We start from the raw sequence: 57,671 nt of genomic DNA, 5'->3' as shown, positions 1-57,671 counted from the left end.
AGAACTTGATTGAAGTCCCAATTGTTGGAACTACTATCCCTCACGAAGTTATCGGTCGTTATGGCGGTGGAAAGATCATGTTGAAGCCTGCTGAAAAAGGTTCTGGAGTTGCTGCTGGTGGTGCTGTTCGATCAGTTATGGAATTAGCTGGTGTGAATGATGTTACTAGTAAGCGTTTAGGCTCTGATACACCTGTTAACGTAATTCGTGCAACTTTTGAAGGTCTTAAAGATCTTAAGGATGCTGAAGAAATTTCATCATTACGTGGTGTATCATCAGATCACTTAGCTGAATAATAAGGAGGGGTTAGAAGATGGCTCAATTAAAGATTACTTTAGTTCATAGTGCTGCTCACCGTCTCCCTAAACAACGTAAGATTGTTAAGGCCCTGGGATTGGGACGAGTAAATAGTAGTGTTATTAAACCTGACAATGAAGCAACTCGTGGAGCTCTATTCAAGATTGCTCATTTAATCAAGGTTGAACAAATCGATTAATATTCTTTAAAAGATAAGGAGGTGCAACTCAATGAAGTTAAATGAATTAAAAGCTGCTAAGGGTTCACGTTCATCAAGAACTCGTTTAGGTCGTGGACTTGGTAGTAAAGGTAAGACTTCAGGTCGTGGCCAAAAAGGCCAAAAAGCTCGTGGAAAGACACGGATTGGTTTTGAAGGTGGCCAAATGCCTTTATACCGTCAAATTCCAAAACGTGGATTTACCAACTTCAACAGAAAAGTATTAGCTATTGTTAACTTGGCTGATTTAGATAATTTTGATGATGGCTCAGAAGTAACTCCAGATGTTTTGATTCAAGCTGGAATGATCAAAGGCTCAAACGATGGCGTTAAAGTTCTTGCAGATGGCAAGCTAACTAAGAAGCTCACTGTTAAAGCTAACAAATTCTCAAAGAGTGCTGAAAAAGCAATTGAAGATGCCGGCGGTAAAGCTGAGGTGATTTAATGTTCACTACCTTAAAGAATGCGTTTGAAGAAAAAGATATTAGAAAAAGGATTTTATTTACCCTTTTTGTATTGGCAGTCTTTCGTTTAGGTGCATATATTACGGTACCTGGAATCAATGCCGAAGCTCTACAAAGCGTAGCATCTTCGGGTTTAGTTAATGTATTAAATATGTTTAGTGGTGGTGGATTAACTAATTATTCATTGTTTGCAATGGGTGTTTCTCCATACATTACTGCACAAATTGTTGTTCAGTTACTTCAAATGGATATTGTTCCTCGATTCGTTGAATGGGGGAAGCAAGGTGAAGTTGGAAGACAAAAACTGGATCAAGTAACTAGATGGTTGACGATTGTATTAGCTTTCGTTCAATCAATTGGTATTACTGCTGGATTTAACGCATTAAGTAGTTTGCACTTGGTTAAAAACCCAGGAATGGGGACCTACATTAGTATTGGTTTGATCTTAACCGGTGGAACAATGCTTACTACTTGGATGGGTGATATGATTACTGATAAAGGAATTGGTCAAGGAGTTTCCATGATCATCTTTGCTGGAATTGTTGCCGAAATGCCAAGTGGGATCATGAGTGTTTATCGTCAATATGTCGAAGGCACCCCAATGAATCAAATGTGGAAACCAGCCTTGTTTATCATTGCGTTGATCATTGTAATTTTAATCATCGTGACCTTTGTTACTTGGGTACAGCAAGCTGAACGTAGGATTCCAATTCAATATACTAGAAGAACATCAGGTTCGCCTGACAGCAGTTACCTTCCTTTGAAGGTTAATGTTGCTGGAGTTATTCCAGTTATTTTCGCAAGTGCATTTATTTCCACTCCTCAAACGATTTTGATGTTTTTCACCAAAAACTTTCAGGGAGCTGGTTGGTATGAATTTCTAAGTAAGTTGTTTAATATGCAAACTCCACTTGGAGCGGCATTTTACACTTTCTTAATTGTTGTATTTACTTTCTTCTATGCGTTTGTTCAAGTTAACCCACAAAAATTATCAGAGAATTTGCAAAAGCAGGGTAGCTATATCCCAGGTGTATGGCCTGGCCATGAAACGCAGTTGTACATCTCTCGTTTACTTATGAGACTAAGTACTGTCGGTGCTTTGTTTTTAGGAATCGTTTCTTTAATTCCGTTAGTTGCCCAAAACGTATGGAATCTAAATCAATCCATTGGATTAGGTGGTACAAATCTGTTGATTATTGTTGGAGTGGCAATTGAAACCATTCAACAAATTCGAGGTTTAATGATGAGAAAAGAGTACGTTGGATTTATTCAAAGCACTCCAGATGACAACAAGTAGTGGAGGAATTTAAATGTCAATGAATTTATTATTAATTGGTCTCCCAGGAGCCGGAAAAGGTACTCAAGCTGAATTCATTGTTCAAAAATATGGCATCCCACATATTTCAACTGGGGACATATTTCGAGCAGCAATGAAAAATAAAACCCCCATGGGTGTAAAAGCTCAACAGTATATCGATAAGGGAGAACTTGTTCCTGATGATGTTACCTGTGGGATTGTTGAGGATCGTCTCAAACAGCCTGACACAGACAAAGGATATTTGTTAGACGGTTTTCCTAGAAACATTGATCAGGCTAAAAGTCTGGAAGATATGACTAGGAAAATGGGCAAAGAGTTAGATGCAGTTATTAACATTGAAGTTGACCCTAAGGTCTTAGTTGATCGTTTATCGGGTCGGTTCATCTGTAAAAACTGTGGCGCAACTTATCATAAATTATATAAGAAGCCTATAGTTGATGGTACTTGTGATGTTTGCGGTGCTCATGTGTTTTACCAAAGAAGTGATGATAAACCTGAAACTGTTAAAAATCGTCTAAAAGTTAATGAGAAGAGTAATGCTCCTCTAATTGATTTTTACAAAGATCGCGGTATTTTACATTCAGTTGACGGTGACCGGGACATTGCAGACGTTAGTAAAGACATTGATAAAATTCTTAGCAACTTAAATTAGCAAACTGTCGTTTAATTGCTGGAATAGCAGTAATGTGGTATATTATAGTTTGTATGTCTATTTGTAAGTAATACTTACGAGTTTAGTAATTTTGGAGGATTATTCGTGTCTAAAAATAATGTAATTGAAGTTGAGGGTAAAGTTTCTGAAACTTTACCTAATGCAATGTTTAAGGTCGAGCTTGAAAATGGTCATGAAATTTTGGCACACGTTTCTGGTAAGATCAGAATGCATTACATTCGTATCCTGCCAGGAGATCGTGTAACCGTTGAAATGTCACCGTATGATTTAACAAAGGGTCGAATTACTTATCGATTTAAGTAAGCCCTTCATATAGGAGGTTATTAAAATGAAAGTACGTCCATCAGTAAAAAAAATGTGTGAACATTGTAAGATTATTAAGAGAAAAGGCCGTGTGATGGTGGTTTGCCCTGTAAACCCTAAGCACAAGCAAAGACAAGGAAAGTAATTAAATTAGAATTATAGGAGGTGGATTTAATGGCTCGTATTGCCGGAGTTGATTTACCACGTGATAAGCGAATCGTTATTGCTTTAACATACATTTATGGTGTTGGAAACACAACTGCTCAACAAGTTTTGAAAAAAGCTGGAGTATCAGAAGACGTTCGTGTACGTGATTTAACACCTGATCAAGAAGATAAGATCAGAGAAGCTCTTGATGGTTACACAATCGAAGGTGACTTACGTAGAGAAGTTACTATGAGCATCAAGACTCTTCAAGAAATCGGTTCATATCGTGGAATGCGTCATCGTCGTGGTTTACCTGTTAGAGGTCAACATACGAAGAATAACGCACGTACAAGAAAAGGTAAGAAAACCACAATCACTGGTAAAAAATAATAAAGAAGGAGGCTATCAGTTTCTATGGCTAAAACTAAAAATACTCGTAAGCGTAAAGCAAGAAAAAACGTTGAGTCTGGTGTAGCACATATTCACTCAACTTTTAATAACACTTTGGTTATGATTACCGATGTTCAAGGAAATGCTATTGCATGGTCATCAGCTGGTGCATTAGGATTCCGTGGAAGTCGTAAATCTACTCCATTTGCTGCTCAAATGGCTGCTGAAGCAGCTGCTAAGACTGCAATGGAACATGGAATGAAATCAGTAGAAGTTGCTGTTAAAGGTCCTGGTTCAGGTCGTGAATCAGCTATTCGTGCTTTACAAAGTACTGGTTTGGAAGTTGCTGCAATTCGAGATGTAACTCCAGTTCCACATAATGGTTCTCGTCCTCCAAAACGTCGTAGAGTTTAATATTTAATGAACGTTAAAGTTTTAAATTACTCAATGCGTTTTGAAAGGGGTAGAGACTACAATGATTGAATTTGAAAAGCCAAACATTCACAAAATTGAAGAAACAGACAACTATGGTGAAATAGTTGTAGAACCACTCGAAAGAGGATATGGTACAACGCTTGGCAATTCACTGCGACGTGTTTTGTTAGCATCATTACCAGGTGCTGCGGTAACCAGTATTCAAATCGACGGTGTCCTACACGAATTTTCAACTGTAAAGGGTGTAGTTGAAGACGTTACTCAAATTATCTTGAATGTTAAAAAGATTAATTTGAAAATCAACTCAGATGACAATGAAACAAAGTCAATGAGTATTAATGTAACGGGACCAGCCGACGTAACCGCAGGTGATATTGTAACTGACAGTGATGTTGAAATTTTAAATCCTGACTTACACATTGCAACGGTTGCCGATGGAGCTACATTCCATATGAACATGACTGCCAATAAAGGTCGTGGCTATGTTTCTGCTGAAGAAAACAAAGCTAAAAACGATGGTATGCCAATTGGTGTTCTACCAGTTGATTCTATTTATACCCCAATCGAACGTGTTAATTATCAAGTAGAAGATGCACGTGTTGGTCAACGTGATGATTACGACAAGTTGACATTAGACGTTTGGACCAATGGTTCAATTACTCCTTCCGATGCAATTAGTTTGGCAGCTAAGATTTTAAATCAACATTTCCAATTGTTTATTGATTTAACTGACAGAGCCAAGAATGCAAACGTTATGGTTGAGAAGGAAGAAAGCCATAAGGAAAAAATGCTTGAAATGTCAATTGAAGAATTAGATCTTTCGGTTCGTTCATACAATTGTTTGAAACGTGCTGGAATCAATACTGTGCAAGAATTAACTGATAAGTCTGAAGCTGACATGATGAAGGTTAGAAATCTAGGCCGGAAGTCACTTGATGAAGTCAAAGAAAAACTAGCAGCATTAGGACTATCTTTACGTAAAGAAGACTAAAAAGGAGGATATCCGGTTATGAGTTATCGCAAACTACAACGTACGAGTGCTCAACGTCGTGCTTTACTTCGTAATTTAACCACTGACTTAATTGTTAAAGGTCAAATTAAAACAACAGAAGCTCGCGCTAAGGATGTTAGATCATTAGCCGACAAGATGGTTACCTTAGGTAAGAAGGGTGACTTGAACGCACGTCGTCAAGCTGCAGCTTACTTACAAAATACCATTGCTGATGTAAAGGAAGACGGAGATAGTATCAAAGTAACTAGTGCATTGCAAAAGTTGTTTGACGAAGTTGCACCTAAGTATGCTGACCGTAATGGTGGTTACACTCGCATTCTTAAGACAATGCCTCGTCGTGGTGACGGTGCACCAATGGTAATCTTACAATTTGTCGAATAATTTCGATATTTGATAAGAAATAATAATATTTCACTATAGGAATCACTAAGATTAAAGGTATAAAGTGTTACGATGATGGATTTTCCAAGTCTAGCTTGAATGTGGTTAATTCCATGCGCCTTAATCTTTTAGTGATTTTTTTATACATAATTTTAAACGGAGGGTTGCCAAATGGATCCAATCATTAGGGTTTCAAATCTTTCATTTCAATATGATGATGAAGATGCTTCTAAAATATTAGATGACATTTCTTTTCAGTGTGAAAAGGGTGAATATGTTTCTTTGATTGGGAAAAATGGTAGCGGTAAAAGTACCATTGCTAAATTAATTGATGGGCTTTTAGCTCCACAAACTGGAACAATTAAGATTAATGATATTGGGTTAAGTTCTCATGAAAATGACCGAGAGATGCGAAAGTCGATTGGATTAGTATTTCAAAATCCGGACGATCAATTTGTGGGTGCTACCGTAGCTAGTGACGTGGCCTTTGGTCTTGAAAACCGTGCTGTTCCGAGAGAAATAATGAAATCAAAAGTTAAGGTGGCCCTTAAGAGGGTTGGCATGTGGGACTTTCGAAACGAGATGCCAAGTAGCCTTTCAGGGGGCCAAAAACAAAGGGTCGCCATTGCGGGAGCCATTGTTTTAGATCCTCAGATTTTGATTCTTGACGAAGCAACAAGCATGTTGGATCCGTTAGCAACGAAACAAATCCATGAAGTTGTAAACAAATTAAATCAAAAGCAAAACATGACAATTCTTTCCATTACGCATGATATTAACGTGACGGCTAAATCTGATCGAATTTTGGCATTGAATGATAGTAAGATTATATTTGATGGTAAACCAAGTGTCTTTTTTCAAAAGCATGAATTAATTGCGAACATGGATCTAGAACTTCCATTTAGTGAGAAATTAAGGCAGAAATTTATTGATACAGGATATGATATTTCTGATCGGTACATGGATGATGAGGAGATTAGTCAATGGATAAGCAAATTATTTTAAAAAACGTTGATTTCATCTATCAGCCAGATTTACCTTCTGAAAAACAGGCTTTAACTAATGTTAGTTTGGAGATCGAAAACGGTGAATTTATGGCGATTGTTGGTAAAACGGGAAGTGGTAAATCAACATTGGTCCAAATGATTAATGGTCTCTTAAAGCCAACTTTAGGCGAGGTCACGGTTGGTGATATTAAAATCAATAATCAGACTAATAATCATAATTTGAGTGAATTAAGGCAGAAAGTTGGGATGATATTCCAGTTTCCAGAAAAACAGTTGTTTGAAGATACCGTTTTAAAGGATGTTGCTTTTGGTCCCCTTAATTTTGGTGACGATGAACCAACCGCTAATACTAAAGCGATTAAAGCACTTTCGATCGTTGGTGTTTCTAAAAAATTGTATGATCGCTCTCCTTTCGAACTTTCAGGTGGACAAATGCGACGGGTGGCGATTGCTGGAACGATCGCGTGTGAACCTCAAATTCTGATCCTTGATGAACCAACCGTTGGTTTAGATCCTAACGGTAAAAATGAGATCTTAAAAATCATTCATCAGTTAAATGAAAAGGGAGTCACCATTATTATGGTCACTCATGACATGGATGTGGTTGCCCAAAATGCTAACCGTGTTGTGGTGATGAATAAGGGGCGTGTCAGTTCAGATTCAACTCCTCGAGAATTATTTGCCAATCCTGAATTAATCGCTAATAATTCACTCGCACTTCCAGATTCAGTCCAGATATACTATGATTTAGTTCATGATGGTATTCAATTATCTCAGATTCCGTTAACTGCAAATGAGGTTGTTGAACAAATAACGCAAAAACGAAGTGGAGTGAAGTAGAATCGATCAATTTGTGTTTGGAAAATATTTTCCTGGCAACTCATTCATTCATCAATTGAATCCTGCATTTAAAATCTTAGGATCAATTGTCCTGATTACGTTAATTTTGATGTGTAATAATTGGGCCAGCTATGGGTGTATGACGGTTATAACATTGACATTAGTATACTTGTCCCACTCACGAATAAAAATGCTTCTACGTGGTGTGAAGCCCATTCTATGGTTAATCATTTTTACCGTTCTAATTCAGATTCTTTTTGGTCACGGAGGAACGGTTTATTTTCACCTGTGGTTTATTTCCATTACTTCATTGGGAATTATTAATGCCATGATGATATTTGTTCGTTTACTATTGATCATTATCATTGCCACCATTTTAACGATTACAACTAGTCCATCGATGATTGCCTTAGGTGTGGAGACGATTTTAGTTCCCTTAAAGTGGATTAAGGTGCCGACTGAGACAATTGGGATGATGGTATCAATTGCACTTCAATTTATTCCAACTCTAATTGATGAATTGGATGATATTATGAATGCTCAAAGGGCTCGAGGAGTAGATTTTGGTAAGGGGAAGTTAATAAAACGTGCTCAGAGCTTAGTATCGTTGATCATTCCTTTATTTATCTCTTCTTTTCGCCATGCCGAGCATTTAGCAGATGCAATGGAAGCACGTGGATACTCAGATGAGGTTAAAAGAAGTCATTATCAACTTGTCGCGTGGACTAAACTGGATTGGATTGCACTATTGTTTATGATTCTTTTAACGGCGGTCGTTGTTTTAGTGAGGAGTTAAATGAATAATCGATATAAAATTACGTTTGCATACGATGGAACTAAATTTGCTGGATTTCAGAAGCAACCTAAGCAACGGACCGTTGAAGGTACTTTGACTCATATTGTTAATAAAATGGCACAGAAAAGCGGACGCCAGATTGCGATATATGGATCAGGACGAACTGATGCAGGAGTTCATGCGCTTGGACAGGTGGCTCACTTCGACTTTCCCTATGAATTAAGTGAGGAAAGTATGCTTAAGGGATTAAATAGCATGTGTCCACTAGATATTGAAATATTAAAGGTCCAACGAGTTAATGACGATTTTCATGCTCGTTACGATGTAACCGGGAAAAAATACTTATACCGCTTGGATTTAGGTCAATTTACCGATCCCTTTAAAAGAAACTATACTGCTCATTGGCGATTCCCAGTTGATTTTGGACGGATTAAGTTAGCAATTCAAGATTACGTAGGGACCCACGACTTCTCTTCTTTTGTGGCTTCTGGTGCAAAGGATGGCAGTCGGGTTCGAACCGTTTTTTCTGTGAAGGCAAATTGGAATAAGGATGCGAACGAAATTCAGTTGGAGTTTTATGGCGACGGATTTATGTATAATCAAATTCGAATTATGGTAGGTGTTTTAATGGAAATTGGTCAAGGTAAGCGACCAATTCATGACATTAAGCGCTTAATTAAAGTAAGAGATCGTAATGAAGCACGCTTAACAATGCCAGCCAATGGACTCTACTTAAAAAGGGTCTTTTATCCGGGTGATGATCCTAAGCATTCTGTTAGAAAACATCACCTCGATGATCAAAATTGAGTTTGACTTTCGAGGGAAATGTTAGTACTATTGTAACTGGTATTGTTTGCCCCACGATAAGCCCCGGAAACTTATTAGGTGTCGAACAAACACGGAAACATGGAGGAATTAAAAGTGCATACAACATATATGGCTAAACCCGGCGAAGTAGAACGCAAGTGGTACGTTATTGACGCAGATGGCGTTGAACTAGGACGTCTTTCAAGTGTCGTTGCTTCTATTTTACGCGGAAAAAACAAACCTACATTTACACCAAACGTAGATACAGGTGACAATGTTATTGTAATCAATGCAGCTAAAGTTGCGCTGTCTGGTAAGAAAGCTAGTGGCAAAATTTATTACCATCACACATCTTACATTGGTGGACTTAAGTCAATTACTGCTGGTCAAATGAGAGCAGAAAAGCCTGACCGACTTATTGAAACATCAGTTAAGGGTATGCTTCCTCACGGTACATTAGGTCGTCAAATTGCTAAGAAACTTCACGTTTATGCAGGTGAAGATCACACACATGAAGCTCAAAAACCAGAAGTTCTTGATATTAAGAACCTAATTTAAGGAGGAAACATAATTGGCTAAAGTACAATATACCGGCACAGGTCGCCGTAAAGATTCAGTTGCTCGTGTACGCTTAGTACCAGGTACTGGAAAAGTTGTAATCAACGACAAAGACGTTGAAGACTACATCCCATTTCCTAATTTAAGAGAAATCATTTTACAACCATACAATGTTACTGAGACTCTTGGTAACTATGACACATTAGCTAACGTTAATGGTGGTGGATATTCAGGTCAAGCTGGTGCCGTTCGTTTAGGAATTGCACGTGCTTTACTCGAAGTTGATCCAGACTTTAGAGAATCACTTAAGAAGGCTGGTTTATTAACACGTGACCCTCGTATGAAGGAACGTAAGAAGCCAGGTCTTAAGAAAGCTCGTAAGGCTGGTCAATTCTCAAAACGTTAATCAGAAGATTATATTTTGGCGCTCATGTCCGCATGGGTGTCTTTTTATTTAACGGGTGAATTTAAAATGAAAAAAACACGAAATTACCATATCGCTATTTTGTCAGTTTTTATTGCTATTGTTTTGATTCAAAATTTTGTTCCAATCTTGGGATACATTCCAGTTGGACCACTAAGCATTACTTTGATTCCAATTACTGTTATTGTGGCCGCTCTAGTTCTCGGGTTAAAGGATGGAGTCATCTTAGGAACGTTGTGGGGTGCAATTGTTTTTATAAGGGCTTTTACGTGGCCGACAAGTCCGATTGCACCTTTAGTTTTTGAAAACCCCATAACAGCTATTCTGCCTCGAGCACTTATCCCCGTAGTGGCATACTTTGCCTACAAGTGGTTGAAAAAAATTATGAATCACAGAATATCATTAGTAGTTGCTTGTGCCCTAGGATCGATGACCAATACCATCTTAGTGTTGTTATTTATCTATATCTTTAATCGTAAACAAGCTCCTATTTTGTATCACGTTAGTGTCGACAAGATTATTTATGCATTACTAGGAATCGTTGGTACCAACGGGCTAGTGGAAATGGTCATTACAGCTATTATTTGTCCCTTAATAATCATTTCGTTAAATAAAGTTATCCAAAAATAAAAAGCAGATCAATTAAGATCTGCTTTTGATTACTTGGTTGTATCTGATGACTTTTGATCATCATCTTTTTTCGAATCATCATCCGATCCCTCATCAGGATCCTTTTGAATTCGTGGAGCTTGCTTAATCATTTTAAGATCCTTGTGATTAACAACGGTCTTATTATGATACTTATCAATTATTTCTGGATCATTTGATTCAAATGTAATTAAAAAGGCGTTATTGTAAGCTTTATCAATGTAACCAGTGAAGTCATTTTTTTCAAGCTTAAATTCGACCTCATCACCAACTTCAAAGGGTGATTTTTCGGTCTCTGTTTGTTCATCATGCTTCTTTGCCAAGCTGACCACCTCCAAATTGTATTCAACTAATGAAATATAAACGAATAATTAACATTTGTCAATTTTTAGCGTTTTTGTAGTACAATTTAATCAGTAAAATTATTCGTAAGGAGGGTTAGTTTGGCGCGGAAAAAAAGCGAAAGCAAAATAAGTTAGCTGCTTATGTCCTCACCACGCTAATCTTATTGGTCATGTTTGTGGGCGCTGTGATGATTTTAGGTAATTATCACTTTAATCCTAGTTATGAACAAAGTAACGTTAGTGCCCAGCACAAGAAATTTATTAATAAAATTTTGCCAAAGTCAGTTGAAATGCAACGAAAATACAAAATTTTGACCAGTATTACGATTGCCCAAGCGATCCTTGAATCGGATTGGGGACAAAGTCGGTTAGCCGCAAAATATAACAATCTTTTTGGAGTTAAAGCTGGTCCAGGTCAGAAAAGTGTTACTTTGGATACAACGGAGTATACAAGTGGATCTCCGGTTATGGTACATGGAAAGTTTCGGGTTTACGATAATTGGGATGAGTCCATTGAAGCCCACGCTTTTTTGCTCGCCCACGGAACGGATTGGAATCCCATGCAATACAAAGAAGTGGTGGATGCTGATAACTACGTTGATTCAGCTAAAGCGCTTAGTACTGACGGGTACGCTACTGATCCGGCGTACGCTGAAAAAATCATTAAAATTATCAAGAAGTATCATCTAAATCAATATGATAAACAATAAGATATCAAAAGATTTATGGAGGTTAAACTATGGATTCAGTATTACTCTACCCAGGAAGCACAATTGGAATTATTGGTGACTATTTTAGCAGCACCCAATTAGTCAATGTGGCCCGTGATGCTGGGCTAAAGATTGCCACCTATAGTTCCAATTCAGATAGTGAGATTGCTCGTCAATCAGATTATGCCTTTACTGGTGATATGAACGACGTTGATACCTTAAGGGAATTTGCGGAGAAGTGCGATCTGGTTACCTACGTTTCAAATGATATCGATCCCCAGGTTATTAGTGAAATTGAAAAGTATACTTATGTTCCTCAGGGAGAATCTCTTTTAGAGATTAGTCAGGATCGGGTGATGGAAAGAGCCTTCTTTGACCAGATTAACGTTAATACCTCTCCCTACGTTACGATTATTAATCTAGAAGATATTTATCAAGCGATTGATTCAATTGGCTATCCGGCAATCTTGAAGCCCATTCAAAGACACATGGTTAATAACCAACAGTTAGTTATTAATGAATCAAATGACATTGCTCTGGCTTCTGATATGTTAAAATGGGGACCATATATTTTGGAATCATATGTTCCGTATCGATCTGAATACTCAATTATTGCCACCAAGTCGGTCAAAGACAATTTACAGCAGTTTCCCGCTGTTAAAACCAGTTATTTAGGGAATGTACTTCAGACTGCTAGTACTGATATTTCTAAGGTTGATCAAAAGGTCATTCAAGAAATGATAAGAATCGTTAATCAAATTGGTAAAAACGTGAAATACGTGGGTTCGTTTGAAGTTTCCTTTGGTGTTACCGCTGATCACAATATTTATGTTACTAACATTGACCCAACCGTCAATAACACTGGTTTCTTATTTAATCTTGCTACCGAAATTAGTGAATATGATCAGCACCTTCGGGCCATTTCAGGACTACCACTTGCTAAGATTAAGAAAATTAGTGATGTGGTTTCTCGATCATTTACCAAGAAACAGTATGAACAGGTTTTAAGGCAACGAATTTTGCAGCCCAATTGGCAGTTTTATTTTAATTATCACAATAATGCAAGAGATAATGACGTCGTTGGGGTCATCTTAATTCCGACAGATTCGGTTGAAGAAGCATTTCATCGAATTGTAAATACTGGGATTTGGACTAAGAATTAAATGATATTAAAAATTGAGGGAGTCGACAATTTTGTCGGCTCTATTTTGATATAATTAATTATGGATTTATTAAGCGAAAGGATTGGTTGAAGTGTCAAAAACAGACCTATTAAAAACGATGAATGATAAGCAACAAGAAGCTGTAGAGCAAACGGAAGGTCCGCTTTTGATTATGGCAGGAGCAGGCAGTGGAAAAACGCGAGTCTTGACTCATCGAATTGCGTACCTGATTGAAGAAAAGGGGGTAATGCCATGGAATATTTTGGCAATTACCTTTACCAATAAGGCTGCTCGTGAAATGAAAGAACGAGTTAGTAAATTACTTGGCGTAGGCGGCGATGACGTTTGGGTTTCAACGTTCCATGCTCTAGGAGTGCGAATTCTAAGAAGAGACATCGATAAGCTTGGGTACAATCGAGCTTTTTCAATTACGGATTCTGGAGAACAAAAAACACTTGTGAAACGAATCTTAAAGGATCTTGATTTAGATCCCAAGAAGAATGATCCAAGAGCTATCTTGGGAGCAATTTCAAACGCTAAAAATAACCTTCAGACTCCTCAAGATTACAAGAAGACTCATTCTACTAGTAATCCCTTTGAAGAGGTAGTGGGCAACGTCTATGCAGAGTATCAGAAGCGGCTTCAAGAAAATCAAGCAGTTGATTTTGATGATCTAATCATGTTAACCATTAGATTATTTGAACAGTACCCAGAGATTTTGAACTATTATCAGGATAAATTTCATTATATTCACGTTGATGAATATCAGGATACTAATGAGGCCCAGTACAAATTAGTATCAATGCTTGCAAAAAAGTACCAGAATTTATGTGTAGTAGGTGATGCTGATCAAAGTATTTATGGTTGGCGTGGAGCTAACATGAATAATATTTTGGATTTTGAGAACGATTATAAAAATGCCTATGTTGTCAAATTGGAACAAAATTATCGATCAACTAAGAATATTTTGAATGCAGCAAACGACGTTATTCAAAACAATGCTGAACGAAAAGATAAGAATCTTTGGACAGAAAATGAAACAGGCGATAAGGTTACATACTATCGAGCTCAAAGTGAAGCTAGCGAAGCTCACTATGTAGTTTCTAAGATTAAAGAAGAAGTTCAGAAAAATCATTATTCTTATAATGATTTTGCCGTTTTGTATCGAACTAACGCGCAGTCACGGGTGATTGAAGAGACGTTTTTGAAATCAAATATTCCTTATACGATGGTTGGGGGTCATAAATTCTATGACCGAAAGGAAATTCGTGACATTCTTTCTTACCTAACTTTAGTGGCTAATCCAAGCGATTCCCTTAGTTTTGAACGGGTTATCAATGTTCCTAAACGTGGAATTGGCAATTCTAGTGTTGAAAAGTTAAGAGATTTTGCCAGGGATAACGGATGGAGTCTGTTAGAGGCTGCTAAAAACGTTAATTTAGCTAACAATCTTCCTAGTCGTGCTAGAAACGCCATTGCCAGCTTTGCAAATGTGATTGCAAATGTGCAATCAAAGCAAAAGGATATGTCGGTGACCGAAATTACCCAGACGATCTTAGATCAGTCAGGCTATATGGCCGACCTTAAGAAAACCAATTCGTTAGAATCACAGACCCGAATTGAGAATATCGAAGAGTTTCTTTCGGTTACTAAGGATGCCGATATTAAGTATGATGAGGACACGGGTAATAGTGACAGTCGTTTGACTGATTTTTTAGCTGATTTAGCGCTTGTGTCAGCACAAGATGATGTTGATGAGTCAACTAAACAGGTTACCTTAATGACCCTTCATGCTGCTAAGGGACTAGAATTTCCGGTTGTTTTCATGGTCGGGATGGAAGAGGGAATTTTCCCGCTGAGTCGAGCAACCGAAAAAGAAGATGAATTAGAGGAAGAACGTCGATTAGCATATGTTGGCATTACTCGGGCGCAAAAGAAGCTCTATATGACCAATGCGTATTCACGAATGTTGTATGGTAGGATGCAAAACAATCCTGAATCTCGCTTTATGGATGAGATTGATTCGAGTGTGCTCGATAATGAAAGTTCCATCCCCACTGGACCGAAAACGCCGTTTGATAAGAGTAGTGAATATAATCGAAGAACTAATCGGGCTTTCAGTGAACCTTATCATCGTCCGACTCAACGAGTTGAGAAGCCTAAGGGAACTGGAGCTGATAAGAAAGTTTGGAACATTGGCGATAAGGTTAAGCATAAAGCATGGGGAACTGGAACAGTTGTCAAAATTAATGGAACTGGTGAAGACATGGAACTTGATATTGCCTTCCCAGAAAAAGGCATCAAGCGTTTGTTAGCGGCCTTTGCACCAATATCAAAAATTTAATAAATGAGTAAGGGAGTGGTTAAATTGTTTAAGATCCCAATGGATCAAGTGAATGAAGATGAAGCAAAAAAGGAAGTTGCTGAGTTAAGACCTAAGTTAATCAAATGGGGAAAGCAATACTACGAACAAGATCAGCCGACCGTAGAGGATGCTGAGTATGACCGAAACTATGCTCGTTTGCAGGATCTTGAGTCCAAGTTTCCCGCAATTGTCACTCCTGATTCACCTACCCAACACGTTGGGGGTGCAACCTCAAATGAATTTACGAAGGTTAATCATGAGATTCCAATGCTTTCCCTTGGAGATGTTTTCTCGCCCCAGGAATTAAAGGATTTTGTCATTCGCCTTAAACAAAATTATCCAGAAGACAAACAGTACAATTGTGAATTAAAAATTGATGGATTAGCCATCTCCTTGCGATATGAACACGGAGTCTTTGTTCAAGGATCAACCCGTGGAAATGGACAAATTGGTGAAGATATCACTGAAAACCTGAAAACCATTCCTTCAATTCCTAAAAAACTAAGTCGACCAATTGATATTGAAGTTCGGGGCGAGTGTTATATGGGAAAAAAAGCCTTCTTGAAGCTAAACGAGCGACGTCAAGCCGACGGGAAACCCACTTTTGCTAATCCGAGAAATGCGGCCGCAGGTAGTCTTAGGCAGCTGGATCCGAAAGTTACTAAAGATCGTCATTTAAGTACTTTTATGTACAACGTTGCCAATTACGACGATTTAAGGGCTGATACTCAGAGTGGCCTCTTAGAGGAATTGAAAGAACTCGGTTTTACCATTAATGAGTATTACCAAGTGGCTGATAACATGGACCAAATTGATGATTACATTAAAAAGTATTCTGCTTCTAGGGATAACTTGACCTTTGGGATTGATGGAATTGTGATTAAAACCAATTCTCTTCCACTCCAAATGGAGATTGGCCATACGGTTAAGGTTCCTAAGTGGGCCATCGCTTATAAGTTCCCACCAGAAGAAGTTCATACGAAAATTTTGCGTATCGAATGGACGGTTGGAAGAACCGGAGTTGTGACTCCAACGGCAATTATGAATCCAGTGCAATTAGCTGGAACAACAGTTGCCAGAGCTTCACTTCATAATCCTGATTATATTGAGAAAAAGGACTTACGGGTTGGCGACACGGTCGTCTTATATAAAGCAGGAGACATTATTCCTGAAGTTGAGCGGTATCTGCCCGATTTACGACCCAAGGATTCTAAGCCATATGTTATCCCAGAGCGGTGTCCCTCTTGTGGCGCTAAACTGGTCCACTTAGATGGAGAAGTTGCTTTGCGTTGCATTAATCCTAAGTGTCCGGCTCAGCTAGTTGAACAGATTAATCATTTTGCTTCTAGAAACGCCATGGATATTGATGGTCTGGGCCCTAAAATTGTAAAACAATTGTTTGATAAAAAGATGGTTTCAGACGTGGCTAGCCTGTATCGTTTAAACTATGATGAACTTCTAACGCTTGATAAGTTTGGTGATAAGTCGGCTAATAACTTGCTTTCATCAATTGATGCTAGCCGGAGTAATTCACTAGAAAGATTACTCTTTGGATTAGGGATCAGACACGTTGGAGCAAAAGCAGCCCGATTGATGGCAGCGCATTTTAAAACGATGGATGCTTTAATGAATGCAAGCGTTGATGAAATTGCAGCAATCGGCACCATTGGTCAAGTAATTGCTGATAGTGTGCACACTTATTTTGAAAATCCTGCCAGCAAAGAATTAATTGGCGAACTTGTTGGCGTTGGTGTTAATATGGATTATGTAAATAATGAAGACACAGTACAAACTGATAACTTTTTCAATGGTAAACGAGTTGTATTAACTGGAAAAATGGTTGATTTGACTAGAGGACAAGCCAGTGAATGGCTTGAGAACCATGGAGCAGATGTCACGAGTAGTGTTTCTAAAAATACCGACCTGGTAATTGCAGGAGAGGATGCTGGTAGTAAGTTAACGAAAGCTCAGTCTCTTTCGGTTCCAGTATGGGATGAAACTCATTTTAAAGATGAAATGCAAAAAGATCGTTAAGAAGGCGGAGGAGTTTAAGTTGAAACGCTTAAAAGTAATTTTAATGGTGGCAGCCAGTGCATTGTTGCTAGTAGCGTGTGGCAGCAGTAATAATAAAAGTGCTGGTACTACAAGTAATAAGAATACACAGCTGACCGGTCAAGCCGGCGGCAAGAACTACCAGGGTGTCATTAAAGATGGTCATTATCAGACCAGCAAATCACGTGGAGTTGATATTCAACAAAATGATAATCAATTTAATTTAAAGGGATTCCAGAATGGGTTACTTGGGATTTCTAAACAAAATTTTTCGACGAATAAGTACGTTTTTCAAGAGGGTCAGTATATCTCTACTGATACGACTGAAAAGTGGCTTGATAGAAAGTCGAAACAAAATCCGGAGGGGCTTAATCCTAGTCAGCAAAAGGGAAAAGTTACCCCAATGTATCTTCAACAGATTGACGAACAAGATTTCTTAGTTCCTGATGGCAATAAAACAACCATGAAAGGCATGACAATTGGACTGGGAATTAATTCAGTTTATTATTACACGAAACAAAAATATGGGAGTCAGTATCAGCAAAAGATTCCAGACGATGTGGTTGAAAAACAAGGAAAAGAAATGGCTAATACCATTCTTAAACGTTTGAGACAGAATAAAGAGTTAAAGAATATTCCCATCGTTATTGCTTTATACAAGCAAGCACCCAATGATAGTTTAACGGGTGGTAATTTCTTTGCTTCGTCTGTTAATAATCCTGGCACCACCTCTGTCAATTCATGGAAACCCATTAATGAAAAATCGTACGTTTTCCCAATTGCAGATGGTTCAAAGGGTCCTAATACCAATGATTTATCGGCGTTTAATCAATTTAAATCCCAAATTCAAAACTTTTTCCCTAACTTAAGTGGAATTACGGCTCAAGCTCAGTATAAGGGAAAGCAATTACAAGGGATGCACATTAACATTACGACCCAATTCTATAGTCAGACTGAGATCATTAGCTTTACTCAGTACCTACAGAATGCGGCACAGAAGTATTTACCTGCTAACGTGCCAATTGATATTACCGTTAAATCAACGGATGGAATCCAAAGCTTTTTGAATCGAAACTCTGGTGGAAAGACCTTTAGTTCGCACGTATTTAATAGTTATTAAAATTTAGTAAAAGAGGGGATAAAATGGCTGATAAAATTACCGAAGAGCAAACTCAACACATTGCTGGGTTAGCTAAACTTGAGTTAAAACAAGCAGAATTACCTGAATTTACCCAACAATTAAATGATCTGTTGAAAATGTTGGATACACTGGAAAAGGTGGATACAACTGGAGTTGAGCCAACCTACACCGTAACGGATCAAATCAACGTTACTAGAAAAGATATCGCAGAGGATTGGGGCGAGCGAGATGCATTATTGAAGAATGCACCTGATACTTCTGATGGTTTAATTAAAGTTCCTGCAATTATTGATGAAAGTGAGGATGAATAATGAATTATTTAAACAAGGACCTCAACTCACTTCATCAAATGTTGGTAAACAAAGAAATTTCAGCTGTTGATCTAGTTAAGGGCACTCTGAGTAACATTAAGGATACCGATCAAGAGATTGAAGCTTTTAATAACTTAAATGATCGGGCCTTAGAAGATGCTAAAGCAGTTGATGCACGTGGGATCGATGCTAATAATATCCTGGATGGAATTCCATTAGCTTTAAAGGACAACATCGTTACTAAAGAACTGCCAACCACTGCTTCATCAAATATGTTGAAAAATTTCACATCAATTTATGATGCTACGGTAGCTAAAAAACTTTCAGACTTAGGATCAATTAACGTTGGGAAAACCAACATGGATGAGTTTGCAATGGGAAGTTCAACCGAAAACTCCGCTTTTAAAACTACCCATAATCCATGGGATTACAGTAAGGTGCCCGGTGGTTCATCTGGTGGATCAGCTGCAGCGGTTGCTTCTGGAGAGGTTCCAGTTGCACTTGGATCGGATACCGGTGGTTCAATCAGACAACCTGCTTCCTTCACGGGGATTGTAGGAATGAAACCAACTTACGGTCGCGTTTCCCGTTGGGGATTGATCGCAATGGCATCTAGTTTTGATCAAATTGGTCCTTTAACTAAAAATGTTTTTGATAATGCGTTAGTGTTAAATGCAATTTCGGGACATGATGATCATGATTCTACCAGTTCTGAAAAGGAAGTTCCTGATTTTACCGAACACATTCAAGATGGTGTAAAGGGAATGAAAATCGGGATTCCTAAAGAATATGTTAATAAACTAGCTCCAGATGTTTCTGAGGCAATTCAAAATGCGGCTGAAACCTTTAAAAAGTTAGGTGCTCAGGTTGATTGGGTCTCAATGCCTAATTCAAAGTATGGGGTTACCGCATATAATGCTTTACAGACCGCCGAAGCTTCATCTAACTTAGAGCGATTTGATGGAATTCGTTATGGATATCGAGCTTCTGATGCAAAAACATTAGATGAGTTATACATCAAATCCCGATCTGAAGGTTTTGGTGATGAGGTTAAGCGTCGAATCATGTTAGGAACACTATCTCTTTCATACGACAACGTTGACAAGTACTACAAACAAGCTGCTAAAATTCGGACTTTGATCATTAATGATTTTAAAAAGGTTTTTGCCGACCATGATTTAATTTTAAGTCCAACATCACGAGTTACGGCCTTTACCATTGGGGTTGAAGATCAGGATCCAATTGAAATGTACATGAATGATATTTTAACTATTCCTGCTAACATGGCAGGAGTTCCAGCGATGTCACAAATTGCTGGTTTTAGTAATAGTTTACCAATTGGAATGCAATTAATGGGGAAACCCTTTGATGAAAGTACTATTTATAAAGCTGGATATGCTTTTGAACAAAATACTGATTTCCATAAACAGACACCTAAGATGGGAGGTAAATAATTATGAATTTTGAAACTACCATTGGTCTAGAAGTTCATATTGAACTTAAAACCAATTCAAAAATTTATAGTCCATCAGCTGCCCAATTTGGGGATGAACCAAATAGTAATACGAACGTGATTGATTGGGGTTATCCTGGAACGCTTCCAGTTGTTAACAAGCAAGTGGTTGCCGATGGAATTACGGCAGCCTTGGCTTTACATGCGAAGATTGAAAGACATCCTCATTTTGATCGAAAAAACTACTTCTATCCCGATAATCCCAAGGGTTACCAGGTAACTCAGAATGATACACCTACTGCCAGAGATGGTTGGATTGAGGTTGATACCAAGAATGGGAAGAAAAAAATTGGGATTGAAGAAATGCACATTGAGGAAGATGCCGGTAAGAATACTCATGAACAAAAATATTCTTACGTTGATCTGAACCGTCAGGGAACCCCGTTAATTGAAATTGTTTCAAAACCAGATATGTCTACTCCCCAACAAGCATATGATTATCTGGAAGGATTAAGACAACGAATCCAATTCACAGGAATTTCTGATGTGAAAATGGAAGAAGGATCAATGCGGGTTGACGTTAACGTTTCAATTCGTCCTATTGGAAGTAAGAAATTAGGTCAGAAGGTCGAATTAAAGAACCTGAATTCGTTTAATTACGTAAAGAAAGCACTTGAATACGAAGAACAACGACAACAACAGGTTCTAATGGCTGGCGGTGAGATTAATTCTGAGACCAGACGATTTGATGAAACAAATGGTAAAACAGAGTTAATGCGAGTTAAGGAAGGTAAAGATGATTATCGTTACTTCCCAGAACCGGATTTACCAACTTTAAGTATTTCGGATGAATGGATTGATGAATTAAAAGATTCAATGCCAGAGATGCCAGCCAAACGTCGTGATCGTTACGTTAATCAACTTGGCGTCACTGACTACGATGCGATGGTCATTACTCAGACGAAAGAAATGTCTGATTTTTATGATAAAATGGTTGAATTGGGTGCTGATCCAAAGTTAGCAGCTAACTATCTTCAGGATAACGTTAATGCTTACTTAAATGATAATCAGACTAATTTGGAAGACACTAAAATTACTCCTGAAGCAATGGCAACAATGATCAAAATGATTATGGATGATACCATCTCAAGTAAAATGGCCAAAAAAGTTTTCAAGGCGGTTACGAAAGGTAAAGACCCTAAGCAATTCGTTGAAGAAAAGGGATTGGTTCAACTATCTGATCCGAAAAAGTTACAACCAATTATCGATGGCGTTTTAAATGATAATCAACAATCTGTTGATGACTATCATAATGGCAAGGATCGTGCCGTAGGGTACTTGGTTGGACAAATTATGAAGCAAACTCATGGACAAGCTAATCCGCAAGTTGTAAACAAATTATTGAAAGGTTCTTTAGATAAATAAGGTGAGGTAAGAATGGTCAAAAAAGCACGAGTAATCTACAATCCAACGTCTGGACGTGAAATGTTAAAACCGCAGTTGGTTAATATTTTAAATGTTTTGGAAAATGGTGGATATGAAGCCAGTGCTTTTGCGACTACGCCAAAACCACATTCAGCTCGAGATGAAGCGACTCGTGCTTCAAAGGAAGGATTTGACCTCATCGTAGCGGCTGGTGGAGATGGCACCATTAACGAAGTAATTAATGGAATTGCTCCCCTTGACTATCGACCAGAATTAGGGATTATTCCAGCTGGAACTACCAATGATTTTGCACGGGCATTACACATTCCAAGAGATGATTATGTGGAAGCAGCACGGGTGATCACTAAGGGTAACGTTTCAAAAATGGATGTTGGCAAAGCCTACAATGATGAGATTACTAATTATTTCATTAACATTGCAGCTGGTGGCTTTATGACAGAACTCACTTATAACGTTCCGTCTGATTTAAAAACCATTTTTGGTTATTTAGCATACTTGGTAAAAGGAGCAGAAATGCTGCCTAACGTTAAGCCAGTTCCAATGCATTTAAAGTACGATGGTGGAGAATATCGTGGAAAAGCATCAATGTTTTTTTTAGCTATGACTAATTCTGTGGGCGGTTTCGAACAAATTGTCCCCAATGCGGCCATGGATGATGGTAAATTTACCATGATCATTGTTAAAACTGGTAATTTAGTTGAGATGTTACAACTAATTGCGAAAGCTTTTAATGGTGGTCGACACATTGATGATCCAAGAATCATATACAAGAAGACCAATACGTTTGAAGCATTTCCTGAGGATGAAAGTCGTCTTCAGATTAACCTTGATGGAGAGTATGGTGGAGATGCACCGATGAAGTTTGTTGATTTAAAGCAACGGATTAGTATTTACTCTAATCTTAAGACGGACGACATTAGTGAGTCATCTAGTGTGGCTCCTCAGGTAAAAAATGCTGAAAAGAAGTTTGTCAAAAAGGTTGATGAACTTCCATCAGATAGTGAAAAATAAGTTTTGCCGGGATTCGGCAAAACTTTTTAGTAAGGAGAACAGATGAGGATTAAAAGGGAAGCCCCAGTACAGAAAAATGAGGAATTAGAAGTCGATGTGATCGATCTAACTTATCAAGGGATGGGAGTCGCTAAGGTTTCTGATTTTCCTATTTTTATTGAAGATGCCCTACCAGGGGAAAGAGTCCAAGTGAAGATTCTTAAAGTTAAGAAGAATTTTGCCTTTGGAAAATTGGGAAAGATCATTAAAGCTAGTCCAGATCGAGTTCAGGCAATTGATCGACGCTTTACACAGTCTGGGATTGCGCCATTACAGCATCTTGCTTATCCTAAACAGTTAGAGTTTAAACAACATCAGATTAAAGAGTTATTTAACAAGGCTCATCTGGACGTTCAAGTGGCACCAACGATTGGAATGGATAATCCATCGAAGTATCGTAATAAGGCTCAGATCCCGGTTCGAAAAATTAATGGTAAGTTGGAAACTGGTTTCTATCGCCGCCATAGTCATGATTTAATTCCAATTGAAGACTTTTACATTCAGGATCCGCATATCGATGAGGCTATTATTAAAGTTCGTGATATTTTAAGAGATTATCATGTCAGTGCGTACAATGAAGTTACTCATAAGGGCTGCATTCGAAATATCATGGTTCGCTATGGACGAGCTACTCATGAAATGATGGTCGTTTTAGTTACTAATGGTAAGAACCTTCCTCATAAAGAGGACATTATTAAAGCAATTCAAAGCAAACTACCAGACTTGGATAGCCTAATCCAGAACGTTAATGATTCCCACGGAAATCGTTTGATGGGGGATAAGAATGTTTTGTTGGCAGGAAAAGCTTACATTGAAGATGAATTATTAGATACCAAATTCTTGATTTCACCAATGTCATTTTATCAAGTTAATCCAATTCAAACCGAAAAGCTCTACTCATTAGCCATTGACAAAGCCCAGTTATCAAAGGATGACGTAGTTGTTGATGCTTACTGTGGGATTGGAACCATTTCCTTGGCAATGGCACCTAAGGTGAAACATGTTTATGGGGTAGACGTTGTTTCTGAGGCAATCGAGGATGCTAGAAAGAATGCTAAATTAAATCAGATTGATAATGCTACCTTTGTAATTGCTAAAGCAGAAGATCAAATGAAGAAGTGGGCTGATGAAGGGATTAGACCCAACGTTGTAGTAGTTGATCCTCCACGCAAAGGAATTGACCCTACTTTTATCTAAAGCGTCTTAGAAATGAAGCCAGAGCGACTGGTTTATGTATCGTGTAATCCTGCTACTTTGGTAAGAGACTGTCAGGCATTGATCGATGGTGGTTATGAGATTAAACAACCCGTTCAACCAGTTGATCAGTTTCCACAGACACCTCACGTTGAAAGCGTGACCGTACTAGAACGAGGTAAATAAAAAATAATCTAGGAAAAAATTTTCCTAGATTATTTTTTTTACTTTTCAGTTGAAGTTTTTTTCATCATCTTGTGTCCATAATAGATGGGAATACCTATCAGAGTGGCAATAATTCCAATAATGGCTAAAGTGGTTTGGGTAAGAATCGTTGAGATTAAGATAAATACACCACCAACAAGAGCGATAATTGGGACCACTGGATACCAGGGAACTTTGTATGGACGAACTAATTCAGGTTCTCGTTTTCTGAGGATAAACAAAGCAACGAACAGGAGGCAATTAAAGATCCACATCACGAACACTAACATATCAGTTAGCATGTCGAAACTGCCCATGAAAATCATGACCACCGCCACAGCAAACATGAATAATCCAGAGACATATGGTGCTGCCGTGTGCTTAGACAATCGAGCAAAGTACTTACTAAATGGGAGTTGATCGTCTTTTGCCATTGCGTATGGGACTCGAATTCCCGTTAGAATGTAGCCGTTCATGGCACCATAAACAGAAATTAAAATTCCAATTGTAACTAATTTTCCACCAATTCCACCAAATAATTTCATAGCAACTTCATAAGCGGTGTTTTGGTTACCAGCAATTTGATTCAAAGGCATATTTTTCAAAAAGACCCAGTTAACTAAAACGTAGATAATCATGATGAACGTTAGTCCCAAAATGATTGCTTTAGGTAGATCTTTTTGGGGATTTTTCATTTCTCCGGCGATACTTCCGATGTTAATCCAACCATCATAAGCAAACATGGTAGCTAATAGTCCACCACCAAACGCGGTTAATAAGTTGCCAGAGCCATTGCTTGGCATTGGCGGCCAGAACGAAACATCAACGTGGCCAGGTAGGAGTAAACCGGCAATTACAATGATGAAGATCGGAATCAATTTAACAATTAGAGTTAGCGATTGAACACTTCCCGCTATTTTAGAACCTAAGAGGTTAATTATCGTAATGCTCAAAGCACAAATGATTGCAATGGTAATTGATAAAGAAGCTGATAGGTGAAACAGATTAATGAGCTGGGTAGAAAAGACAATCGAGAGAGCAGCTAGGTTAGCTGGAAAATAGACTAGCATTTCGGCCCATCCTAGTAAGAAACCGGTTAGAGGCCCATAAGTGTACTTTAAGTATTGAATGGTTCCACCAGTTTTGGGAATGGCAGCGGCTAACTCCGAAACGGTTAGTCCACCACAAATGGTTAGTAGTCCACCAATGATCCAAGCTAGAATTGTGAGAGTGACCGAATGAGTATTCGCTACTACACTAGCGGTTTTGAAGAAGACTCCTGCTCCAATCACGGTTCCCATGACGGTTGAGAGGGCTGCACCAATTCCAATGTTTTTCTTTAAGTTGCTCTGAGGCATATGCTTCACTCCTTTTTGCGTAATGATTAATTATATCATGCAGTTATATTGAAGTCAGTACATAAAGAGAAATAAAAAAGCATCCAAAAAGGATGCTTCAATAATTTTTAATTAATCTTCGTCTTTAGGACCAGTTTTCCAATCATTTTCATGTTCACGCTGATAGTTAGCGATGTTCTTGTATTCTGGTTGAAGGTGACGACTTAATCGAATGTAAATTGGAATTAATTCACGGTAAGCTTTGTAATTCTTTGGATTTGGCTTGTGAGTGTTAGTAACACCAACAAATTGGCTAACATCATAAAGACTGTTAATCATGCCAAGACTGTACATTCCAAGGGTAGCAGCACCAAGGGCAGTTCCTTCAAAACTTTCGGGAATGTTAACGTCTTGTTCAAAGATGTCAGCTAACATTTGACGCCATAACTCTGAACGAGCAAATCCACCAGTTGCTTGAATACTCTTTGGTTCACCAACCACTTCTTCAAGGGCTAACATGACCGTGTAGAGGTTGTAAACAATCCCTTCAAGAGCTGCCCTAATCATATGAGCACGAGTGTGTTTTCTGGTCAAGCCAAAGTAGGTTCCACGTGCATCAGCATCCCAAATTGGGGCTCTTTCACCACCTAAGAATGGCAAGAAGATTAATCCTTCTGATCCAGCTGGAATCTTAGAAGCAATTTCAGTTAAAAGATCGTAAGCGTCAATGTTCATTTGTTCAGCAGTAACTTTTTCTGGTAAGCACAACTGATCACGAACCCAACGGAAGACGATTCCACCGTTGTTAACGGGTCCACCAACTACCCACATGTTCTTAGCAAGGTAGTAGCAAAAGACTCTTCCCTTAGGATCAATTCTTGGCTTATCAGTGACAACCCGAACGGCACCAGAGGTACCAATGGTAACGGCAACAACTCCAGGCTTGATAGCGTCAACACCTAAGTTAGCTAATGGACCATCGGAAGCTCCAATTACAAATGGAGTGTCTTTATCGATTCCAATCATTTGAGCATATTTTTCGTTGAGGCCCTTAAGTTGGTAGGTAGTATCAACTAATTCTGGGAGTTGGTCACGTTTGATTCCTGCGACCTTTAAGGCTTCATCGTCCCAGTCCATATCAAAAATATTAAATAATCCAGTTGCGTTAGCGATTGAATAGTCTTCCTTTAAAACACCAAATAACTTGTAGTTGATGTATTCCTTAACACCAACAAAATAACGAGCTTTCTTGAATAATTCTGGCTTTTCATTTCTGAGCCAGATGGATTTAACGAGTGGACTCATTGGATGAGTGGGAACACCTGTCTTTTTATATAATTCCATTCCAATGCCATTCTTTTTTAATTCATCTGAATAATCAACGGCACGATTATCGGCCCAGGTAATTGCACGAGTCAATGGTTTGTGATTTTCATCCAATAAAATCAAACTATGCATTGCACATGAATATGAAATTCCCTTTAGTGTGTCCTTTTTAGGATCGACTTTTTTGAGGACATTCTGTAAACCTTGAATCATTGCAGAAAAAATTTCCTCGGGATCTTCTTCGGCCATATCTGCAGTATCTTGATACAAAGTATATCCGTCGTTTGAATAACCCTTAACTTTACCTTTCTCATCGTATAAGACGGTCTTGACACTTGTAGTTCCAATGTCGACACCAATTACGTTTTCCATTATAATCTTTCCCTTCCATGCTAGTTGATACACTTTGTGGCGGACTCTGTGCCAACTTTATCAAGTGATCGAGTAAAAAATTATACTACCTATAACGCTTTCATTATATTGAAATCAACGTTTGAATTCAAGCGAATATCGGTAAATAGTGATAATATTAAACTGTAATTATACTAATCATAAGAATTGATCTGGGAGTACAAATGGCTGAGATTAATCGGGCTGACCTTCGAAAAAAAATAAGAAAAGAGAAGTTAACCAAATGGGGCTTAATTGGACTTGGAATCACTTTGGTGTTAGTTATCCTTCTCTCCGTTGGGATGTACTTCATCAATAAGAATCATAACCGTGAGGTGTTGTTAAGAAGATATCCCGTTCAAGGTGTCATGATTGATCAAGATGATGGTTACGTCGATTTTACTGCCTTGAAACAAAAGGACCAGAAGTTCGTATACATTCGCTCAACTCAGGGAGCTAGCTTTGCAGATGATAACTTTGATAATAACTACAATCGGAGTCAAGGCTCGGGTTTAAAAATCGGTGTCTATCATACTTATGGATTTAAAAGTAGTATTAAAGACCAAGAAAATAACTTCGTAACCCAGGTTAAGGACAATACGGGGACCTTACCCATCGTGATTCAAGTCCAGTATTATTATCCGTACAGTGAAAAGAACGTCAATTTCAAGCAACAAAAACAGCGAATTAATGAGTTAGTGCAATTTTTGTACCGAAGATACAGTCGACCTGTTATTATTAATACTAATGAGGGGATGTACCAGGAATTTAAGTCCATTCCCCATACAGCTTTTTGGTTAAATAGTGAGGATGATTCAAAGGATGCACATGTCCGGTTTGTTAACATGGATTCATCTGATCATTTAACGATTGATGGCCAAAGGGGCAGTTTTGATTCAGTGGCTTTTAATGGGAATCAAAAGCAATGGAATCAGTACCTTGGTCAGGTAAATATAATGAATAACGAAGAAATGCAATGGGAGAACTTTAATGATTAATTTAGGAGTAATTGGAACCAATTGGATCACCCAAAAATTTATTGATGCTGCGGCTAGCACGGGAAAATATAAGTTAAATGCCGTTTATTCAAGAAAATTAGATACAGCACGTCAGTTTGCTCAGCCAAATGACTGTGATAACTTATTTGATGATCTTCAAGTTTTTTTTGAATCAAATAAATTTGATACGGTTTATATTGCTTCACCAAATGCCATTCATTATCAGCAGGTAATCGCGGCACTTAAACATGATAAAAATGTCATCGTAGAGAAGCCAGCCTTTATTGGACCTTATCAATTTCAATCTGCAATGGATACTTTAAAGAAGCATCCCAAGGCACGTTTGATGGAAGCTGCTCGCAATGTTCATATGCCAGCTTTTAAAGCCGTTCAAGATCAAATTGATGATATTGAAATTGACGGGGCAGAATTCACTTACAGTAAGTATTCATCACGGTATGATAAAGTTCTAAATGGTGAAATTCCAAATGTTTTCAACCTGAAATTTGGTGGTGGAGCACTCGAAGACTTGGGTGTGTATCCTGTTTATGACACGGTTGCATTGTTTGGTTTACCACGCACCCAAATGTATTATCCTAAGTTTATTTCCACTGGAGCAGATGGTGGTGGAGTTGCGGTATTGAACTATGGCACCTTTAACGTCACCCTTAACTTTAGTAAAATGACGACTTCCTATCAGCAATCAGAGATTTATTGCGGAAGACAAACCATCTTAATTGATAGTGCTGGTGATTTTACTGAGGCCAAATTGATGAACGAGGGAAGAGAAAGTCAAATTGCACCGGCATATACCGATAATCCCATGATTCCTGAAGCAAATGATTTTGCTGAGATAATTAATCATCCAGGGAATCCAGTTTATGAGGACCAGTATGTCGATGGATTGAACGTCATGCAAAAAGTTAATGCTTTAATGGGTCGACTTGCTGATAGTGCTGGAATTGAATATTTAAAATAGGAGAGTAACGTGCTGGAACAATTTGTAAAACGTTTTGAAAAATTAGGATATCGAGAACAAACTCCGATTCAGAAGGCGGTCTACCAACCAATGATTGAGGGAGAAAATGACATCGTTGCTCTTTCTCCAACTGGATCTGGAAAGACGGTAGCTTTTACGATGCCAATTTTAGCCAATTCAATGCCTGGTAGTGGAACTCAGGTAATAGTAATTGAGCCCACCCAAGAATTAGCGATGCAAGTTGCAAACGTAATTCGAGACTGGGCGGTCGCTTTTAAAGTTAAAATATTGCCACTAATTGGTGGAGCAAACGTAAAACGGCAGCAAGAACAGCTAAAAAAGCATCCTGAGATTGTGGTTGGAACACCTGGACGGATTCTCAGTTTGATTAACGAACGAAAATTAAAGGTAAGTGAGGTTGACACCGTAGTTGTTGATGAAGCCGATGACTTGTTAAATGATACTTCACTGGATCAGGTCAAAAACATTGTTGCCTCAGTTCCAAGGGATGCTCAAGTAGCATACTTTTCCGCTACAGCTACCGATGTTTTGTATCATCTAAAGGAAAAAATGGGCAAGGATGCCGATATTATTGATGTCCGAGATGTTGATAAGACGAGGGGAAAAGTAACCCACGGACTATTTCAGATCTCACGTGCCAAGCGAAATGAAATGTTGAATCGTCTTTCTAAAATGCAGAGTTTTAAAGCTTTGGTATTTTTTAATCAAACGGAAACCCTTAATCGGGCTTATAACTTTTTTAAGCATGAAGGCAATTCTAAGGTTCAAAAGTTAACCTCGGGTGAAAATAAACAGAGTCGAAAAAAGGCTTTAGATGATTTTCGATTAGGTCGAATTAAGCTCTTGTTAACGACTGATGTAGCGGCTCGTGGTCTTGATATTGCTAAATTGCCAGCGGTCATTAATTACGATTTGCCTAGCGAAAAGAACGTTTATATTCATCGAGTGGGACGAACCGGACGGATGGGTGAACCTGGCTTAGTAATTAATTTTGGGGATGACCATGATCTGCGGGATTTGAAACATGTTTTGGAAGATAGTGAGTATGATTTAAAACCTATTTATTATTTTAATGGGGAAATTGTTGATCACATTGATGATTCACAATTAGCTCATCAAAAAGAAATTAAGCAGCAGGCGGAAACCAAAAAGAAGCAGATCAGTGCAAAAAGCCAACTGAAGCCCAAAAAGAATAAGCATCGCAAACGAAAACAAAAAAATAAGGGAAAACCAAGTAATCATAAAAACCATCATTAGTTGCTTCTTTACTAAATATTTTATTAGTGAGAGAATAATAGATGGTTTTGGCCCCATAGCACAACTGGATAGGGCAACCGCCTCCTAAGCGGTCGATCTCAGTTCGAGTCTGAGTGGGGTCACTTATTTGACACTTCATTTTATGATGAAGTGTTTTTTGTTGGCATAATTCCCATTGTGACAATTAATTGATTGATTTTTGCATTCATAGGCGATTATAATATGTGTGTTAAAGAAACTTACATTTAGGGGGAATTTACGTTGAATATTTTGATTGCTTTACTCCCAGCGCTAGGTTGGGGTTTTCTTCCTATTGCGACTGGCTTAATTGGTGGAAAGCCAATCAATCAATTGATGGGAACTACATATGGTGCATTAATTATTGCCATACTTGTGTTTATTTTTAAGCAACCGGTTATTACCATGCAAGACTTTTGGTGGTGTTTACTTTCTGGAATGGCTTGGGCTGTGGGTCAAATGACCCAGTACATGGCATTTACTCAAATTGGAGTATCGAGAACCATGCCAATCTCAACTGGTTTGCAGTTGGTTGGTACTTCAGTTACCAGAGTAATCTTCTTTGGTGAATGGGCTGGATTGATTCCAAAGCTGGCTGGATTTGGATCCATCATCCTAATTATTGTTGGTGTTTTACTTACAACCTTAAAAGATAATGGCAATAATGAACCGAAGACAGCGGAAGAAAATGCCGCTCAACACACCCGTAACGGACTAATTCTTTTGGTAATTGGGATGTTTGGATACATTGGTTACTCGGATTTTCCAAGGGTTGCTAATACTAACGGTTGGTCAGCTTTCTTACCCCAGACCATTGGAATGGTTATTATGGGTACCATCTTTGTTATTATTAGTGCATACAAAACAAAGGTTAATCCCTTTAAGCAAGCCGTTTCTTACAAAAACATTATTACTGGTTTCTTATTCGGATTTGGTGCTTTCTTCTACTTAATTTCAACTGAATTAAATGGTGTCGCAACTGGATTTACCATTTCACAGATGTGTGTGGTAATTTCAACCTTTGGTGGCATTGTGATTCTCCATGAACGTAAGACAAAGAAGGAATTGGTCTTTGTTACCCTTGGAATGATTTGTGTCATTCTTGGTGGTATCATTACTAGTTTTGCTTAAACTAAAGATCACAAATAAAAAGAGGCATTTTAAATGTCTCTTTTTATTTTGCTAATGATGGTATTCAATTAATTGATGAAATAGTACACTAAATGTATTGCAGTTTGTGATAAAAATCTTTATTAAATGGAGGAATCAGGTTTGAATATTTTAATTGCATTGCTGCCCGCAATTGCTTGGGGAGTTCTGCCAATTTCAACTGGTAAAATGGGTGGGAAACCCATTAACCAGTTAATGGGAACTACATATGGAGCCATTATAATTGCGATTGTTGTTTATCTCATTAAGCAACCGACGATCACTTCAAAAGTGTTTTGGTTGTGTTTGCTGTCAGGAATGGCTTGGGCACTGGGACAATTCACTCAGTATACGGCCTTTGCAATGATGGGAGTATCACTAACCATGCCAGTTTCAACAGGATTGCAATTGATTGGTAATTCTATCGTTGGTGTCATTGTCTTTGGTGAATGGGCTGGACTAATCCCGAAGTTAGCTGGGTTTGGTTCAATTATTTTGATTATTATTGGGGTTTTATTGACTACCAAAAAAGACGGGACATCTGAACCTCAGACCCAAGCAGAGCAACAAAAGGCAAGTATCCGAAGAGGAATTTTGGTGTTAGTAATTGGAACTTTTGGTTATATGGGTTATTCATCATTCCCGAAGTTAGCTAACACCAACGGTTGGTCGGCTTTCTTACCCCAAACCATTGGGATGGTCATTATGGGAACCGTCTTTGTAGCCTTCACCTCATTCAGGACAAAAGTGAATCCCTTTAAACAAGCGGCAACTTACAAAAACATTGTAAGTGGGTTTTTATTTGGCTTTGGTGCTTTAACTTATTTGATTTCAACTGAATTAAATGGTGTCGCAACTGGATTTACCATTTCACAGATGTGTGTGGTAATCTCAACCTTTGGTGGCATTATCTTTCTTCATGAACGTAAAACGAAAAAAGAACTTGTTTACATTACCATCGGAATGATTTGTGTCATTATTGGTGGAGTGATTACTAGTTTTATTAAATAAAAGGGCTCATGGAGCTCTTTTTTTATGTTCACTTTTAAAAGAAAGTATTGAAACCTGCTATGAAAACGTATACAATTAATTTATATCATTGTTTAAATTTAATAATTGGAAAGAGGAAAAGAAATGTCATACATGCCCTTCATAGTGTTGATTCTAGGAATCGCACTTCTCCTTTTCATGATCACCAAACTCAAGTTAAACACTTTTGTTTCTTTGATCATCACAGCTATTTTGGTTGCGCTTGGATTAGGAATGAACCCAGCATCAATTGCTGATGCCATTAAGACTGGTATCGGAAGTACGTTAGGTGAATTGGCCATTGTCTTCGGATTTGGTGCAATGATCGGTCGTTTGGTTTCTGACTCTGGTGGTTCTTATCGAATTGCTAAGACACTGATCGATAAGTTCGGTAAGAAGCGATTACAGATTGCCATCGTAATTGCTTCGTTCATTATCGGAATGTCATTGTTCTTCGAAGTTGGATTGGTGCTATTAACCCCAATCGTCTTCGCGGTTGCACTTGAAGCCGACGTACCGTTTGTTTACTTAGGAATCCCAATGGCTGCTGCTTTATCAGCCACTCAAGGATTCTTACCACCACAACCTGCTCCAACTGCTGTTGCGACAGCTTTAGGTGCTAACATTGGTGAGGTATTGCTCTTTGGTATCATTGTTGCAATTCCAGCTGTTTTAATTGCTGGTCCTTTATTTACGAAATTTGCCGAGAAATTCGTTCCTAGTGCTTTCGTAGTTAAGAAGAGCTTGCCAGCATTTGGTGAAGTTAAGGAATACAAATTAGACGAAACTCCTAGTTTCGGTCTTTCCGTATTAACTTCATTGTTACCAGCTATTTTCATGGCTGTTAACACTATTTATCAGTTGATTTTCCATGGTGGAAAGGCTGTTGCCAAGCCATCTGGATTTGACGCTGTGATCTCGATGTTAGGTAACCCAATGATTGCCATGGTAATTGCTTTAGTATTTGCCATTTGGTCAATGGGCTTCCATCGTGGTAAGAAAATGAGTGATGTTTCTAAGAGTATTGAGGCTTCCGTTAAATCCATTGCAATGCTTCTATTGGTTATTGGTGGTGGTGGGGCCTTCAAACAAGTCTTAATTGATGGTGGTGTTGGTGATGCTGTTAAGAACATCATGATGCACTCCTCATTATCTCCAATCATCCTTGGTTGGTTAGTGGCTGTTATCCTTCGAGTTTCACTAGGATCTGCTACCGTTGCCGGAATGACTGCCGCTGGACTAGTTATGCCACTAATGGCTTCTTTGAACGTTAACCCAGTAATGATGGCATTAGCCATTGGTGCCGGTTCACTTGCCGCATCACACGTTAATGATGCTGGATTCTGGATGTTCAAAGAGTACTTTGATTTAACCATGAAACAAACTTTCTCAATATGGACGGTTCTAGAAACACTGATTTCGATTGTGGGACTGATAATGGTTCTAATTTTGAATTCCATTCTAGGGCTATTCTGACCATAATTAAATAACTAAAAAGCACTTCACTGAATGTGAAGTGCTTTTTTTGATATTTTGAGACAAAAAACTGAGATCGCAATAAACGGTCTCAGTTTTTTATTTAAGCTTCGTCTTTAATAATGTATTGTGGACGGTGTTTGGTTTCTAAGTAAATCTTTCCGATGTATTTTCCTAAAATTCCTAGACAGAAAAGTTGGATACCACCGATTAAAAGAATGATTGAAACAAGTGAAGGCCACCCAGCAACGGCACCACCGAAGAATAATGCCCTAATAACTACAAAGGCAATTCCGATTAATGAAATCAGAAATGAAATTACACCCACATAGGTCGCAAACGTAAGGGGAGCATCAGAAAAATCGATAATTCCTTCCATGGAGTATTCTACTAACTGAGAAAAAGACCAGTGGGTTTCTCCAGCTGCCCGAGGAACACCTTGATATTTTAAGTACTTGGTGTTAAAACCAACCCAAGCAAAAATGCCCTTTGAGAAACGATTATATTCCGTTAGTTCATTAACGGCGTCTACGTAACGACGTGACATTAGACGGTAATCACGAACATTTGGCTTAATCTGAATGTCCGACATTTTATCAATTACTTTGTAGAACATTGAGGAACAAAACGCTCTTACCGGGTTTTGTTTTCTACTAGTTTGGATACAGCCAACACAGTCATAATCCTCTGTTTGGATAATATGGAGCATTTTGGGAAGTAGAGCCGGGGGATCCTGAAGATCAACATCCATAAGAGCAACGTAGTCACCCTTGGCATTTCTAAGTCCAGCAGCCATCCCGGCTTCTTTTCCAAAGTTTCTTGAAAAGGAGATGAAGTGAACCGTATCGGGATGCTGTTCGTGGAGGTTCTTAATGATCTTAAAAGTATCATCACTCGAGCCATCATTTACGAAAAGGTAGTCAGGTTCATACTTCTTTTCATCTTTATTCATTTGTGCAAAAACTTTTTCTACCGTTTTGTAGAAAAGTTCAATTGATTCTTGTTCGTTATAACAAGGAACAATTAGACTAATTTTTTCCAAAATTAATTACTCCTTAGTACTTGGCAATTAAAACTTTTACAAAGAAATGTTACCAATTATTTACAGATTGATTATTATCATTTTATCATTAATTAGGATAGTTTGGCATCGGAATTAGACAAATCTTTTGATATAATTAAGGTACTAGACAGCGGAGGTGTTAAAGATGGGAAAACCAATTAAAGTTATGACTGTTTTTGGAACTCGGCCAGAGGCCATTAAAATGGCTCCAATTATTTTAGAAATGAACCGTCATCGTGATCAATTTACTCCCATTACCGTTGTCACTGGACAGCATCGCGAGATGTTGCAACAAGTGCTAAATATTTTCAAGATTATTCCAGACTATAATTTAAATATTATGAAAAAAGCGCAAACACTCAGTGATATCACTGTTTCCGTGATTGCCCAGTTAAATCCGGTTATTGCTAAGACTGATCCTGATATTGTTTTGGTTCATGGTGATACCACCAGCACATTTGCCGCATCAGTGGCCACTTTTTATCATAAAAAAATGCTTGGTCACGTTGAAGCAGGGTTACGAACGCATGATAAATATTCTCCCTATCCGGAAGAAATGAATCGGCAACTAACTGATGTTCTAGCTGATTTGTATTTTGCGCCAACGGAGTTAAGTAAAAAGAACTTATTGAAAGAAAATCATCCGGAGTCTCACATTTTTGTGACCGGTAATACTGCCATTGATGCACTCCATCAGACGGTTAGTGACCATTACCATCATTCCATTTTGGATAAGATTAATCCTAAGCATCGGATTATTTTGCTTACCATGCATCGTCGTGAAAATCTGGGCGAACCGATGAAACGAACGTTTGAAACCATTAAAGAAGTGGTCGATCATCATTTGGATGTTGATGTGGTTTATCCCGTTCATTTGAATCCGGTTGTACAACGAATGGCTCGTCAAATTTTCAAAGATGATCCTCGCATTCATTTAATTGAGCCATTAGACGTGGTTGATTTTCATAATATGGCTGCTCGAAGTTACTTTATTATGACTGATTCTGGTGGGGTCCAAGAAGAAGCGCCGTCCCTTGGTAAACCAGTTTTGGTACTTAGAACGTCAACAGAGCGACCTGAGGGAGTTAAAGCTGGTACTTTAAAGTTAGTAGGAACTGATCCTCAGACAATTCGAAGAGCTATGGAAGATCTCTTAGATTATCCAGCTGAATACCAAAAAATGGCTGATGCACATAATCCATACGGAGATGGAACAGCATCTCAGAAAATTTTATCTGCAATTGAGGCAACTTTTAAAAAGGAGTCCTAGCTTGTGGAATTGAAAATAAACCAAAAATTTGTTTCTTTCATTAAATTGGTAATGAAGCATTTTAAGATGGGGAATGTGTCTGATTCTGCCATTGTCTTGGCATACTACGCTTTGCTATCTCTATTTCCCATTTTAATTATGCTGGGCAGTATCATTAAGTTACTACACGGAGATCCAAATGATATTTTAATGTATATCAAAACAGCGGTTCCGCCGTCAATCTATACGATGCTCCTTCCCATGATTAAATCGGCCTTTGATAATAATAATAGTGGGGGAAGTTTATCGATTGGACTACTACTGGTAATTTGGTCTGCTAGTCAAGCAATGGCAGCTTTTCAAAGAACGGTTAATCGAACGTATGGCGTGGCTGATGATCAAAATCCGATTATGAATCGCTTAATTTCGTTTGTATGGATGCTTTTATTGGTACTTTTATTGATCATTTTGATGATTCTCCAAGGATTTGGTCAAGGGATTATTATGTATTTAAGACCCATTTTGCATCTTTCCACCGTCGCAACTAAAGTTGTGGCAGAGATCCGAATTCCCTTTATCATCGCAGTATCATTTATAATTGTGATGCTCCTTTATTATTTTGTTCCCAGCGTTAAAACCAAGATTCGTTATACTATTTTTGGTTCAGGCATCTCAGTAATCGGACTAATGATTTTGTCTCAAGCATTTTCGTTGATCATTGAGTACTTTTTTAGAAATATTACTGCTTTCAAAACATTAGGAACCTTTATCGTAATTATGTTGTGGTTATATTTTATTGGACTCGTTCTGATGTTCGGATCTGTCATTAATGCAAGCGTCCAAGAATACTATACTGGGAGTATTGAATCCACGAGGGGATCTGTCCGCTCAATTATTACCAATGCTCGTAAATTTCGTTCTGAAAAGAAAAACACCACCAAAAATTAAGTGGTGGCGTTTTGTTGATTGATTACTTATGACTTGCTTCGACTAATTGGCGTGAAAATTCATCGAGATCCTTAATGTCGTTTTCATCTGGTTCAAGGTTGATTTTGACACTTTTAGCCCCTTGAGTAGCGTTGGTTGCTTTTAGAGCCTTGGTGAATTCGTCAACAGCAACATTATAGTATTCCTGGTAAAAAACGTCTCCAGATCCTGCCACTCCAAAGATTTTGCCCTCTAAATTAAGGGAATCAAGGTCTTCAAAAAAGTCCATTCCCTCTTCTGGGAGTGCCCCTTCATCATACGTATAGGGACATATCACAATAATATCGGTATCTTTAAGTTCATCAGCATCGGTTTGAGAAATTTCGGTTTCTTCAACGTCGACACCAAGGTCTTCTAACCCCTCGGTCACGATGTCAGCAACATCTTCGTTATTTCCGGTAATGGTGGCATAAATCACGTGTGCTTTTGGCATGAGTGAATCCACTTCCTTTATAGTATTTGCAAATAAGTATATCAGAATAGTTTTAACTTGTTAATTTGATGGGAGTTGACGTTGGTGGACAAGCAGTCGGCAAAAAAATTAAAAGTGACTAAGATCGTTACTCAAAAAAGACCAGGGAGATATAATGTGTACATTAATGATCACTATGCCTTCCCAGTTAGTGAAGAAGTGATGATTAAATTTGGCATCTTTAAGGATTCAGAGCTAGATCAGAATCAGATCAATCAAATTAAAGTAGCTGATGATGTTTCAAAGTTATATAATAAGGCTATCAATTTTATTTCATATCAGACACGCTCAAAAAAGGAAGTCAGGGACAAATTAAAGTCATTTTCAGATAATCTGGAAGCAATTGATAAGGCAGTTGAACAACTGGAACAGATCAATCTGCTTAACGATGAGCACTATGCTGATACATATGTAAAGGGAGTTGTTGAACAGCAAAACAAGGGTCCTCTGGCCGTTTCACGTTATTTAAAACAGAAGGGAATTGCGGATGAATCCATTAACATTGCGATTGAAAATAATTATCCAGAAGAAGCGGTGTTAAGAAATGGGGAAAATCAAGCAAAAAAGGTTTTTGCGCATAACCAGCGTTTTCCATTCAACAAGCGGATTCAAAAAACAAAGACTTCCTTATACCGGAAGGGCTACTCATTTGATGATATTGACACCATTATTAGCGAGATGAACTTTCAGGGTGACGCTGAACAGCAAGATGAGTTACTAAATAAAGAAGGTAACAAAGTCTGGCACAAATATCGAAATTATGATGACGCCAAACAACGTCAGAAATCAAAACAGTCACTTTATCGGAAGGGTTTTGATCTGGATGACATTGATCAATTTCTGGACACAAAAGAAAATTAATTGGAGTGAATTAAATGAACAGATTTAAGAATTCAGCTTTATTTTTTTGGACGATTGAGATCCTAATTGCGGTAGGAATTGTTTATTTGTGTTCCAAAGTTGGTTTTATCTTTTCACCAATTGTCATTTTTGTATCAACCATCTTTGTTCCCCTGCTACTGGCGGGATTCTTGTACTATATGCTTAATCCGATCGTTAATTTACTGATGAAAATAAAAATTACCAAAACGAAGAAAATCAATCGAACGTGGGCAACTGCCATTGTGTTCTTGATTGTGATTGGCGTCATTGTTTACATGGTCTTTTCGTTTGTTCCCCGATTAATTACACAGGTAGCAAATATGGTGGGGGCCGCACCCGAGTTCGCTAAACAAGGTCAAGAATTATTAACTAAGGTTACTCGTTATGGATTCTTAAAAAAGGTGGACTGGCGTCCCATTGTTGATAAGCTACAGTCTTCCTATTCGTCGTATCTAAAGACGGTTCTGGCAAACTTAACTAGTAGTGTCGGATCTATCATTTCAATGGCTACTAATGTAGTGGTAACAGCAATTACGGTTCCAGTAATCTTATTTTACATGTTAAAAGATGGAAATAAGTTATTACCAAGTATTGAGAAACTAATGCCCGCTCTATCAAAACATCATCAGAAACAGACCGTTACATTACTAAAGAAGATGAATCATACGCTTTCACGATACATTGGAGGTCAAGTGATTGAGTGTCTGTTTGTTGGAACATTTACCTCGCTAGGATACGTTTTGATTGGTCAAAAGTATGCACTTCTGTTAGGAGTATTTGCCGGGTTATGTAACATCATTCCTTACGTTGGTCCTTATATTGGAATTATTCCATCGCTTTTCGTTGCCTTTTCAGATAATATTATGCAAGTTATTTGGGTAATTGTGGTGGTTATTATCGTGCAACAAATCGATGGTAATCTGGTTTATCCAAATGTAATCGGTAAGTCACTCAAAATTCATCCCCTTACCATTATTATTATTTTACTGGCAGCGGGACACATTGCGGGATTATTTGGGATGATTTTGGCTATCCCGGTTTATGCGATTGCTAAAGTAATTATTGAATATTGTTATAATATTTGGTTAGTACAACATGATAATCCCAATACTACCCCTAAGGACGATGCACCAAGTTAAAATTTTTTTATGGAATAATTAATTTGATTGACGGTAATGGTAGATATGCTAACATTTAATTATGAATTAAAGATAAGTGAACCTCTACAGGAGATATTATGACAAAAGTAATTACATATGGCACTTTTGATCTACTTCATAAGGGTCATGTACGTTTATTAAAACGTGCTCGTGAATTAGGTGATTCGTTGACGGTTGGCCTTTCAACAGACGAGTTTAACGCCGTAAAAGGGAAACGAGCTTATAATTCCTACGAAGATCGAAAGTACATCTTGGATGCTATTCGGTATGTTGATGAAGTAATTCCTGAAAAGGGCTGGAATCAGAAAATTTCTGATATTAAAAATCACAATATTGACATTTTTGTAATGGGTGATGATTGGAAAGGGAAGTTTGACTTTCTTAAAGATTACTGCAAGGTAATTTATCTTCCACGAACTCAGGGGATTTCAACCTCTAAAATCAAGTCTGATTTAGGTGTTACAAGTAAAAGTGATTGGGAAGAATAGATTTTGTACACGGATACCCTAGTTTAATTACTAGGATATTTTGGCGTCTAAAGGGAGAAAAATGGCACAGGCACTTTTTTTGGTAACTTCAGTTCACGGAGCTCAAAAAGCTAATTTTAAAGATAGACTTAGAAGAATGGTTGATGATGGAAATGAAATTAAAATTGTAATTTCTATTTTTAACTACGACAAATCACAGTACGTGACCGCTCTTATTAATGAACTAGCAAGTTCATTTCAAAATCATAAGCAAGCTGAAATTCTGCAATTATTTGATATTTTTTATAAGCAACGAGGAATGAAAGATCCAGATAAGGAAGCAGATGTTGATCTTGCTTCATTAAATGTGCAAAAAAAAGTGGTTAAAAATCATCATATCGAAGTTTATAGTGATGATAATGGATTAGTTCGGGCTGAGCTCTATGAAGTTCTACCCCAATCTGGTTTGTACAAATTAAATTGTTATAAGGGATCGAACGTTTCTAAAGTGATTTATTATAATGAACAAAAGAGACCCGTTGCTGTAACCAGTCAGGTTAATAGTAATCATTGGACAACTAAATTTTTAAATCAAAATGAGGCCATTTCATGTTGTGTTGATCAATTATCCGGAGGACCCATGCAACAGTATTATTTAAGCAAGACTTCCATTATCCAATCGCCTGAAAAGAGTGTAAAGCTTTCTAAGCCAGTTAGTAATCTAATTGATGATGATGAAAATACTGGGAACGTAAAATACGTGATGAGGGATTCGGCGGTTTCTTCCTACGTGATTTCAGATTATGGTAATGCGAGTCGATACAGTGACTTGGCTGCTTTTAATGTTTCTTTGATCAATCAGTACGGCGGTAACAGTGATACCACTGTTTTTATTGATCTGGATGACATGATCAATTTTTCGAAATATCTCAATAGAAACGTAATTTTCAACTATTAAGGAGAAACAATGCGAGTAATACTTTCTAACGTTACTGGAGAACAATCAAAGCTGAAAATTGAATTTGAGTTGGTTAATCCTAGTTATGCAAATGAGGATGCAACTGTTACTCTGATTGAGAAAGAAAGTTTAGCTTCGATTACCGTTCCCGTGCCTGCTCAAAATGTTAATGGTAATACTGCGACTATTACAATTGATCCAACTAAATTTCACTTTGATTTGATTGGACAGGATGAATTTCAGTGGCAGCTTTATTACTCTTGCGGAAATACAGAGCATCGCACACTGATCCAAGTTGAGGGTGAGTACGTCAGTGCCGTTCATCGAATTGGCTTTAAAGCTTATTATCAGTACGATATTGATCCATCAGGAATGGCAGCTTTTTATGTCCGAACTAATCGGACTGCCAAACAATTTGTAATGAACTCAGCTAATTTATTTGGAAATGGTAAGCTGCGTTTAACTGGTTTTGATCAAATTAATGACCAAAAACTTAATAAAATGGCCATTATTCTTAGAAGGGCGAGCGATCAAAATGAACAAACCTATCCAGTGCATAAGCGTCCCTTCAAAGGAATTTTTGAAATCACCATTCCTTTAGAACAACTTAATGATGAGGATACATATCGTCTTTACATTGAATATGATTATCAAGGAAAACATTTACGCCAAAGATTAGTAATGGATACCTCGTTGAGTTCGTTTAGAACCATCGCCAAACTGGCTAATCATCACGAATTGGTCTTAAAAGAGGGTCATAAGGGTCAATTACGGGTCGTTGCAAGAAAACAGCCAGATGCATCAAAGCGAATCACTAAATTTCGTCACAAGTTAACCCACTTGTGGAAATCGTTTAAGATTCTAGCTGGTAAAGTTAATCGTTTACGACTGAGAAAATTATTTAAGCGCGGTCATACACCGTTTGCTACTACGACAATTGTATTTGAAAGCTTTGGGGGACGCCAGGTTAGTGACAGTCCGTATGCCATTTATCAAGTTTTTAAGAAATTATACCCTAAACTTAATTTTGTATGGTCAATTCAAAAATCACAAAAGCAGTTTTGTAAGGATCATAATATAAATTACGTGATCAAGAATACTGGGCGTTGGGTTCGAATCATGGGAAAAGCTAAGGTATGGATTAGTAACGCACGTTTTCCAGCCTGGGTCATTAAACCTGATTACGTAACCTACGTTCAAACGTGGCATGGCACCCCACTTAAGAAATTAGGATTGGATATTGAACGAGTTTCAATGCCTGGAACCACGACCAATAAGTATCATGATAACTTTGTAAAAGAGGCCAATCGGTGGGATGCTTTGATTTCCCCCAATGATTTTTCGACAAAGGTCTTTAGAAGTGCGTTTGGTTATGAAAATCAAATTTTAAAAGTTGGTTACCCACGAAATGATGAACTGATCAACGATAATTACCCAACCGAGATTAATAAGATTAAGGATAAACTTGGCATCCCACGGAATAAGCAAGTGGTGCTGTATGCACCCACCTATCGTGATAATCAGTTTGAAAGTAAGGGGAAGTATACTTTTAAGCTACCGTTTAGTTTAGATGAGTTTAAACAACGTTTTGGGGAAGATACCGTCTTGATTTTACGGATGCATTATTTGATTTCAAACGTGTTAGACGTGTCTGACTATCATGGGTACGTTTATGATCTATCAAATTATTCAAATATTTCTGACTTGTATCTGATTTCTGACTTATTAATTACGGATTATTCCTCAGTCTTTTTTGATTATGCTTACCTTAAGCGTCCCATCTTGTTTTATCCTTATGATTACCATACTTATAAGGATGAACTACGTGGATTTTATCTTAACTATGAACGTGATTTGCCTGGGAAAATTGTTTATGATCCTGAGCAACTAATGAATGGGATTGAAAGTGCCTTAAAGAATGATGACGTTGAACACGATCCTAAATTTATGGATTTTTATAATCGGTTCTGTAGGATTAATGATGGATTAAGTTCAATTAAAGTAATTGATTATGTAATGCAGCAAATTCGTTAAAAGTAATCCGGAATTTCCGGATTTTTTGTTTTATGGTATACAATCAGTCTATAAAGAAAGGAAGAAAAGATGAAAAAAGCAGACCTAGAAAAAGAAGTTGATAAACGGAGAACTTTTGCCATTATTTCTCATCCAGATGCCGGGAAAACAACGATTACCGAACAGTTATTACTTTTTGGTGGGATTGTTCGAGAAGCCGGAACCGTAAAAGCTAAGAAAAGTGGCAATTTTGCTAAATCAGATTGGATGGAGATTGAGCAGAAACGTGGAATTTCCGTCACTAGTTCCGTGATGCAATTTGATTACCAAGGGAAACGAATTAATATTTTGGATACTCCTGGTCATGAGGATTTTTCAGAAGACACTTATCGAACTCTTATGGCGGTTGATTCTGCCGTCATGGTTATTGACGCTGCCAAGGGAATTGAACCACAAACTAAGAAACTGTTTAAGATTTGTAAAATGCGGGGAATTCCAATTTTTACTTTTATGAATAAGTTGGACCGTGACAGTAAAGATCCAATGGAGTTAATTGATCAACTTGAAAATGTACTTGGTATTGAAGCTTATCCGATGAATTGGCCGATTGGATCAGGAAGAATTTTAAAGGGCTTATACGACCGTTATAATCGACGAATTGAATTATATAAGACGGAAGCCAAGGGTGAAAGTTTTATTAAGTTAGATGATGACGGCAATATTGTTGGCGATAGTCCGTTAAAAGATGACAGTATTTACCAAGACGCAAGAAGCGAGATGGATCTAATTTCTGAAGCGGGGAACCAATTTAGCAAAACAAAGATTGCTAATGGTGATCAGACGCCCGTCTTCTTTGGATCTGCCTTGGTTAATTTTGGGGTAAAAACATTTTTAGATGCTTACTTGAAGCTTTCCCCGGCTCCTGGTCCTCACAAAACATTGCAAGGGAATGAAGTTGAGCCCACTTCGCCAGAATTTTCAGGTTTTGTGTTTAAGATTCAGGCTAATATGAATCCACGTCATCGTGATCGAATTGCGTTTGTACGGATTTGTTCAGGTGAATTTCAGAAGGGGATGGATGTTACACTTGATCGGACCCAAAAATCCATTCGTTTATCTAACGTAACTGAGTTTATGGCTAATACTCGAGAAAACGTGCAGACGGCTGTTGCTGGCGACATCATTGGCCTTTATGATACGGGTAATTTCCAGATTGGTGATACGATTTATACGGGAAAGAAACCAATTGCGTTCGAAAAGCTACCGCAGTTTACCCCGGAACTATTCATGCGAGTTTCAGCTAAAAATGTTATGAAACAAAAGTCATTTCACAAGGGAATCAAACAGCTCGTTCAAGAAGGTGCCATTCAACTTTACACCAATTACAGTACTGGTCAGTACATTTTAGGGGCAGTTGGGCAACTTCAGTTTGAAGTATTTCAGTTTAGGATGAAAAATGAATACAATTCTGACGTTGTGATGGAGCCGATGGGCCATAAGATTGCTCGTTGGATTGATCCTGATCAACTGGATGAGAAAATGTCTTCATCCCGAAACATTCTGGTGCGTGATCAGAAGGGAGATCCATTGTTCCTATTTGAAAACGAATTTGCTGAACGATGGTTTAAGGATAAGTATCCTGATGTTAAGTTAACTGCCAAGCTTTAGGATTGAATTAACACAATATTAGTTTTAAACTGGCATTTATGAGAGGTAGATGTGAATTATGAAAAAACTAAGTGCTTGTACGAGTGTAATGGTTGGGAAAGATGCTAGTGTTGATGGTTCAACGATGATTTCGCGTAATGATGATACTTTTTTGCCATTGACGCCGCAACGTTTCTACGTTCAGCCTGCATATCAAAATGAGGATAAAGTTTGGAAATCCAATCAAAATGGCTTTACGGCTCAGATGCCAAAATCAGGTTATCGGATTTTAATGACTCCTAACGCTGATGTTAAAAAAGAAGGGGTTTACGCTGAAAGTGGTTTTAACGAGAAAAATGTTGCCATGAGTGCTACTGAGAGCGTTTATGGAAATGAACATGCTTTAGCTCATGACCCATTAGTTGAACACGGATTAGCTGAAGACTCATTACAATCAATGGTGTTACCTTACATTAATTCTGCACGTGATGGGGTTAAGTACCTAGGAAACTTGATTAAAAACTATGGTTCTCCAGAAGGTAATGGGGTTCTCTTTAGTGATAAAAATGAAGTTTGGTATATGGAAATTGTTACTGGTCACCATTGGGTTGCTCAGCGGATCCCAGATGATAGTTACGCTGTAGTGGCAAATGAGGTAGCAATCCAACAGGTTGATTTTGATGATCCTGAAAACTTTATGTATTCTGATGGATTGCAAGAATTTGTGGGAAAGTACCATTTAAATCCTGATAAAGCTGGTTTTAATTTCAGGCATATTTTTGGTACCCACAATGAGTTTGATCATCATTACAATACCCCACGAGTTTGGTATGGACAAAAAGTCTTGAATCCTGAGATTGAACAAAGTCCTACTTCCAATGACTTACCATTTATTAGAAAAGCCGATCGTAAGATTGAAGTTAGTGATGTTGAATTTATTTTGAGTTCACATTATAACGAAACTAAGTATGATCCCTTAGCTAAGGATCCACAGGAATCTAACACTCAATTTCGACCAATTTCAATGAACCGAACTCAAAATTCACATGTTCTTCAGATTCGAAACGATGTCAGTGAAAAATGTTCTGCCATTATGTGGTTGAATTTTGGGGTTCCTGCTTTTAGTCCATATGTTCCCTTCTTTGCAAACGTTAATGAGACAGATCCTAGTTACGAAAATACTCCATTAACTATGGATGATAAAAGTGCATACTGGATGTACCGAAAGTTATCAATGATTGTTGAATCACATTACAGTAATTTTATTCAACAAGATCGTGATTTTAAAAAGTCTGCTAATGAACTGTTTTTAGGCCATCTTTCGGATACTATTAATCAAGCATCGAATATGAGTGAATCAGATGCCTCCGAGTTTTTAAAGGATCAAAACCAACGGCTTGTTAAAGAGATGCGAGCTCGAACCTATCAGTTTATGCATGAACTGATGGAAAAGGGACTTACGCTTTCTAAATTAACTTATAATATGGATAAAAATCTATAATAAAAAAGCCTACTCAACTGAGTAGGCTTTTTTAGTTTAAACGTTTATCAAAGTTGTTAACTCGAATTGTTTGATGTTTTTTGACCCATTGGGAACCACCAAGATTTAGCCAATCACCTTGATTAGTTTTAATCTCCGTAAAAACTCGCCATGTCGATCCTGCTGGTAAAATTTGATCATATTTGCGATTTTGCTGGGGTGAATCATACACTGACGTTGGAATTTTCATTTTAACGAGATAGTTAACTGACTGAACCACTTTCCAATTAGAACGGCGATAATACAAGATGATGTTCTGGGGCTTTTCAGTAAACTGACCGTTTAAATCTCCGATTGAGAGATGAAGGTCGTAATTTGAGATAACTGGTGCCTGAAGTGAGAAATGATGATGAAAGGAACCGTTCACAATAATTGGAGTCTGGAGAAGCCTGAAAGTATCAAAATCGAAGCAATAAACACTAACTGGTTGACCAAGTATAGGCATGTAATGGAATTTAATTAACTGGTTGGACGTGCTCATTTTTCTAGTTAATCCATCGATATTGACAAGAATGTAGTTTTTGATTTGCGGAACGATGAAATTAATGGGATCACCAATGGAACCACTAATGATTTCCGTTGGTTTGAGTTGATTACCGGCTTGATCAACAAACTCCATTAAGACGGTGCTTGGCTTTTTTGCTCCGGATTGTTTAGAAAAGGGACGTTTAGTTTCTGATGTGGAACTTTTATGTATGGGATGCTGATTAAATGAGTTATCAGGAACCGAAGGGGATTGAGTGGGGTTGTTAGTTTGTTTGCTTGGTTGATGGACCCGATGTTTGGTGTGTTTATAATGATGACCGGTTCTCAAAAGAATTTTTTTCATCCAATTAAACATAATTTTCCTCCACTGATGATTTATATTGATTTTACCATTTTTGGAACCAAAAAAAGACCCCGATTAGAATTCTAATCGGGGTCTAACTTAATTACTTAGCGTTAATAATGATATTGTTGTCTTTATCGGTATCGGCAACTAAATTGTTAGTTTCTGGGTGATTCAAGAAGTAATCAGCAGTTTGATCTTCTAATTGTTCTTGAATTACTCTTCTAAGTGGACGAGCTCCCATTGAAGGATTGTATCCTAATTCAACAATTTTTTGTTTAGCTGAATCAGTAACCGCGATATGAACGTTTCGTGATGAAAGCATGTTGTTCATGTCTTTAATCATTAAGTCAACGATTTGATTCAAATCGTTCTTAGAGAGTTGATTGAACTCAACAATATCATCGAAACGATTCAAGAATTCAGGCTTGAAGTAAAGTCCAAGCTTATCCATTACTGAATGAGTCTTACCAGTTGATTCTGGGGTAAATCCAACGCTTGCTTCTGCGTCACTTCCAGCGTTACTAGTCATGATAATGACAGTATCCTTGAAGGAAACGGTCCGACCTTGTGAGTCAGTTAAACGACCATCATCCAAGATTTGCAGGAATGTGTGCAGAACATCGGGATGAGCCTTTTCAACTTCATCCAATAAGATTAAGCTGTAAGGATTACGACGAACTTTTTCAGTTAACTGACCAGCTTCATCGTATCCAACATAGCCAGGTGGTGAACCAATCAACTTTGCGACTGATTGTGGTTCACGATATTCTGACATGTCAAATCGGATCATTGAATCTTCAGATCCAAATAATTCTCTAGCAAGTTGTTTAGCCATTTCAGTCTTACCAATTCCAGTTGATCCAACGAATAAGAATGAACCAATTGGACGACCACTACCATTAAAACCAATTCGGTTTCGTTTGATTGCCTTAGCAACCGAATCAACAGCCTTGTCTTGTCCAATAACGTGCTGCTTTAAGTTTGGAGCCAGATCCTTTAACTGTTGCTGTTCCTTGGCTTGTAGTTCACCAACTGGGATATTAGTCATTTCTTCAACAACTTGTTGCATATCTTTTTCGGTAACGGTGTTGTGCTTTTTACTTGTAGCACCCTTATCTTTACTTTGGTGTAGTCGTTTGATCTTATCGCGATAGTAAGCAGCTTGTTCGTAATCTTCCTTATCTAAAGCAACTTCTTTTTCATGCTCGGCACTATCAATTTCTTTATCAATTGTTTTAGGGTCGATAATGTTTAAAGTTAAGTTCTTCCTTGATCCGGTTTCGTCCAATAAATCAATGGCCTTATCGGGAAGATAACGATCACTGATGTAACGATCGGAGAGGGTAGCAGCCGCTTTGACTGCTTTATCAGCATATTTAACTAAATGATAGTTTTCATACCGGTTTTGCAGACCCTTTAAAATCTTAATTGATTGATCGACCGTTGGTTCTTTAACCATGATGGGTTGCAATCGACGTGAAAGAGCTGAATCTTTTTCAATATCACGATACTCTTTCATGGTGGTTGCACCAATTAACTGAAAATCACCACGAGCAAGGGCTGGCTTTAGAACATTACCAGCGTCCATGCCACCTTCAGCATTACCAGCGCCCATGATTTCATGAATTTCATCAATGAATAAAATGACGTTTCGGTTAGATTGAACTTCCTTAATTAATTGTTGCATTCTTTTTTCAAATTGACCACGAACTCCAGTACCTTGAACCATGGATACCATGTCTAATTGGATAACTTGCTTGTTTTGTAGCTTTTGGGGAACGGTTCCATCAGCAATCTTTTGGGCTAAGCCCTCAACAATCGCTGTTTTTCCGACTCCAGCTTCACCAATTAAGACGGGATTATTCTTACCTCGACGGTTTAAGACTTCAATGGCACGTGCAGTTTCTTTATCACGTCCAATGACTGGATCGAGTTTTCCAGCTTTGGCTTTCTTAGTTAAGTCAGTTCCATAGGTAGAAAGAATTGATTTTGAACCATTTCTACCATTACCTTGTCCACTTTGTGGTGGAACTTGGTAGTCGTTTACTTGACCATTTTGCATTGCGCGAAGAAAGTCATCAAGACTACCAAATCCATATGAACCTTGTCCTTCCATAGTTTAAGCCTCCTTTTGCTAAACTAAATCGTCAGACAAAAGTCTGACCTTTATTGACCATTCATGAATATTATACGCACTAATGATATTCAATCAAGTATTTTGACTGATCTAAGAATGGTTTTAAATGTGTTAAGATTAAAGTTAATTAGGAGGTTGTTATGAGTAAAAATAAAGATGATTTTACTAAATTATTAAATCAATTAAAAGATGGTGAAATTAAAGATTTGACAATTAATCCAAAAGATTTTCCTGAATTTCAACAAGCTTTTATGAATTTTCCAACCCGGAAGAGGATCGTGGGCAAAGCCAGTGAAAAGGGTATTTTAACCTATCACTATTCATCTGAAAATTAGCGCTATGACAATTATGTAAGCGATTAATGATAATTACTTGTTTTTTAGATGATAAATTGATATTCTTAAACTGTAAATAGAGTTAAATAAACGATTAAAGGAGTGCGTTCATTATGGAGAAACGTCAATTCAAAATTACTGTAGAAACTGGCATTCACGCTCGTCCAGCAACGTTGTTAGTTCAAACTGCAAGTAAATTTGATTCAAACATTAGTCTTGAATACGGAGACAAATCTGTTAACTTAAAGTCAATCATAGGTGTTATGTCATTAGGTGTCGGCGAAGGTGCTGAAATTACAATTTCAGCAGATGGCGACGATGCTAAGGAAGCCCTTGATGCAATTGCCAAGACTATGAAGGATGAAGGATTGATCGACTAATATGACTACCCTAAAAGGTGTCGGTGTTAGTGATGGAATTGCATTCGGTAAAGCTTATTGTTTAGCTAAACCAGATTTGACTTTTGATAAAGATACCTTTTTAGGTATAGAACAAGAAGAAGCACGCCTTAAAAAAGCATTTCGAGATACTAAAACAACTATTATGAATATTAAACAGCATAATAGTGCCGAGATGGCTAAAAAGTATCTTGATATTTTAGATTTTTATTTAGAAGTTTTATCTGATCCAGAGTTAATCAATGAAGTTAAACGGGTCATAACAGAAGAAAATAAGAATGCTGCAGTTGCATTGAATCGTGTGTTCAATCAATATGCAGCTATTTTTTTAAAAATGAATGACGAATATCTAAGGGAACGTGTTCATGATATTAATGATATGCGTGACCAACTCCTAGGGCGTTTACTTGATATTGATACTCCTGATCTTTCGCTTATTGACCAGCCCGTAGTAATTGTTGCGAATTCCATTTCTCCAACTCAAATCGCACAAGTTCAAAAGGAAAATATTCTTGGAATCGTCACAGCGGTGGGAACCAAGACATCCCATGCTGCAATTATTTCTCGCAGCATGGATGTTCCGGCTGTGTTAGGATTACAAACCAGTCTAAGCAACATAAAAAATGGGGAACAATTAATCGTTGACGGAAGTAGTGGCGAAGTAGTTACGGCTCCTGATCACCATGAAATTGAGAAATACCAAAGAAAATCAGAAAAATTTAAACAACAAAGAAAAGTTTGGGCTAAATTTATAAACCAGCCTACTAAAACGCTTGATGGGCAAAATCTTTTACTAGGGGCAAACGTTAGTAGTGAAAATGAGGTTGAAAACGCCCTAAATGTCGGTGCCGATTCAATGGGATTGTTTCGGACTGAGTATATTTATATGAATTCTGATCATCTCCCGAGTGAAGATGAGCAAACTTCGATTTACCAAAACATCGTCTCGAAAGTTAATGGGAAGCAACTAACTTTTAGAACGATGGACATTGGTGGCGATAAATTAGTTAGTTATTTGCCTAATATTGCGCATAAAGAGTCCAATCCCTTTCTGGGGTATCGAGCCATTCGTTATAGTTTAGGGGAAAGTTCTATTTTTCGTACCCAGATCAGAGCGCTTCTTAGATCTTCTGCTTATGGACCAATCCGAATTATGTTTCCAATGATATCGACGATTTCAGAACTAGACCAAGCACTTTCAATTTATAATGAGGAACGACAAAATTTAATTAATGAGGGTGTCCCGGTTGGTTCCGTTCAGTTAGGAACTATGATTGAGGTGCCAGCTGCAGCAATTATGATTGATAAAATTATCTCTAAGGTGGATTTTGTCAGCATTGGGACCAATGATTTGGTCCAGTATACGGTAGCCGTTGACCGTGGAAATGAACGAGTTTCGTATCTATACCAAGCTTGTGATCCTGCGGTACTACGACTAATTGGTCACGTCGTGAGGATGGTTCATAAGGCGGGAAAAATCGTGGGAATTTGTGGAGAAGTAGCTGCTGATCCTCAGGTAATTCCGTTTTTAATTGGACTAGGAATGGATGAATTATCGACGACGCCTACTCAAATTTTAAAAACCAGAGCTTATATTAGTAGAATCAATTCGCAAACTGCAGGTCAATTGGCAGATAATATTATTTTAAACGCTGGCACTACTAGTGAAGTTAATAATATGATTCAGGACTTCACTTCTAGAATGCCAGAATAAACGTATCATTGAGACTTGAACAGATGAACACAAAGTTGCAAACCACGTTTTAAACCCATATAATTACATTTGTTTAACGTCAAAGAGAGAAGGGGAAACTACGTGAATATTGGTTTGTTTACAGATACTTACTTCCCGCAAGTCAGTGGAGTTGCTACATCAATCAAAACATTAAAGGATGAGCTCGAAAGACGTGGTAATCACGTATACATTTTTACAACAACTGATCCTAATGTAGAAAAAAACGATGATAGTGAAAAAGACATTTATCGTTTTTCAAGTGTTCCTTTTATTTCTTTTACCGAGCGAAGAATTGCAGTTAGAGGGATTTTTCAAGCTTATCAAATCGCTAAGCAACTTAAGTTAGATATTGTTCACACTCAGACTGAATTTTCGCTTGGAATCATCGGTAAATTTGTTGCTAAAAATTTAAACATCCCGTGTATTCATACTTATCACACTATGTATGAAGATTATTTGCATTACGTTGCCAACGGTAAACTATTGAAACCCGTCCATGTAAAGGAAATGATGTTAGCTTTTTGTCATCACATGGATGGTGTAGTGGCTCCAAGTAAGCGAGTTTTGGATAAGTTAACGGACTATGGAGTGAAAAGTCCCATTCGGATTATTCCAACTGGGATTGATGTGAAGCATTATGAAAAAAATGATCATGTTGATATCAGAAAAAAGCTGGGTCTTAATTCCAATACTCCGGTAATGGTGTCTGTCAGTCGAGTTGCATATGAGAAAAACATTTCGGAAATGATCGATGCTTTGCCCAAAATCTTGAAACAAGTTCCTAATGCCATGTTGGTCATTGTTGGTGAGGGACCTGCTGAAGACGATTTAATGAAGCAAGTTAGTGACATGAAACTTAATGATCACGTTATTTTTACGGGAGAGATTAACAACAATAACGTTAATGATTATTATCGAATGGCTGATGTTTTTGTTTCTACCTCGAATTCTGAATCTCAGGGATTAACCTATATTGAAGCGGTGGCTGCTGGTACGAAAGTAGTTGTGGCGCGAAGTCCATATACAGATGACTTAATTGATGATAAATCCATTGGGATGACATTCGAATCTGAAGATAAGTTTGTAGAAGAGACGGTCGATTATTTGCAAAATCGTGGTCGATATCCAGATTACCAGAATGTACAAGAACAAAAATTGCATGAGATCTCTGCGGAATATTTTGTAGATCAAATGCTGAGCTTTTATGAGGATACCATTCAAGAATTTAATCGAACGAAAGCTAAACAAACTAACACATCTGACTGAGGAGTTTTGTTGATGTTAAAGATTGACATGTTTTCAACGGCCGATAAAGTAAAGGGCCAAGGTGTTGGGAGTGCCTATGTTGAATTGATTGCAATGTTAAAAAAACATTTTCCCAATGAGTTTGACATTGAAATCAACAAATTTAATCGTTCCGATATTAGTCATTACCACACCATTAATCCATCTTTTTATTTATCGACCTTTTCAAAAAAGCGAGGAAGAAAGATTGGATATGTTCATTTTTTGCCGGAAACGCTCGAGGGAAGCTTAAAAATTCCAACACCTTTTCGACAAATTTTTTATAAGTATGTAGTGGCATTTTATAAGCGGATGGATCACATTGTAGTTGTAAATCCTATGTTTATTCCTAAACTGGAGAAATATGGGATTGACAAGCAAAAAATTACATATATTCCTAATTTTGTTAGTAAAAAGGAATTTTATCCGATCTCAAAACCTCAAAAGAAACAACTACGAGATCAATACGGTTATGACGAGAATCGTTTTACCGTTCTTGGAACTGGCCAAGTTCAAACTCGGAAGGGTGTAATTGATTTCGGCAAGTTGGCTAAGCAAAATCCTGATATTCAGTTTATTTGGGCTGGTGGCTTTTCATTTGGCAAAATGACGGATGGATATTCTGAACTGAAAAGATTAGTTGATAATCCACCCCAAAATCTTAGTTTTCCTGGGATTGTTGATCGTAAAGAATTAGTTAATTATTATAATATGGCTGATTTATTTCTTTTACCGTCGTATAATGAATTATTCCCAATGTCAGTTTTAGAGGCATTTTCGTGTGGAATTCCAGTTATGTTAAGAAATTTATCTTTATATAAAAAGATTATTGACGGATATTATATTTCAGCAAATAATGAAGTTGAAATGGATAAAAAGCTTAAGGTGTTATTAAATGACCCTAACTTACTAAAACAGTATGCGGAAAAGTCACTTAAAGCATCAGATTATTATTCCGAGGATCATCTAGCCAAGATTTGGCATGATTTTTATTTTGACCAGGCGAAAAAGGGGTAATTGAATGTCCAGAAGAAATAAAATTTCACTACTTATCATGATTGCCCTTGGGCTCTTAATTTCGTGGTATGCGGCAAGAGACATCAAGTTTAGTGTGCTTATAAGAGACATTGTTGATATTAATCCATTGTGGCTTTTAATCGCACTTGGTTGCATCTTGCTTTACTTTGGTCTTGAATCAGTAATTACTTATATGTTAGTGCGTAACAGTGATCCAAACTTTACGTTTCGGGATGCGATTCGGGTTCCCTTAGTTGAACAATTATTCAATGGGATAACGCCATTTTCATCTGGTGGTCAGCCAGCTCAATTGTTTGTCTTGATTCAATCTGGTGTTGATGGGGGACGAGCAAGCTCGGCTTTACTGATGAAATTTGTGGTTTATCAAGCAATGATTGTAATCAATTTCTTTATTGCTTTAATTATTGGATTTAACTATGTAATTGATAAAATGCACGCTTTGGCGTGGTTTGTTGTCTTTGGATTTGCAATTCATATGTTTGTAATTGTGTCATTATTGATGATTATGTACTGGCACTCATTTACTAAAAAATTTGTTAATATTTGTATTAAACCGGTGAAATGGTTTGTTAAAGATGATACATTTTATAAGTTAGTAAATACTTTAAATCAAAAAATTGATAACTTTTATAAAGAAAGTGTGAAAATTGCTCATCAAGGTAAATTGATGGTAAAAGTATTTGTCATCACTTTCTTTCAGCTCCTTTTTTATTACTTAATTCCTTACTTCATTATGCTTGCTTTGGGTTATACTAATGCTAATGTGGTAATGGTTACTAGTCTTCATATTTTAATTGTAATGATTATTTCGATTTTCCCAATTCCCGGTGGAGCCGGGGGAGCAGAATATAGTTTTGAGATGATCTTTCGAAGTTACATCACTAATGGAAGTAAACTTGTACTAGCGATGATTTTGTGGAGAATTCTTACGTATTACCTTGGCTTAATTCTTGGAGTGTTTGCGCTTGTAATGAAACCAAGTGAGAAGGCACAAAAGAGTCGAAGGATATTAAAGGGCAAAAGTCATAAGAGTTTTGGAGGAAGCTAGGATGTCTCGAATATTAAAAAGCATTCGTAATTTTTTTAATACCACCATTGGTTTTTTTGTACTGGTAATCGTTCTGTACTGGATAACCACATTGGTTGTTTATAACGTTGATTTTAGTTTGGGTGTCAAAGGTGGCATGCAAACGTTTTTGCTCATCGTTAATCCGATTCCTTCAGGATTGTTGTTATTTGGGATTGCCCTGTACTTTCGTGGGAAACTTTCTTATTGGTTAATGTTAATAATTGATTTTCTTCAATCGACTTGGCTCTTTGCCAACGTTTTGTATTATAGGGAATTCTCCGATTTTTTATCAATTGGAATTATTAAAGGAACTGGTGATGTCCAGAATAACCTAGGAAAAAGTATGATGGAGATTTTGCATCCAGCTGACTTTTTGATTTATCTAGATGTTTTGGTCTTGATTTTATTACTGGTTTTTAAAATCATTAAGATTGATTATCGTCCGTTTAAGTATCGTTATGCAATTGGAATAACTTTATTGTCTATTTTGTTAATGGGGGGAGAATATTCCCTTGCTAATTCAGATCGAAGTGGCCTTTTGACGAGGACTTTTGATAATAACTACATTGTTAAGTATTTAGGGTTAAATGAATATGCGGCCTTTAATGCCTATCAGACCCATCAAGAAAGTTCTACTAGAGCAAAAGCTAAGGCTTCTGATCTAAATAGTGTGAAGAAATTTATTAACCAACATCAGACCTATCCAAGTGTTAAATACTTTGGAAAGGAAAAGGGAAAGAACGTCTTCATTATTCATTTAGAGAGTTTTCAACAATTTTTGATTAATTATAAGGTTAATGGACAAGAAGTAACTCCTAATATTAATAAGTTTTATAGTGACCAACACACGATTTCGTTTGATAATTTTTATCATCAAGTAGCTCAAGGTAAAACTTCAGACGCTGAAATGATGCTTGAAAATTCGTTGTATGGTTTGCCACAGGGATCTGCCATGGTTACATATGGTTCACAGAACACTTTCCAGGCGGCTCCTGCAATATTAGACCAGAAGGGTTATTCAACGGCCGTCTTCCACGGAGATGTCCCTAGCTTTTGGAATCGGGACAATACCTATAAGTCATGGGGATACCAGTACTTCTTCGACAGTAATTATTATAAGAAGAAGGCTTCATACAACGTTGGATATGGTATGAAAGATAAGATCTTGTTTAGAGATTCTATTCCATATTTGGAAAAATTACCGCAACCATTTTATGCTAAAATAATTACTCTTACTAACCATTACCCATATGAACTGGATAAGCAGAATGTATCGTTCCCTGCACTCAAAACAGGAGATAGTACTGTTGATCCATATGTTCAGACGGCTCACTATTTGGATCAGTCTTTTGGTGAATTTGAAGATTATTTGAATAAGAGTGGTTTAATGAAAAATAGTGTAATTGTGTTATATGGTGATCACTATGGTATTTCTAATAATCATCGACCAGCAATTGCCAAACTATTAAATAAAAAGTCAGTTAATAATTATGATTTAGCTAACTTCCAGAAAGTGCCATTTATGATTCATGCTGATAATTTGGATGGGCATGTTGATCATACTTATGGTGGGGAAATAGATGTTTTGCCAACCTTACTCCATCTATTAGGCATTAAGAATAATAATATGATTCAGTTTGGACATGATTTGTTAGGTAATAATCCTAACCAAATTGTTCCATTTCGGGATGGTGATTTTGTTACACCACAATACACTAAGATTGGTGGAACAGTTTATGATTCTAAGACTGGGCAAGATCTCAAACTGAATAAAGAACAACAGCAACAGGTTGATGATATTCAAAATTATGTAACGAGTGACCTATCATTGTCGGACCGAGTTATTTATGGTGATTTGCTTCGTTTTTATCATCCAAAGGGATTCAAGCCAGTAAATCGAAAAGATTATAACTATAAACCTAAGAATGCGATGGAACAATTGGATAAAGCCGATAAAGAACATAAGACAGATCTGATTGATCAGCATGGAGGAAAATCGACTGTTCCTATGTATCATACTGATGCGCCGGAGCTTAAGTAGGCAATTTAAGCATTTAGATGAAAATCTAAATGCTTTTTTTATAAAAAAGTCTTGACGGAATTTTATTTACTTGGTATAGTAGTTCTTGTCGTTAAGTCCGCCAAAACAATTTGGTTAAAATTAGTCAGACTTTTCTATTGACAACAAATTAACCACATGGTATATTAGTATATGCGGCGTTGAGGTAAAACAAAACGGCGATCAGTAAGAGTAGATCTTTGAAAACTGAACAAG

At 37.6% G+C, this 57,671-nt stretch carries 56 protein-coding genes, 1 tRNA gene and 1 pseudogene (1 of these 58 running past the window's edge); 51 read left to right on the top strand and 7 right to left on the bottom strand.

Going from position 1 to position 57,671, the window contains the following annotated elements:
* The 18 genes from rpsE to FC73_RS05650 all read left to right on the top strand — a co-directional run.
* Nucleotides 1-296: the 3' portion of a 30S ribosomal protein S5 gene (gene rpsE, locus FC73_RS05735; protein ID WP_010022734.1), read on the top strand. 208 nt of this gene lie to the left of the window's left edge; only the last 296 of its 504 coding nucleotides appear in the window; its start codon lies off the left edge, out of view; the stop codon is at nucleotides 294-296.
* A gap of 17 nt (nucleotides 297-313) precedes the next feature.
* A complete protein-coding gene (rpmD, locus tag FC73_RS05730) occupies nucleotides 314-496 on the top strand; it encodes a 50S ribosomal protein L30 (protein WP_010022736.1) in 183 nt (60 codons plus the stop codon).
* A 31-nt stretch (nucleotides 497-527) separates the two neighbouring features.
* On the top strand, nucleotides 528-959 hold the full coding sequence (gene rplO / locus FC73_RS05725; RefSeq protein ID WP_010022738.1) for a 50S ribosomal protein L15: 432 nt from the start codon (nucleotides 528-530) through the stop codon (nucleotides 957-959).
* Nucleotides 959-2,275 carry a preprotein translocase subunit SecY gene (secY, locus tag FC73_RS05720; RefSeq protein WP_010022740.1) on the top strand — a complete coding sequence of 439 codons (1,317 nt, stop codon included), beginning with the start codon at nucleotides 959-961 and terminating at the stop codon, nucleotides 2,273-2,275. The genes rplO and secY overlap by 1 nt, the downstream gene beginning before the upstream one ends.
* Nucleotides 2,276-2,288: 13 nt before the next feature.
* The gene (locus FC73_RS05715; RefSeq protein ID WP_029327192.1) at nucleotides 2,289-2,948 is read left to right on the top strand and encodes an adenylate kinase; all 660 of its coding nucleotides are present in this window, start codon (nucleotides 2,289-2,291) and stop codon (nucleotides 2,946-2,948) included.
* 105 nt (nucleotides 2,949-3,053) lie between these two features.
* Entirely contained in the window at nucleotides 3,054-3,272 is a 219-nt protein-coding gene (gene infA, locus FC73_RS05710) for a translation initiation factor IF-1 (RefSeq protein WP_010022742.1), read from the top strand.
* 25 nt (nucleotides 3,273-3,297) lie between these two features.
* Nucleotides 3,298-3,417, top strand: a complete 120-nt coding sequence (gene rpmJ, locus FC73_RS05705) for a 50S ribosomal protein L36 (protein WP_010022743.1) — start codon at nucleotides 3,298-3,300, stop codon at nucleotides 3,415-3,417.
* A 29-nt stretch (nucleotides 3,418-3,446) separates the two neighbouring features.
* The gene (rpsM, locus tag FC73_RS05700) at nucleotides 3,447-3,809 is read left to right on the top strand and encodes a 30S ribosomal protein S13 (protein ID WP_010022744.1); all 363 of its coding nucleotides are present in this window, start codon (nucleotides 3,447-3,449) and stop codon (nucleotides 3,807-3,809) included.
* A 24-nt stretch (nucleotides 3,810-3,833) separates the two neighbouring features.
* Nucleotides 3,834-4,223, top strand: coding sequence for a 30S ribosomal protein S11 (rpsK, locus tag FC73_RS05695; RefSeq protein ID WP_010022745.1), 390 nt, complete (start codon nucleotides 3,834-3,836; stop codon nucleotides 4,221-4,223).
* A 61-nt stretch (nucleotides 4,224-4,284) separates the two neighbouring features.
* Nucleotides 4,285-5,235: a DNA-directed RNA polymerase subunit alpha gene (locus tag FC73_RS05690; protein WP_010022747.1), complete on the top strand. Its 951-nt coding sequence runs from the start codon at nucleotides 4,285-4,287 to the stop codon at nucleotides 5,233-5,235.
* An 18-nt stretch (nucleotides 5,236-5,253) separates the two neighbouring features.
* Nucleotides 5,254-5,637, top strand: coding sequence for a 50S ribosomal protein L17 (gene rplQ / locus FC73_RS05685; protein WP_010022749.1), 384 nt, complete (start codon nucleotides 5,254-5,256; stop codon nucleotides 5,635-5,637).
* A 171-nt stretch (nucleotides 5,638-5,808) separates the two neighbouring features.
* Nucleotides 5,809-6,642, top strand: a complete 834-nt coding sequence (locus tag FC73_RS05680; protein WP_010022750.1) for an energy-coupling factor transporter ATPase — start codon at nucleotides 5,809-5,811, stop codon at nucleotides 6,640-6,642.
* Entirely contained in the window at nucleotides 6,621-7,484 is an 864-nt protein-coding gene (locus tag FC73_RS05675; RefSeq protein ID WP_029327193.1) for an energy-coupling factor transporter ATPase, read from the top strand. Before FC73_RS05680 ends, FC73_RS05675 begins: the two co-directional genes overlap by 22 nt.
* Before the next feature lie 13 nt (nucleotides 7,485-7,497).
* Nucleotides 7,498-8,280, top strand: a complete 783-nt coding sequence (locus tag FC73_RS05670) for an energy-coupling factor transporter transmembrane component T family protein (protein ID WP_010022754.1) — start codon at nucleotides 7,498-7,500, stop codon at nucleotides 8,278-8,280.
* Complete coding sequence (gene truA / locus FC73_RS05665) at nucleotides 8,281-9,087, top strand: tRNA pseudouridine(38-40) synthase TruA (RefSeq protein WP_010022756.1); 807 nt, start codon at nucleotides 8,281-8,283, stop codon at nucleotides 9,085-9,087. It begins immediately after the preceding gene.
* A gap of 114 nt (nucleotides 9,088-9,201) precedes the next feature.
* The gene (rplM, locus tag FC73_RS05660) at nucleotides 9,202-9,645 is read left to right on the top strand and encodes a 50S ribosomal protein L13 (RefSeq protein ID WP_010022757.1); all 444 of its coding nucleotides are present in this window, start codon (nucleotides 9,202-9,204) and stop codon (nucleotides 9,643-9,645) included.
* Nucleotides 9,646-9,658: 13 nt separating this feature from the next.
* On the top strand, nucleotides 9,659-10,051 hold the full coding sequence (gene rpsI, locus FC73_RS05655; protein WP_010022758.1) for a 30S ribosomal protein S9: 393 nt from the start codon (nucleotides 9,659-9,661) through the stop codon (nucleotides 10,049-10,051).
* 66 nt (nucleotides 10,052-10,117) lie between these two features.
* Nucleotides 10,118-10,699, top strand: coding sequence for an ECF transporter S component (locus FC73_RS05650; RefSeq protein ID WP_010022760.1), 582 nt, complete (start codon nucleotides 10,118-10,120; stop codon nucleotides 10,697-10,699).
* Nucleotides 10,700-10,728: 29 nt separating this feature from the next.
* Here FC73_RS05650 and FC73_RS05645 read toward each other — a convergent pair whose 3' ends face one another.
* On the bottom strand, nucleotides 10,729-11,040 hold the full coding sequence (locus FC73_RS05645; protein ID WP_010022762.1) for a DUF2187 family protein: 312 nt from the start codon (nucleotides 11,038-11,040) through the stop codon (nucleotides 10,729-10,731).
* 209 nt (nucleotides 11,041-11,249) lie between these two features.
* Here FC73_RS05645 and FC73_RS05640 point away from each other — a divergent pair, with 209 nt between their 5' ends.
* The 10 genes and pseudogenes from FC73_RS05640 to rlmD all read left to right on the top strand — a co-directional run bounded on the left by FC73_RS05640 (nucleotide 11,250) and on the right by rlmD (nucleotide 24,132).
* Nucleotides 11,250-11,771 (top strand): glycoside hydrolase family 73 protein, encoded by a 522-nt coding sequence (locus tag FC73_RS05640; RefSeq protein WP_010022764.1) that lies wholly within the window; start codon nucleotides 11,250-11,252, stop codon nucleotides 11,769-11,771.
* 29 nt (nucleotides 11,772-11,800) lie between these two features.
* On the top strand, nucleotides 11,801-12,934 hold the full coding sequence (locus FC73_RS05635; protein ID WP_010022765.1) for an ATP-grasp domain-containing protein: 1,134 nt from the start codon (nucleotides 11,801-11,803) through the stop codon (nucleotides 12,932-12,934).
* A 91-nt stretch (nucleotides 12,935-13,025) separates the two neighbouring features.
* On the top strand, nucleotides 13,026-15,278 hold the full coding sequence (gene pcrA / locus FC73_RS05630; RefSeq protein WP_010022766.1) for a DNA helicase PcrA: 2,253 nt from the start codon (nucleotides 13,026-13,028) through the stop codon (nucleotides 15,276-15,278).
* Nucleotides 15,279-15,311: 33 nt separating this feature from the next.
* Nucleotides 15,312-17,333 carry an NAD-dependent DNA ligase LigA gene (gene ligA / locus FC73_RS05625; protein ID WP_404825591.1) on the top strand — a complete coding sequence of 674 codons (2,022 nt, stop codon included), beginning with the start codon at nucleotides 15,312-15,314 and terminating at the stop codon, nucleotides 17,331-17,333.
* Nucleotides 17,311-18,471 carry a CamS family sex pheromone protein gene (locus FC73_RS05620; protein ID WP_010022768.1) on the top strand — a complete coding sequence of 387 codons (1,161 nt, stop codon included), beginning with the start codon at nucleotides 17,311-17,313 and terminating at the stop codon, nucleotides 18,469-18,471. Before ligA ends, FC73_RS05620 begins: the two co-directional genes overlap by 23 nt.
* A 23-nt stretch (nucleotides 18,472-18,494) precedes the next feature.
* Entirely contained in the window at nucleotides 18,495-18,803 is a 309-nt protein-coding gene (gene gatC / locus FC73_RS05615; RefSeq protein ID WP_010022769.1) for an Asp-tRNA(Asn)/Glu-tRNA(Gln) amidotransferase subunit GatC, read from the top strand.
* Entirely contained in the window at nucleotides 18,803-20,257 is a 1,455-nt protein-coding gene (gene gatA / locus FC73_RS05610) for an Asp-tRNA(Asn)/Glu-tRNA(Gln) amidotransferase subunit GatA (RefSeq protein WP_010022770.1), read from the top strand. The genes gatC and gatA overlap by 1 nt, the downstream gene beginning before the upstream one ends.
* Nucleotides 20,258-20,259: 2 nt before the next feature.
* Nucleotides 20,260-21,681: an Asp-tRNA(Asn)/Glu-tRNA(Gln) amidotransferase subunit GatB gene (gene gatB / locus FC73_RS05605; protein WP_010022771.1), complete on the top strand. Its 1,422-nt coding sequence runs from the start codon at nucleotides 20,260-20,262 to the stop codon at nucleotides 21,679-21,681.
* 12 nt (nucleotides 21,682-21,693) lie between these two features.
* Nucleotides 21,694-22,713 (top strand): diacylglycerol kinase, encoded by a 1,020-nt coding sequence (locus FC73_RS05600; protein WP_010022773.1) that lies wholly within the window; start codon nucleotides 21,694-21,696, stop codon nucleotides 22,711-22,713.
* Nucleotides 22,714-22,755: 42 nt separating this feature from the next.
* A pseudogene (gene rlmD, locus FC73_RS05595) lies at nucleotides 22,756-24,132 on the top strand (23S rRNA (uracil(1939)-C(5))-methyltransferase RlmD).
* 38 nt (nucleotides 24,133-24,170) lie between these two features.
* Here rlmD and FC73_RS05590 read toward each other — a convergent pair.
* The gene (locus tag FC73_RS05590; protein WP_010022775.1) at nucleotides 24,171-25,508 is read right to left on the bottom strand and encodes an APC family permease; all 1,338 of its coding nucleotides are present in this window, start codon (nucleotides 25,506-25,508) and stop codon (nucleotides 24,171-24,173) included.
* A gap of 111 nt (nucleotides 25,509-25,619) precedes the next feature.
* The gene (gntK, locus tag FC73_RS05585) at nucleotides 25,620-27,185 is read right to left on the bottom strand and encodes a gluconokinase (protein ID WP_010022776.1); all 1,566 of its coding nucleotides are present in this window, start codon (nucleotides 27,183-27,185) and stop codon (nucleotides 25,620-25,622) included.
* A gap of 203 nt (nucleotides 27,186-27,388) precedes the next feature.
* On the opposite strand from gntK, the gene FC73_RS05580 reads away from it, so the two are divergent.
* From FC73_RS05580 to FC73_RS05550, 7 genes are all read left to right on the top strand, one after another.
* Nucleotides 27,389-28,201 carry a GH25 family lysozyme gene (locus FC73_RS05580; RefSeq protein WP_010022777.1) on the top strand — a complete coding sequence of 271 codons (813 nt, stop codon included), beginning with the start codon at nucleotides 27,389-27,391 and terminating at the stop codon, nucleotides 28,199-28,201.
* A complete protein-coding gene (locus FC73_RS05575) occupies nucleotides 28,194-29,180 on the top strand; it encodes a Gfo/Idh/MocA family protein (protein ID WP_010022779.1) in 987 nt (328 codons plus the stop codon). Before FC73_RS05580 ends, FC73_RS05575 begins: the two co-directional genes overlap by 8 nt.
* A gap of 9 nt (nucleotides 29,181-29,189) precedes the next feature.
* Nucleotides 29,190-30,458 (top strand): DEAD/DEAH box helicase, encoded by a 1,269-nt coding sequence (locus FC73_RS05570; protein ID WP_010022780.1) that lies wholly within the window; start codon nucleotides 29,190-29,192, stop codon nucleotides 30,456-30,458.
* A 49-nt stretch (nucleotides 30,459-30,507) separates the two neighbouring features.
* Nucleotides 30,508-30,580 (top strand) — tRNA-Arg (locus FC73_RS05565).
* 139 nt (nucleotides 30,581-30,719) lie between these two features.
* Nucleotides 30,720-31,607 (top strand): GRP family sugar transporter, encoded by an 888-nt coding sequence (locus FC73_RS05560; protein WP_010022782.1) that lies wholly within the window; start codon nucleotides 30,720-30,722, stop codon nucleotides 31,605-31,607.
* Between the two features lie 141 nt (nucleotides 31,608-31,748).
* On the top strand, nucleotides 31,749-32,636 hold the full coding sequence (locus FC73_RS05555; RefSeq protein ID WP_010022783.1) for a GRP family sugar transporter: 888 nt from the start codon (nucleotides 31,749-31,751) through the stop codon (nucleotides 32,634-32,636).
* A gap of 132 nt (nucleotides 32,637-32,768) precedes the next feature.
* A complete protein-coding gene (locus FC73_RS05550) occupies nucleotides 32,769-34,130 on the top strand; it encodes a gluconate:H+ symporter (RefSeq protein WP_029327198.1) in 1,362 nt (453 codons plus the stop codon).
* Between the two features lie 103 nt (nucleotides 34,131-34,233).
* On the opposite strand, the gene FC73_RS05545 is transcribed toward FC73_RS05550, so the two are convergent.
* On the bottom strand, nucleotides 34,234-35,172 hold the full coding sequence (locus FC73_RS05545) for a glycosyltransferase family 2 protein (RefSeq protein ID WP_010022786.1): 939 nt from the start codon (nucleotides 35,170-35,172) through the stop codon (nucleotides 34,234-34,236).
* 166 nt (nucleotides 35,173-35,338) lie between these two features.
* Between FC73_RS05545 and wecB the strand changes: the two genes are divergently transcribed.
* Together wecB and FC73_RS05535 are read left to right on the top strand one after the other, a co-directional pair.
* Nucleotides 35,339-36,463: a non-hydrolyzing UDP-N-acetylglucosamine 2-epimerase gene (wecB, locus tag FC73_RS05540; RefSeq protein ID WP_010022788.1), complete on the top strand. Its 1,125-nt coding sequence runs from the start codon at nucleotides 35,339-35,341 to the stop codon at nucleotides 36,461-36,463.
* A 3-nt stretch (nucleotides 36,464-36,466) separates the two neighbouring features.
* Nucleotides 36,467-37,390 (top strand): YihY/virulence factor BrkB family protein, encoded by a 924-nt coding sequence (locus FC73_RS05535; RefSeq protein ID WP_010022789.1) that lies wholly within the window; start codon nucleotides 36,467-36,469, stop codon nucleotides 37,388-37,390.
* A gap of 22 nt (nucleotides 37,391-37,412) precedes the next feature.
* Here FC73_RS05535 and FC73_RS05530 read toward each other — a convergent pair whose 3' ends face one another.
* Complete coding sequence (locus FC73_RS05530; RefSeq protein WP_010022790.1) at nucleotides 37,413-37,862, bottom strand: flavodoxin; 450 nt, start codon at nucleotides 37,860-37,862, stop codon at nucleotides 37,413-37,415.
* An 84-nt stretch (nucleotides 37,863-37,946) separates the two neighbouring features.
* On the opposite strand from FC73_RS05530, the gene recX reads away from it, so the two are divergent.
* The 7 genes from recX (at nucleotide 37,947) to FC73_RS05495 (ending at nucleotide 46,529) form a co-directional block, all read left to right on the top strand.
* On the top strand, nucleotides 37,947-38,762 hold the full coding sequence (recX, locus tag FC73_RS05525) for a recombination regulator RecX (RefSeq protein ID WP_010022791.1): 816 nt from the start codon (nucleotides 37,947-37,949) through the stop codon (nucleotides 38,760-38,762).
* A gap of 14 nt (nucleotides 38,763-38,776) precedes the next feature.
* On the top strand, nucleotides 38,777-39,922 hold the full coding sequence (locus FC73_RS05520) for an AI-2E family transporter (protein ID WP_010022792.1): 1,146 nt from the start codon (nucleotides 38,777-38,779) through the stop codon (nucleotides 39,920-39,922).
* Between the two features lie 98 nt (nucleotides 39,923-40,020).
* Nucleotides 40,021-40,431: a glycerol-3-phosphate cytidylyltransferase gene (gene tagD, locus FC73_RS05515; RefSeq protein ID WP_010022794.1), complete on the top strand. Its 411-nt coding sequence runs from the start codon at nucleotides 40,021-40,023 to the stop codon at nucleotides 40,429-40,431.
* 61 nt (nucleotides 40,432-40,492) lie between these two features.
* On the top strand, nucleotides 40,493-41,368 hold the full coding sequence (locus FC73_RS05510; protein ID WP_010022796.1) for a hypothetical protein: 876 nt from the start codon (nucleotides 40,493-40,495) through the stop codon (nucleotides 41,366-41,368).
* Nucleotides 41,369-41,377: 9 nt separating this feature from the next.
* Nucleotides 41,378-43,402, top strand: coding sequence for a CDP-glycerol glycerophosphotransferase family protein (locus tag FC73_RS05505; RefSeq protein WP_010022797.1), 2,025 nt, complete (start codon nucleotides 41,378-41,380; stop codon nucleotides 43,400-43,402).
* Nucleotides 43,403-43,471: 69 nt separating this feature from the next.
* Nucleotides 43,472-45,049, top strand: coding sequence for a peptide chain release factor 3 (locus tag FC73_RS05500; RefSeq protein ID WP_010022798.1), 1,578 nt, complete (start codon nucleotides 43,472-43,474; stop codon nucleotides 45,047-45,049).
* A gap of 58 nt (nucleotides 45,050-45,107) precedes the next feature.
* Nucleotides 45,108-46,529, top strand: coding sequence for a C69 family dipeptidase (locus tag FC73_RS05495; RefSeq protein WP_010022800.1), 1,422 nt, complete (start codon nucleotides 45,108-45,110; stop codon nucleotides 46,527-46,529).
* A gap of 31 nt (nucleotides 46,530-46,560) precedes the next feature.
* Here the strand turns inward: FC73_RS05495 and FC73_RS05490 are convergent, their stop codons facing one another.
* Together FC73_RS05490 and FC73_RS05485 are read right to left on the bottom strand one after the other, a co-directional pair.
* Complete coding sequence (locus tag FC73_RS05490) at nucleotides 46,561-47,409, bottom strand: MucBP domain-containing protein (RefSeq protein WP_010022801.1); 849 nt, start codon at nucleotides 47,407-47,409, stop codon at nucleotides 46,561-46,563.
* Between the two features lie 91 nt (nucleotides 47,410-47,500).
* Entirely contained in the window at nucleotides 47,501-49,516 is a 2,016-nt protein-coding gene (locus FC73_RS05485; RefSeq protein WP_010022802.1) for an ATP-dependent Clp protease ATP-binding subunit, read from the bottom strand.
* A gap of 161 nt (nucleotides 49,517-49,677) precedes the next feature.
* Between FC73_RS05485 and FC73_RS05480 the strand changes: the two genes are divergently transcribed.
* The 7 genes from FC73_RS05480 (at nucleotide 49,678) to FC73_RS05450 (ending at nucleotide 57,437) form a co-directional block, all read left to right on the top strand.
* Complete coding sequence (locus tag FC73_RS05480; RefSeq protein WP_010022803.1) at nucleotides 49,678-49,872, top strand: hypothetical protein; 195 nt, start codon at nucleotides 49,678-49,680, stop codon at nucleotides 49,870-49,872.
* 113 nt (nucleotides 49,873-49,985) lie between these two features.
* Nucleotides 49,986-50,252: a phosphocarrier protein HPr gene (locus tag FC73_RS05475; RefSeq protein ID WP_010022804.1), complete on the top strand. Its 267-nt coding sequence runs from the start codon at nucleotides 49,986-49,988 to the stop codon at nucleotides 50,250-50,252.
* Between the two features lies 1 nt (nucleotide 50,253).
* Nucleotides 50,254-51,984, top strand: a complete 1,731-nt coding sequence (gene ptsP, locus FC73_RS05470; protein ID WP_010022805.1) for a phosphoenolpyruvate--protein phosphotransferase — start codon at nucleotides 50,254-50,256, stop codon at nucleotides 51,982-51,984.
* A 102-nt stretch (nucleotides 51,985-52,086) separates the two neighbouring features.
* On the top strand, nucleotides 52,087-53,271 hold the full coding sequence (locus tag FC73_RS05465; protein ID WP_010022806.1) for a glycosyltransferase family 4 protein: 1,185 nt from the start codon (nucleotides 52,087-52,089) through the stop codon (nucleotides 53,269-53,271).
* Between the two features lie 12 nt (nucleotides 53,272-53,283).
* A complete protein-coding gene (locus FC73_RS05460; RefSeq protein WP_056936301.1) occupies nucleotides 53,284-54,306 on the top strand; it encodes a glycosyltransferase family 4 protein in 1,023 nt (340 codons plus the stop codon).
* A 4-nt stretch (nucleotides 54,307-54,310) separates the two neighbouring features.
* Nucleotides 54,311-55,375, top strand: a complete 1,065-nt coding sequence (locus FC73_RS05455; RefSeq protein WP_010022810.1) for a lysylphosphatidylglycerol synthase transmembrane domain-containing protein — start codon at nucleotides 54,311-54,313, stop codon at nucleotides 55,373-55,375.
* 1 nt (nucleotide 55,376) lies between these two features.
* Nucleotides 55,377-57,437: an LTA synthase family protein gene (locus tag FC73_RS05450; RefSeq protein WP_010022811.1), complete on the top strand. Its 2,061-nt coding sequence runs from the start codon at nucleotides 55,377-55,379 to the stop codon at nucleotides 57,435-57,437.
* Nucleotides 57,438-57,671 lie beyond the last annotated feature (234 nt).

It is taken from the genome of Fructilactobacillus fructivorans, from assembly GCF_001434095.1.
Lineage (GTDB): Bacteria > Bacillota > Bacilli > Lactobacillales > Lactobacillaceae > Fructilactobacillus > Fructilactobacillus fructivorans.
The sequence above is the reverse complement of the archived record's forward strand: the minus strand, read 5'-3'. Positions and strand labels throughout refer to the sequence as shown.

Bases quoted from the DNA above. Each gene is read 5' to 3' on its own strand.
- rpmD (WP_010022736.1), top strand. From the start codon at position 314: ATGGCTCAATTAAAGATTACTTTAGTTCATAGTGCTGCTCACCGTCTC.
- rplO (WP_010022738.1), top strand. From the start codon at position 528: ATGAAGTTAAATGAATTAAAAGCTGCTAAGGGTTCACGTTCATCAAGA.
- secY (WP_010022740.1), top strand. From the start codon at position 959: ATGTTCACTACCTTAAAGAATGCGTTTGAAGAAAAAGATATTAGAAAA.
- FC73_RS05715 (WP_029327192.1), top strand. From the start codon at position 2,289: ATGTCAATGAATTTATTATTAATTGGTCTCCCAGGAGCCGGAAAAGGT.
- rpmJ (WP_010022743.1), top strand. From the start codon at position 3,298: ATGAAAGTACGTCCATCAGTAAAAAAAATGTGTGAACATTGTAAGATT.
- rpsM (WP_010022744.1), top strand. From the start codon at position 3,447: ATGGCTCGTATTGCCGGAGTTGATTTACCACGTGATAAGCGAATCGTT.
- rpsK (WP_010022745.1), top strand. From the start codon at position 3,834: ATGGCTAAAACTAAAAATACTCGTAAGCGTAAAGCAAGAAAAAACGTT.
- FC73_RS05690 (WP_010022747.1), top strand. From the start codon at position 4,285: ATGATTGAATTTGAAAAGCCAAACATTCACAAAATTGAAGAAACAGAC.
- rplQ (WP_010022749.1), top strand. From the start codon at position 5,254: ATGAGTTATCGCAAACTACAACGTACGAGTGCTCAACGTCGTGCTTTA.
- FC73_RS05680 (WP_010022750.1), top strand. From the start codon at position 5,809: ATGGATCCAATCATTAGGGTTTCAAATCTTTCATTTCAATATGATGAT.
- FC73_RS05675 (WP_029327193.1), top strand. From the start codon at position 6,621: ATGGATAAGCAAATTATTTTAAAAAACGTTGATTTCATCTATCAGCCA.
- truA (WP_010022756.1), top strand. From the start codon at position 8,281: ATGAATAATCGATATAAAATTACGTTTGCATACGATGGAACTAAATTT.
- FC73_RS05650 (WP_010022760.1), top strand. From the start codon at position 10,118: ATGAAAAAAACACGAAATTACCATATCGCTATTTTGTCAGTTTTTATT.
- FC73_RS05640 (WP_010022764.1), top strand. From the start codon at position 11,250: ATGATTTTAGGTAATTATCACTTTAATCCTAGTTATGAACAAAGTAAC.
- FC73_RS05635 (WP_010022765.1), top strand. From the start codon at position 11,801: ATGGATTCAGTATTACTCTACCCAGGAAGCACAATTGGAATTATTGGT.
- FC73_RS05620 (WP_010022768.1), top strand. From the start codon at position 17,311: ATGAAATGCAAAAAGATCGTTAAGAAGGCGGAGGAGTTTAAGTTGAAA.
- gatC (WP_010022769.1), top strand. From the start codon at position 18,495: ATGGCTGATAAAATTACCGAAGAGCAAACTCAACACATTGCTGGGTTA.
- gatA (WP_010022770.1), top strand. From the start codon at position 18,803: ATGAATTATTTAAACAAGGACCTCAACTCACTTCATCAAATGTTGGTA.
- gatB (WP_010022771.1), top strand. From the start codon at position 20,260: ATGAATTTTGAAACTACCATTGGTCTAGAAGTTCATATTGAACTTAAA.
- FC73_RS05600 (WP_010022773.1), top strand. From the start codon at position 21,694: ATGGTCAAAAAAGCACGAGTAATCTACAATCCAACGTCTGGACGTGAA.
- FC73_RS05590 (WP_010022775.1), bottom strand. From the start codon at position 25,508: ATGCCTCAGAGCAACTTAAAGAAAAACATTGGAATTGGTGCAGCCCTC.
- gntK (WP_010022776.1), bottom strand. From the start codon at position 27,185: ATGGAAAACGTAATTGGTGTCGACATTGGAACTACAAGTGTCAAGACC.
- FC73_RS05580 (WP_010022777.1), top strand. From the start codon at position 27,389: ATGGCTGAGATTAATCGGGCTGACCTTCGAAAAAAAATAAGAAAAGAG.
- FC73_RS05575 (WP_010022779.1), top strand. From the start codon at position 28,194: ATGATTAATTTAGGAGTAATTGGAACCAATTGGATCACCCAAAAATTT.
- FC73_RS05550 (WP_029327198.1), top strand. From the start codon at position 32,769: ATGCCCTTCATAGTGTTGATTCTAGGAATCGCACTTCTCCTTTTCATG.
- wecB (WP_010022788.1), top strand. From the start codon at position 35,339: ATGGGAAAACCAATTAAAGTTATGACTGTTTTTGGAACTCGGCCAGAG.
- FC73_RS05530 (WP_010022790.1), bottom strand. From the start codon at position 37,862: ATGCCAAAAGCACACGTGATTTATGCCACCATTACCGGAAATAACGAA.
- FC73_RS05520 (WP_010022792.1), top strand. From the start codon at position 38,777: ATGAACAGATTTAAGAATTCAGCTTTATTTTTTTGGACGATTGAGATC.
- tagD (WP_010022794.1), top strand. From the start codon at position 40,021: ATGACAAAAGTAATTACATATGGCACTTTTGATCTACTTCATAAGGGT.
- FC73_RS05510 (WP_010022796.1), top strand. From the start codon at position 40,493: ATGGCACAGGCACTTTTTTTGGTAACTTCAGTTCACGGAGCTCAAAAA.
- FC73_RS05505 (WP_010022797.1), top strand. From the start codon at position 41,378: ATGCGAGTAATACTTTCTAACGTTACTGGAGAACAATCAAAGCTGAAA.
- FC73_RS05500 (WP_010022798.1), top strand. From the start codon at position 43,472: ATGAAAAAAGCAGACCTAGAAAAAGAAGTTGATAAACGGAGAACTTTT.
- FC73_RS05495 (WP_010022800.1), top strand. From the start codon at position 45,108: ATGAAAAAACTAAGTGCTTGTACGAGTGTAATGGTTGGGAAAGATGCT.
- FC73_RS05490 (WP_010022801.1), bottom strand. From the start codon at position 47,409: ATGTTTAATTGGATGAAAAAAATTCTTTTGAGAACCGGTCATCATTAT.
- FC73_RS05485 (WP_010022802.1), bottom strand. From the start codon at position 49,516: ATGGAAGGACAAGGTTCATATGGATTTGGTAGTCTTGATGACTTTCTT.
- FC73_RS05480 (WP_010022803.1), top strand. From the start codon at position 49,678: ATGAGTAAAAATAAAGATGATTTTACTAAATTATTAAATCAATTAAAA.
- FC73_RS05475 (WP_010022804.1), top strand. From the start codon at position 49,986: ATGGAGAAACGTCAATTCAAAATTACTGTAGAAACTGGCATTCACGCT.
- ptsP (WP_010022805.1), top strand. From the start codon at position 50,254: ATGACTACCCTAAAAGGTGTCGGTGTTAGTGATGGAATTGCATTCGGT.
- FC73_RS05460 (WP_056936301.1), top strand. From the start codon at position 53,284: ATGTTAAAGATTGACATGTTTTCAACGGCCGATAAAGTAAAGGGCCAA.
- FC73_RS05455 (WP_010022810.1), top strand. From the start codon at position 54,311: ATGTCCAGAAGAAATAAAATTTCACTACTTATCATGATTGCCCTTGGG.
- FC73_RS05450 (WP_010022811.1), top strand. From the start codon at position 55,377: ATGTCTCGAATATTAAAAAGCATTCGTAATTTTTTTAATACCACCATT.